The 57,671-nt window shown below is 67.7% G+C and carries 45 protein-coding genes (2 of these 45 running past the window's edge); 39 read left to right on the forward strand and 6 right to left on the reverse strand.

The annotated features are described in order from the left end of the window. From ACLJOO_RS38170 to ACLJOO_RS38230, 13 genes are all read left to right on the forward strand, one after another. On the forward strand, positions 1 to 520 hold the 3' portion of the coding sequence (locus ACLJOO_RS38170; RefSeq protein WP_410792661.1) for an L-threonylcarbamoyladenylate synthase. 317 nt of this gene lie to the left of the window's left edge; only the last 520 of its 837 coding nucleotides appear in the window; its start codon lies off the left edge, out of view; its stop codon occupies positions 518 to 520. Continuing rightward, a complete protein-coding gene (locus tag ACLJOO_RS38175; RefSeq protein ID WP_130387316.1) occupies positions 520 to 1,638 on the forward strand; it encodes a glycosyltransferase family 4 protein in 1,119 nt (372 codons plus the stop codon). Before ACLJOO_RS38170 ends, ACLJOO_RS38175 begins: the two co-directional genes overlap by 1 nt. Before the next feature lie 204 nt (positions 1,639 to 1,842). Then, a complete protein-coding gene (locus ACLJOO_RS38180; RefSeq protein ID WP_131291239.1) occupies positions 1,843 to 2,307 on the forward strand; it encodes a hypothetical protein in 465 nt (154 codons plus the stop codon). A gap of 90 nt (positions 2,308 to 2,397) precedes the next feature. Further along, the gene (locus ACLJOO_RS38185; RefSeq protein ID WP_410792664.1) at positions 2,398 to 2,613 is read left to right on the forward strand and encodes a hypothetical protein; all 216 of its coding nucleotides are present in this window, start codon (positions 2,398 to 2,400) and stop codon (positions 2,611 to 2,613) included. A gap of 97 nt (positions 2,614 to 2,710) precedes the next feature. Beyond that, positions 2,711 to 3,493 (forward strand): F0F1 ATP synthase subunit A, encoded by a 783-nt coding sequence (gene atpB / locus ACLJOO_RS38190; protein ID WP_410792665.1) that lies wholly within the window; start codon positions 2,711 to 2,713, stop codon positions 3,491 to 3,493. 94 nt (positions 3,494 to 3,587) lie between these two features. Next, on the forward strand, positions 3,588 to 3,809 hold the full coding sequence (atpE, locus tag ACLJOO_RS38195) for an ATP synthase F0 subunit C (RefSeq protein WP_198682801.1): 222 nt from the start codon (positions 3,588 to 3,590) through the stop codon (positions 3,807 to 3,809). A 30-nt stretch (positions 3,810 to 3,839) separates the two neighbouring features. Then, positions 3,840 to 4,412 (forward strand): F0F1 ATP synthase subunit B, encoded by a 573-nt coding sequence (locus ACLJOO_RS38200; protein ID WP_410792667.1) that lies wholly within the window; start codon positions 3,840 to 3,842, stop codon positions 4,410 to 4,412. Continuing rightward, positions 4,412 to 5,209, forward strand: a complete 798-nt coding sequence (locus ACLJOO_RS38205) for a F0F1 ATP synthase subunit delta (protein WP_410792669.1) — start codon at positions 4,412 to 4,414, stop codon at positions 5,207 to 5,209. Before ACLJOO_RS38200 ends, ACLJOO_RS38205 begins: the two co-directional genes overlap by 1 nt. 91 nt (positions 5,210 to 5,300) lie before the next feature. Next, complete coding sequence (atpA, locus tag ACLJOO_RS38210) at positions 5,301 to 6,938, forward strand: F0F1 ATP synthase subunit alpha (protein WP_410792670.1); 1,638 nt, start codon at positions 5,301 to 5,303, stop codon at positions 6,936 to 6,938. Positions 6,939 to 6,941: 3 nt separating this feature from the next. Continuing rightward, positions 6,942 to 7,853 (forward strand): F0F1 ATP synthase subunit gamma, encoded by a 912-nt coding sequence (locus ACLJOO_RS38215; RefSeq protein ID WP_410792671.1) that lies wholly within the window; start codon positions 6,942 to 6,944, stop codon positions 7,851 to 7,853. 5 nt (positions 7,854 to 7,858) lie between these two features. Then, a complete protein-coding gene (atpD, locus tag ACLJOO_RS38220; protein WP_410792673.1) occupies positions 7,859 to 9,313 on the forward strand; it encodes a F0F1 ATP synthase subunit beta in 1,455 nt (484 codons plus the stop codon). Between the two features lies 1 nt (position 9,314). Beyond that, complete coding sequence (locus tag ACLJOO_RS38225) at positions 9,315 to 9,719, forward strand: F0F1 ATP synthase subunit epsilon (protein ID WP_410792675.1); 405 nt, start codon at positions 9,315 to 9,317, stop codon at positions 9,717 to 9,719. A gap of 99 nt (positions 9,720 to 9,818) precedes the next feature. Next, the gene (locus tag ACLJOO_RS38230; RefSeq protein ID WP_410792676.1) at positions 9,819 to 10,250 is read left to right on the forward strand and encodes a DUF2550 domain-containing protein; all 432 of its coding nucleotides are present in this window, start codon (positions 9,819 to 9,821) and stop codon (positions 10,248 to 10,250) included. Here ACLJOO_RS38230 and ACLJOO_RS38235 read toward each other — a convergent pair. Beyond that, positions 10,241 to 11,245, reverse strand: a complete 1,005-nt coding sequence (locus tag ACLJOO_RS38235) for an alpha/beta hydrolase (protein WP_410792677.1) — start codon at positions 11,243 to 11,245, stop codon at positions 10,241 to 10,243. The two genes, ACLJOO_RS38230 and ACLJOO_RS38235, sit on opposite strands and share 10 nt — an antisense overlap. Positions 11,246 to 11,451: 206 nt before the next feature. Between ACLJOO_RS38235 and ACLJOO_RS38240 the strand changes: the two genes are divergently transcribed. From ACLJOO_RS38240 to ACLJOO_RS38290, 11 genes are all read left to right on the forward strand, one after another. Continuing rightward, positions 11,452 to 12,471 carry a methyltransferase domain-containing protein gene (locus tag ACLJOO_RS38240; protein WP_410792678.1) on the forward strand — a complete coding sequence of 340 codons (1,020 nt, stop codon included), beginning with the start codon at positions 11,452 to 11,454 and terminating at the stop codon, positions 12,469 to 12,471. 240 nt (positions 12,472 to 12,711) lie between these two features. Next, positions 12,712 to 14,352 carry an ABC transporter substrate-binding protein gene (locus ACLJOO_RS38245; RefSeq protein WP_410792680.1) on the forward strand — a complete coding sequence of 547 codons (1,641 nt, stop codon included), beginning with the start codon at positions 12,712 to 12,714 and terminating at the stop codon, positions 14,350 to 14,352. Positions 14,353 to 14,354: 2 nt separating this feature from the next. Beyond that, positions 14,355 to 15,353, forward strand: coding sequence for an ABC transporter permease (locus ACLJOO_RS38250; protein WP_410792682.1), 999 nt, complete (start codon positions 14,355 to 14,357; stop codon positions 15,351 to 15,353). A 2-nt stretch (positions 15,354 to 15,355) separates the two neighbouring features. Next, positions 15,356 to 16,216: an ABC transporter permease gene (locus ACLJOO_RS38255; RefSeq protein WP_410792684.1), complete on the forward strand. Its 861-nt coding sequence runs from the start codon at positions 15,356 to 15,358 to the stop codon at positions 16,214 to 16,216. Further along, positions 16,213 to 17,226, forward strand: a complete 1,014-nt coding sequence (locus ACLJOO_RS38260) for an ABC transporter ATP-binding protein (protein WP_410792685.1) — start codon at positions 16,213 to 16,215, stop codon at positions 17,224 to 17,226. Before ACLJOO_RS38255 ends, ACLJOO_RS38260 begins: the two co-directional genes overlap by 4 nt. Beyond that, positions 17,223 to 18,179: an ABC transporter ATP-binding protein gene (locus tag ACLJOO_RS38265; protein WP_410792687.1), complete on the forward strand. Its 957-nt coding sequence runs from the start codon at positions 17,223 to 17,225 to the stop codon at positions 18,177 to 18,179. Before ACLJOO_RS38260 ends, ACLJOO_RS38265 begins: the two co-directional genes overlap by 4 nt. Then, positions 18,176 to 19,201 carry a LacI family DNA-binding transcriptional regulator gene (locus tag ACLJOO_RS38270; protein ID WP_410792689.1) on the forward strand — a complete coding sequence of 342 codons (1,026 nt, stop codon included), beginning with the start codon at positions 18,176 to 18,178 and terminating at the stop codon, positions 19,199 to 19,201. The genes ACLJOO_RS38265 and ACLJOO_RS38270 overlap by 4 nt, the downstream gene beginning before the upstream one ends. 4 nt (positions 19,202 to 19,205) lie before the next feature. Further along, positions 19,206 to 20,765, forward strand: a complete 1,560-nt coding sequence (locus ACLJOO_RS38275; RefSeq protein WP_410792691.1) for an FAD-dependent oxidoreductase — start codon at positions 19,206 to 19,208, stop codon at positions 20,763 to 20,765. Positions 20,766 to 20,777: 12 nt separating this feature from the next. Then, positions 20,778 to 22,205 carry a cellulase family glycosylhydrolase gene (locus ACLJOO_RS38280; protein WP_410792692.1) on the forward strand — a complete coding sequence of 476 codons (1,428 nt, stop codon included), beginning with the start codon at positions 20,778 to 20,780 and terminating at the stop codon, positions 22,203 to 22,205. A 13-nt stretch (positions 22,206 to 22,218) separates the two neighbouring features. Beyond that, positions 22,219 to 24,318 carry a DUF6351 family protein gene (locus tag ACLJOO_RS38285; RefSeq protein WP_410792694.1) on the forward strand — a complete coding sequence of 700 codons (2,100 nt, stop codon included), beginning with the start codon at positions 22,219 to 22,221 and terminating at the stop codon, positions 24,316 to 24,318. Between the two features lie 138 nt (positions 24,319 to 24,456). After that, the gene (locus ACLJOO_RS38290) at positions 24,457 to 25,086 is read left to right on the forward strand and encodes a VOC family protein (protein WP_410792695.1); all 630 of its coding nucleotides are present in this window, start codon (positions 24,457 to 24,459) and stop codon (positions 25,084 to 25,086) included. 2 nt (positions 25,087 to 25,088) lie between these two features. Here the strand turns inward: ACLJOO_RS38290 and ACLJOO_RS38295 are convergent, their stop codons facing one another. Beyond that, positions 25,089 to 27,881, reverse strand: a complete 2,793-nt coding sequence (locus ACLJOO_RS38295; protein ID WP_410792696.1) for a glycoside hydrolase family 2 TIM barrel-domain containing protein — start codon at positions 27,879 to 27,881, stop codon at positions 25,089 to 25,091. A gap of 74 nt (positions 27,882 to 27,955) precedes the next feature. Continuing rightward, entirely contained in the window at positions 27,956 to 29,728 is a 1,773-nt protein-coding gene (locus tag ACLJOO_RS38300; RefSeq protein ID WP_410792697.1) for a glycoside hydrolase family 127 protein, read from the reverse strand. A gap of 225 nt (positions 29,729 to 29,953) precedes the next feature. Between ACLJOO_RS38300 and ACLJOO_RS38305 the strand changes: the two genes are divergently transcribed. The 12 genes from ACLJOO_RS38305 (at position 29,954) to ACLJOO_RS38360 (ending at position 47,089) form a co-directional block, all read left to right on the forward strand. After that, the gene (locus tag ACLJOO_RS38305; RefSeq protein ID WP_410792698.1) at positions 29,954 to 32,332 is read left to right on the forward strand and encodes an Ig-like domain-containing protein; all 2,379 of its coding nucleotides are present in this window, start codon (positions 29,954 to 29,956) and stop codon (positions 32,330 to 32,332) included. Between the two features lie 9 nt (positions 32,333 to 32,341). Further along, entirely contained in the window at positions 32,342 to 34,324 is a 1,983-nt protein-coding gene (locus tag ACLJOO_RS38310) for an ABC transporter substrate-binding protein (RefSeq protein ID WP_410792699.1), read from the forward strand. Next, complete coding sequence (locus ACLJOO_RS38315; RefSeq protein WP_410792700.1) at positions 34,324 to 35,322, forward strand: ABC transporter permease; 999 nt, start codon at positions 34,324 to 34,326, stop codon at positions 35,320 to 35,322. Before ACLJOO_RS38310 ends, ACLJOO_RS38315 begins: the two co-directional genes overlap by 1 nt. 6 nt (positions 35,323 to 35,328) lie before the next feature. Then, positions 35,329 to 36,453 carry an ABC transporter permease gene (locus tag ACLJOO_RS38320; RefSeq protein WP_410792701.1) on the forward strand — a complete coding sequence of 375 codons (1,125 nt, stop codon included), beginning with the start codon at positions 35,329 to 35,331 and terminating at the stop codon, positions 36,451 to 36,453. Between the two features lie 10 nt (positions 36,454 to 36,463). Further along, positions 36,464 to 37,462 (forward strand): ABC transporter ATP-binding protein, encoded by a 999-nt coding sequence (locus ACLJOO_RS38325; RefSeq protein ID WP_410792702.1) that lies wholly within the window; start codon positions 36,464 to 36,466, stop codon positions 37,460 to 37,462. After that, a complete protein-coding gene (locus tag ACLJOO_RS38330) occupies positions 37,459 to 38,466 on the forward strand; it encodes an ABC transporter ATP-binding protein (protein WP_410792704.1) in 1,008 nt (335 codons plus the stop codon). Before ACLJOO_RS38325 ends, ACLJOO_RS38330 begins: the two co-directional genes overlap by 4 nt. 169 nt (positions 38,467 to 38,635) lie before the next feature. Next, positions 38,636 to 39,982: an ABC transporter substrate-binding protein gene (locus tag ACLJOO_RS38335; RefSeq protein WP_410792705.1), complete on the forward strand. Its 1,347-nt coding sequence runs from the start codon at positions 38,636 to 38,638 to the stop codon at positions 39,980 to 39,982. Next, positions 39,976 to 41,043: a sialidase family protein gene (locus tag ACLJOO_RS38340; protein ID WP_410792706.1), complete on the forward strand. Its 1,068-nt coding sequence runs from the start codon at positions 39,976 to 39,978 to the stop codon at positions 41,041 to 41,043. Before ACLJOO_RS38335 ends, ACLJOO_RS38340 begins: the two co-directional genes overlap by 7 nt. Continuing rightward, positions 41,040 to 42,470 (forward strand): DUF5060 domain-containing protein, encoded by a 1,431-nt coding sequence (locus ACLJOO_RS38345; protein WP_410792707.1) that lies wholly within the window; start codon positions 41,040 to 41,042, stop codon positions 42,468 to 42,470. The genes ACLJOO_RS38340 and ACLJOO_RS38345 overlap by 4 nt, the downstream gene beginning before the upstream one ends. After that, a complete protein-coding gene (locus ACLJOO_RS38350) occupies positions 42,467 to 43,750 on the forward strand; it encodes a DUF5605 domain-containing protein (RefSeq protein ID WP_410792709.1) in 1,284 nt (427 codons plus the stop codon). The genes ACLJOO_RS38345 and ACLJOO_RS38350 overlap by 4 nt, the downstream gene beginning before the upstream one ends. Then, positions 43,750 to 45,921 (forward strand): hypothetical protein, encoded by a 2,172-nt coding sequence (locus ACLJOO_RS38355; protein ID WP_410792711.1) that lies wholly within the window; start codon positions 43,750 to 43,752, stop codon positions 45,919 to 45,921. Before ACLJOO_RS38350 ends, ACLJOO_RS38355 begins: the two co-directional genes overlap by 1 nt. Beyond that, positions 45,914 to 47,089 carry a glycoside hydrolase family 28 protein gene (locus ACLJOO_RS38360; RefSeq protein WP_410792713.1) on the forward strand — a complete coding sequence of 392 codons (1,176 nt, stop codon included), beginning with the start codon at positions 45,914 to 45,916 and terminating at the stop codon, positions 47,087 to 47,089. The genes ACLJOO_RS38355 and ACLJOO_RS38360 overlap by 8 nt, the downstream gene beginning before the upstream one ends. Here ACLJOO_RS38360 and ACLJOO_RS38365 read toward each other — a convergent pair. After that, positions 47,061 to 48,320 (reverse strand): four-carbon acid sugar kinase family protein, encoded by a 1,260-nt coding sequence (locus ACLJOO_RS38365; protein ID WP_410792714.1) that lies wholly within the window; start codon positions 48,318 to 48,320, stop codon positions 47,061 to 47,063. The genes ACLJOO_RS38360 and ACLJOO_RS38365 overlap by 29 nt on opposite strands. Further along, positions 48,304 to 49,581, reverse strand: a complete 1,278-nt coding sequence (locus tag ACLJOO_RS38370) for a RuBisCO large subunit C-terminal-like domain-containing protein (RefSeq protein ID WP_410792716.1) — start codon at positions 49,579 to 49,581, stop codon at positions 48,304 to 48,306. Before ACLJOO_RS38370 ends, ACLJOO_RS38365 begins: the two co-directional genes overlap by 17 nt. Before the next feature lie 124 nt (positions 49,582 to 49,705). Here ACLJOO_RS38370 and ACLJOO_RS38375 point away from each other — a divergent pair, with 124 nt between their 5' ends. Both ACLJOO_RS38375 and ACLJOO_RS38380 read left to right on the forward strand, forming a co-directional pair. Then, entirely contained in the window at positions 49,706 to 51,418 is a 1,713-nt protein-coding gene (locus ACLJOO_RS38375) for a hypothetical protein (RefSeq protein ID WP_410792717.1), read from the forward strand. Next, positions 51,415 to 54,129, forward strand: a complete 2,715-nt coding sequence (locus ACLJOO_RS38380; protein WP_410792719.1) for a family 78 glycoside hydrolase catalytic domain — start codon at positions 51,415 to 51,417, stop codon at positions 54,127 to 54,129. The genes ACLJOO_RS38375 and ACLJOO_RS38380 overlap by 4 nt, the downstream gene beginning before the upstream one ends. Before the next feature lie 136 nt (positions 54,130 to 54,265). Here the strand turns inward: ACLJOO_RS38380 and ACLJOO_RS38385 are convergent, their stop codons facing one another. Next, complete coding sequence (locus ACLJOO_RS38385; protein ID WP_410792721.1) at positions 54,266 to 55,288, reverse strand: LacI family DNA-binding transcriptional regulator; 1,023 nt, start codon at positions 55,286 to 55,288, stop codon at positions 54,266 to 54,268. Positions 55,289 to 55,468: 180 nt separating this feature from the next. On the opposite strand from ACLJOO_RS38385, the gene ACLJOO_RS38390 reads away from it, so the two are divergent. Further along, on the forward strand, positions 55,469 to 57,671 hold the 5' portion of the coding sequence (locus ACLJOO_RS38390; RefSeq protein WP_410792723.1) for a pectinesterase family protein. 230 nt of this gene lie beyond the right edge of the window; 2,203 of the gene's 2,433 nt are visible here — the first part of the coding sequence; its start codon is at positions 55,469 to 55,471; its stop codon lies beyond the right edge, outside the window.

The raw sequence follows: 57,671 nt of genomic DNA on the forward strand, positions 1-57,671 counted from the left end.
GCTGATGTGGGACCTGGGGGAGACCCAGGGCACGGTCGCGCTCCGCGTGCCGGACCACGAGAACACCCGCGAGCTGCTGTCCCGGACCGGACCGCTCGCGGTCAGCTCCGCGAACAAGTCCGGTCAGCCGGCGGCGCTGGACGTGTACGACGCCGAGGAACAACTGGGTGAGTCGGTCGCCGTGTACCTCGACGGCGGCGAGGCGACCGGAGGACAGCCGTCCACCATCGTCGACCTCACCGGCGACACCCCCCGCGTCGTCCGCGTCGGAGCCCTCACCGTCGAACAACTCCGCGCAGTAGTCCCCGAAGTCGCCGCAGAAGCCGACGAAAAGCCAGCCGACGAAAAGCCAGCCGACGAAAAGCCAGCCGACGAAAAGCCAGCCGACGAAAAGCTAGCCGACGAAAAGCCTCAGGATGAAGAGCCGGCTGAAGAAAAAGACGAGCCAACTGAGGAGGCGGTTGTCGCGTCCAAGGAGGACGAGGCAAAGACCGATCCTGATGTGAGGCCTGCGGACTAGTGCGTGAGTACCTGCTGGTCCTGTTCGTGGCGATGGCCACGACCTTTCTGCTGACCGGCGTCGCCCGGCAGATCGCGTTGCGGTACGGCGCGGTCGCGAAGGTCCGGGCCCGGGACGTGCACAAGGTCCCGATCCCGTACTTCGGCGGCCTGTCCATCCTCGGCGGCCTGATCGCCGGCTTCGCGGTCGCGTCGAGCCTGCCGTTCCTCGGCAACAGCCTGCAGGTCGCGCACGACGCCCGGGCGATCCTGGTCGGCGGCGTGGTGATCTGCGCGGTCGGCGTGGTCGACGACCTGTACGAGCTGGACGCGATCACCAAGCTGGCCGGCGAGGTGCTCGCGGTCGGCGTACTCGTTGTCCAAGGCATCCAGTTGTACTGGCTCCCGCTGCCCGGCGGCGTGATCTCGCCGTCGCCCGCGCAGCTCGCCGTCCTGACCGCGGGCATCCTGCTGGTGTCCTGCAACGCGGTGAACTTCGTCGACGGCCTGGACGGTCTCGCGGCCGGCGTCACCGCGATCGGCGCGACCGCGTTCTTCGTGTATTCGTACCTGCTGAATGTCCACGAGAACCTCGACCGCGCCACCACCTCGACCCTGATCACGGTCGCGCTGGCCGGCGCCTGCCTCGGCTTCCTGCCGCACAACTTCTTCCCCGCAAGGGTCTTCATGGGCGACTCCGGCGCCCTGCTGATCGGCCTGATGCTGGCCGCGTCGACGATCAGCCTGACAGGCCAGATGGACCCGAACGCCGTCCCGTACGAGGTCGGCGGCTCCAGTCTGCTGCCCGCGCTGCTTCCGCTCGTGTTGCCGATCGCCATCCTCGCGATCCCCGCGCTGGACCTGACGATGGCCTACGTACGCCGTACCAAGGCCGGCCGCTCGCCGTTCGCCGCGGACAAGCAGCACCTGCACCACCGCCTGATGCAACGCGGCCACTCGCACCGCCGGGCCGTCCTGCTGATGTACCTGTGGACCGCCTTGATCGCGTACGGCGTGGTGGTCCTCGGCCTCGTCCTCACCTGGTGGACCGCCCTCGTCGTCCTGGCCGTCGCGGTCACCGCGGTCCTGCTCACGACCGGTCTCCCGAGACGATCCGGGAAACCGCTCGCCAAAGTCTGAGTCCCCGCTGAGAGGGACCAGACCACTCGGCAGTGTGGCCTACCGATAAGGTGTGCCTGTACAGCGGCAGGGACCTCGTTTTGCTGACCGTGCAGACTTTGTGCTAGTTTTCACAAGCACCAGCAAAGAACAGCGACACCCCTGACCCCGCCCACCCGACGAGCTGGCCGCGAGACCAGCACGCCAGCAGGACGGAACCACCAGATGGCTCCTACGGCCCACAGCCCGAAAATCGCCGGACAAGCGACCAAGCACCCGGCGTTGGCGATGTTGCGTGGCGCTCTGGTCGCCGCGTTGGTCGTCGGCGTGAACGCCGCCGCCGTGTCCACCGTCGCCGCCGGAGTTCCCGGCCTCCTGGGTGCGCTGCTGGGACTGCTGACCGTTGTCGTGTTCTCCGGCGCCGGTCTGCTCGCGCTGCACCTTTCCCGCAAGACTTCCCCGACCATGCAGCTCGCCGTCGCGATGGCGTCGTACACCGGCCGGATCGCGATCTTCGGCGGTCTGCTCGCGCTCGCGCTGAACTCGGACGGCCTGGCCAGGCACGTGAATCTGACCGTGCTCGGCCTGGTCGCCATGGTCGTCGTGATGGGCTGGATGGCCGGCGAGATCTGGGCCTGGTCCCGGCTCCGGGTGCCGATCTACGACCTCGACAAGGAGGTGACGGCGTGAGCACCGTGGGTAACGTTTCGCCTGCTGTGGTGGAGATTACGGGGCCCGATGTGACCGTCGATGTCACCAACTGGTACGTTTCGGGTGCCAATGAGCGAGCATCAGGATCCGAAGCCATCACCCCCGAATTCGGGCGACGGCTGGCGGGTCCTGTCCTACTTGATCGGCGGTGTCCTGGTCTACGGGGGCATCGGCTTCGGGCTGGATCGCCTCTTCGGCACCGAATTCTTGCTTCCGGTGGGCATCGTCCTCGGTGCCGGGCTCACCATCTTGATGTTGCACTTCCGGTACGGGCAGAGGTCCTAGCTCGCACCGGGTCTGACGTTGTTGACCGCCATGCCCTGAGCCGCCCTGCCCCTGACTTCCAGGCGTCCGACTTGAGCACGACGCGAGAGGAGACCCGGTGACCGCCGGCGTTCCGACCGAGTTCCTTCCACCCGGTCCACAGAACTTCGAGACCCCCCCGATCATCCACGGTGTCGACTGGTTCACCAAGCCCGTGCTGGTGGCCGCGCTGTCCGTCGTGGTGATCCTCTGGTTCTTCTGGGGTGCGTCCCGCAAGGCTGCGATCGTGCCGAGCAAGCTGCAGTTCGCCGGCGAGCTCGGCTACAACTTCGTCCGGAACTCGATCGCCCGGGACGCGATCGGCAGCGCGGACTACATGAAGTTCGTGCCGTACCTGACCGGCCTGTTCTTCTTCATCCTGCTGAACAACGTCGCCGCGACGATCCCGCTGATCCAGTTCCCGACGTTCAGCCACATCGGCTGGGCGTACGTGGCCGCGATCATGAGCTGGGTCATCTACAACGCGGTCGGGATCAAGAAGAAGGGCCTGTGGGGCTACTTCAAGCACCAGACCATGCCGGCCGGTGTGCCGATCTGGCTGATGCCGCTGATGATCCCGATCGAGTTCATCTCGAACATCCTGGTCCGGCCGATCTCGCTGAGCCTGCGGCTGTTCGCGAACATGTTCGCCGGCCACATCCTGCTGCTGGTGTTCGTGCTCGGCGGCGAGTACATGGTCTTCGAGTCCGGCAGCATCGCGATCGGCGGTGTCGGCATCATCACCTTCCTGATGGCGCTCGCGATCGCCGGGCTGGAGCTGTTCGTCCAGGCCATCCAGGCCTACATCTTCGTCGTCCTCACCGCGCAGTACATCGGCAGCGCGATCGCCGACGAGCACTGATCCGCACCACCCCGCAGTACCCACAGACCCGTAGTAACGGAATCCCGGATAACCGCTATCCGTACTGAAAGGAAACACCGCAATGGTGAGCAACATGGCTCTCGCAATCACCGGTGACATCGCCGTTCTGGGCTACGGCCTCGCCGCCATCGGCCCGGGTGTTGGCGTCGGCCTGATCTTCGCCGCCGTGATCAACGGCACGGCGCGTCAGCCCGAGGCTCAGAGCAAGCTGCAGTCGATCGCGTGGATCGGCTTCGGCGTCACCGAGGTGCTCGCGATCATCGGTATCGCCCTCGCCTTCGTGTTCAAGGGCTGACCCCTTCCCCCTGACTGACAGGACCCAGACATGCTGACGTTACTTCTGCCGCTGACAGAGTCCGCGGACGAGGCACCGAGCCCGCTGCTGCCGCACACGGCTGAGATCATCTTCGGTTTCGTCTTCCTGGTCCTCTTGGCCATCGCCTTCGCCAAGGTCGTCGTACCCAAGTTCGAGAAGGCGTACGCCGATCGGACCGCGGCGATCGAAGGCGGGATGAACGAGGCCAAGGCGGCCCAGGCCGAGGCGAAGGCGGCTTTGGACAAGTACAACGCGCAGCTGGCCGAGGCCCGGCAGGAAGCTGCGAAGATCCGCGAGGACGCCCGGGAGCAGGGCGCCCAGATCATCGCGGAGATGCGCGAGCAGGCGAACGCCGAGGCCGAGCGGATCGTCACCCACGCCCGCGCGCAGATCGACGCCGAGCGGACGCAGGCGGTCGCCTCGCTGCGCGGCGAGGTCGGCACGATGGCGACCACGCTGGCCGGCCGGATCGTCGGCGAGTCGCTCGAGGACGAGGCCCGGCAGCGCCGGACCGTGGAGCGGTTCCTGGCCGAGCTGGAAGAGTCGGAGTCCGCCCGTCAGGCTGTCGGAACGGACGGCTGATGCGCGGCGCGTCGAACGAGTCACTCGCCCGGGCCGAGCAGGCCCTGGCGGGTGCGACCCCGGCCGAGGGCCTGGGTGGCGAGCTGTTCTCGATCGCCAAGCTGCTGGACGGCAGCGGCGCGCTCCGGCGCGCCCTGACCGACCCGGCGCGGCCGGCCGCGACCAAGACCGCGCTGGCCGAGCAGCTGTTCGGCGGCAAGATCTCCCCCCAGGCGTTGGAGATCCTGTCCGCCGCGGTGTCCGGTCGCTGGGTCAGCGGCCGGGACCTGGGCAACGCCCTGGACCAGCTGAGTGTCGAGGCCGAGGTGGCCTACGCCGACACCCGGCGGAAGCTGGACGAGGTCGAGGACGAGCTGTTCCGGCTGGACCGGGTGGTCTCCGCCGAGCGCGCCCTGGCCGAGAAGCTGGGCGACCGGGGCATCCCGGCCGAGCACCGGCAGGAGCTGATCCGCGGACTGCTGCAGGGCAAGGCCGACGCCACCACGGTGCGGCTCGCCGAGCGGGCCGTGGACGGCCGCGGCCGCTCCTTCGCGGCGTCGATGCGGTCCTACCAGGTCGCCGCGGCGGCCCGGCGGAACGCCAGCATCGCGACCGTGCGGGTGGCCACCGACCTGACCGAGATGGAGCGCACCAGGCTCGCGGCGGCGCTCGGACGGCAGTACGGCCGGGACATCCAGCTGAACGTGATCGTCGACCCGAACGTGGTCGGCGGCGTCCGGGTGGACATCGGCGACGAAGTGATCGACGGAACCATCGCGGCCAGGCTCGACGACGCGCAACGGCGCATCGCGGGCTGAACCCCCTTAACGACATACAGCGGCGCTAAGGGTCGGGAAAGCCTCTTAGAGCCACAACAGGCCAGCAAGGGTCAAGGAAGCAGGAAACACAATGGCTGAGCTCACGATCAGGCCGGAGGAGATCCGGGACGCCCTGGATCGGTTCGTCACCGAGTACCAACCGGCCGACACCGCCGCCGAAGAGGTCGGCCACGTGGTCGACGCGGGTGACGGCATCGCGCACGTCGAGGGTCTGCCCTCGGTGATGACCAACGAGCTGCTCGAGTTCGAGGACGGCACCCGGGGTATCGCGCTGAACCTCGACGTCCGCGACATCGGTGTCGTCGTCCTCGGTGAGTTCGACGGGATCGAGGAGGGCCAGCAGGTCCGCCGTACCGGTCAGGTGCTGTCGGTGCCGGTCGGCGAGGGCTACCTCGGCCGGGTCGTCGACCCGCTGGGCAAGCCGATCGACGGCCTCGGCGAGATCCAGGGCCTCGAGGGCGACCGCGCGCTCGAGCTCCAGGCCGCCGGCGTGATGCAGCGCCAGGAGGTCCGCGAGCCGCTGCAGACCGGTATCAAGGCGATCGACGGCATGATCCCGATCGGCCGTGGCCAGCGCGAGCTGATCATCGGCGACCGCAAGACCGGTAAGACGGCGATCGCGGTCGACACGATCATCAACCAGAAGGCGAACTGGGAGTCCGGCGACCCGAAGAAGCAGGTCCGCTGCATCTACGTCGCCATCGGCCAGAAGGGCTCGACGATCGCGTCGGTCCGCGGTGCGCTCGAAGAGGCCGGCGCGATGGAGTACACCACCATCGTCGCCTCCCCGGCGTCCGACCCGGCCGGCTTCAAGTACGTCGCGCCGTACACCGGCTCGGCGATCGGCCAGCACTGGATGTACCAGGGCAAGCACGTGCTGATCGTCTTCGACGACCTGACCAAGCAGGCCGAGGCCTACCGCTCGATGTCGCTGCTGCTGCGCCGCCCGCCGGGCCGCGAGGCGTACCCGGGTGACGTCTTCTACCTGCACAGCCGGCTGCTCGAGCGCTGCGCGAAGCTGTCCAACGAGCTCGGCGCCGGCTCGATGACCGGTCTGCCGATCATCGAGACCAAGGCCAACGACGTGTCGGCGTTCATCCCGACCAACGTCATCTCGATCACCGACGGCCAGATCTTCCTGCAGTCCGACCTGTTCAACGCCAACATCCGGCCGGCCATCGACGTCGGTATCTCGGTGTCCCGGGTCGGCGGCGCCGCGCAGGTCAAGGGCATGAAGAACGTGTCCGGCTCGCTGAAGATCGACCTGGCGCAGTTCCGCGCGATGGAGGCCTTCGCGATGTTCGCGTCCGACCTGGACGCCACCTCGCGGCGCCAGCTGGACCGCGGTCAGCGCCTGGTGCAGCTGCTCCGTCAGCCGCAGTACTCGCCGTACCCGGTCGAGGACCAGATCGTCTCCATCTGGGCCGGTACCAAGGGCCACTTCGACGACGTACCGGTGAACGACGTGCTCCGCTTCGAGCGGGACTTCCTGGACTACCTGCGCCGGGAGGGCAAGGTGCTCGACGCGATCCGTGAGTCCGGGCTGTTCGGCGACGACGAGGCACAGGCCGTCACGGACGCGCTGAAGGCGTTCAAGCCGACGTTCCAGACCTCCGAGGGCACGCTGCTCGGCACCGAGGCGGAAGCCGAGGCGATGGACGAGGGTGACGTGGAGCAGGAGCAGATCGTCCGGCAGAAGCGGGGCTGACCGATGCCAGCCAATCTGCGAGAGCTTCGCGATCGGAAGGCCTCGGTCTCGACGATCAAGAAGCTCACCCGGGCGATGGAGCTCATCGCGGCGTCCCGGATCGTCAAGGCGCAGCAGCGCGCCCAGGCGGCCGGTCCGTACGCGCGTGAGCTCACCCGCGCCGTGTCGGCGGTGGCGACGTTCTCGAACGTCGACCACCCGCTGACCACCGAGAAGGAGAACCCGCGCCGCGCCGCGGTATTGCTGATCACCTCCGACCGCGGTCAGGCCGGCGCCTACTCGGCCAACGTGATCCGCGAAGGGGAGCGGCTGAACCAGCTGCTCCGCGAGGACGAGAAGCAGATCGTTCCGTTCATCAGCGGCCGCAAGGGCATCGCGTACTACACGTTCCGGCAGCGCGAGGTCGCGCAGTCGTGGGCCGGTGACTCCGACAACCCGAGCTTCGCCCGGGCGCGGGAGATCGCCGACGCGCTGATCGAGGCCTTCCTGACCCCGACCGAGGAGGGCGGCGTGGACGAGATCCACATCGTCTTCACCCGGTTCGTGTCGATGCTCACCCAGCGCGCGGACGTGATCCGTCTGCTGCCGCTGGAGGTCGTCGAGGGCGAGGAAGCGCCGGCCGCCGACGACGTACTGCCGCTGTACGAGTTCGAGCCGTCGGCCGAAGAGGTGCTCGACGGACTGCTGCCGAAGTACGTCGCCAGCCGGATCCACTTCTGCATGCTGCAGGCGGCGGCGTCGGAGCTGGCCAACCGCCAGCGGGCGATGAAGTCGGCGACGGACAACGCGCAGGACCTGATCGAGAAGCTCACGCGGGACCTGAACCAGGCCCGCCAGGCCCAAATTACCCAGGAAATCAGCGAGATCGTCGGTGGCGCCAGCGCGCTGGCCGACGCGAACGCCGGGAGCGAGTGAGAGAGATGACTGCCACGGTTACCGAGAAGAACAACGAGGCGGGTGCCACCGGCATCGGTCGCGTCGCCCGGGTGATCGGCCCGGTCGTCGACGTCGAGTTCCCAGCGGACGCGATGCCGGACATGTACAACGCGCTCGAGGTGGACATCACCCTGGGCGACCTCACCCAGACGATCACCCTCGAGGTTGCGCTGCACGTCGGCGACAACATCGTCCGGGCGATCTCGATGAAGCCGACCGACGGCCTGGTCCGCGGCGCCGAGGTGCGCGACACCGGCGCGGCGATCTCCGTGCCGGTCGGCGACGTCACCAAGGGCCGGGTCTGGTCCGTGACCGGCAAGTGCCTGAACCAGGACGAGTCCGAGTTCCAGATCGCCGAGCGCTGGCCGATCCACCGCAAGGCGCCGGCCTTCGACCAGCTCGAGTCCAAGACCGAGATGCTCGAGACCGGTATCAAGGTGCTCGACCTGCTCACGCCGTACGTGCAGGGCGGCAAGATCGGCCTGTTCGGCGGTGCGGGTGTCGGCAAGACCGTTCTGATCCAGGAGATGATCTACCGGATCGCCCACAACTTCGGTGGTACGTCGGTGTTCGCCGGCGTCGGGGAGCGGACCCGTGAGGGCAACGACCTGATCACCGAGATGGAAGAGGCCGGCGTCTTCAAGGACACCGCGCTGGTGTTCGGCCAGATGGACGAGCCGCCGGGCACGCGTCTTCGCGTCGCGCTGTCGGCCCTCACGATGGCGGAGTACTTCCGCGACGTGAAGGAGCAGGACGTACTCCTCTTCATCGACAACATCTTCCGGTTCACCCAGGCCGGTTCCGAGGTCTCCACGCTGCTCGGCCGGATGCCGTCGGCCGTTGGTTACCAGCCGAACCTGGCCGACGAGATGGGCGTGCTGCAGGAGCGGATCACGTCGACCCGGGGTCACTCGATCACCTCGATGCAGGCGATCTACGTGCCCGCGGACGACTACACCGACCCGGCGCCGGCGACCACGTTCGCCCACCTCGACGCGACCACCGAGCTCTCCCGTGACATCGCGTCGCGTGGTCTGTACCCGGCCGTCGACCCGCTGACCTCGACGTCGCGGATCCTCGACCCGCAGTACATCGGCCAGGAGCACTACGACGTGGCCGTCCGGGTGAAGCAGATCCTGCAGAAGAACAAGGAACTGCAGGACATCATCGCCATCCTGGGTGTCGACGAGCTCTCCGAAGAGGACAAGATCACCGTCGCCCGCGCGCGCCGGATCGAGCAGTTCCTCTCCCAGAACACCTACATGGCGGAGAAGTTCACCAACATCAAGGGCTCCACCGTGCCGCTGAAGGACACCGTCGAGTCCTTCAAGAAGATCGCCGACGGCGAGTGCGACCACATCGCCGAGCAGGCGTTCTTCAACGTCGGTTCGCTCGACGACGTCGAGCGCAAGTGGGCCGAGCTGCAGAAGGAAAACTGACATGGCCGATGATTCCGCGAAGCACCTCGAGGTAGCCCTCGTCGCGGCGGAGCGGACGGTCTGGCAGGGGCAGGCGAAGATCGTCATCGCCCGCACCACCGACGGTGACGTCGGTATCCTGCCCGGCCACGCGCCGTTGCTGGGCCTGCTGCAGGGCGGCACCGTCCAGGTGCGGACCGTCGACGACGAGTACTTCGTCGCGGCCGCGCCGGACGGGTTCATCTCGGTGGCCAACGACCGGGTCTCGATCCTGGCCGAGAACGCCGAGATGGGTCACGACATCGACCTCGAGGAAGCCCGGCGCGAACTCGAGGAGGCCCTGGCCACCGGCACCGACACCGATGCCGACCCCGACGAGGTCCGACTCGCCGAGGCCAGGGTCCGGGCCGCCGAGCAGACGTCGTAACCCGACCTGCCATAATCAAATATCGTCAGTAGCAGTACGGTTCTCCGGGGTGCCCGGGGCAGTACCGAACACGGGCACCGGAAATGGGGTCGGCAAGGTATGAGGGTAGTCCTCGATGTCGTCGGGGTCTGTCTGCTTGCCGCCGTACTGTTCATCGTTCTTGTCGCGTTCCGCCGTCGCTGGTTGTCCAGGGACGGCGGAACTTTTGATTGCAGCCTGCAGCTCGCGCAGAAGGAGCACGGCCGCGGCTGGGCCCTCGGCCTGGCCCGGTACGTCGGCGACGAGCTGCAGTGGTTCCGCGTCTTCAGCCTCGCCTGGTGGCCGAAACTCGTCGTCAACCGCCGTCAGCTCGAAGGCGTGACCACCCGCCGCCCGATGGGCAACGAGCCCCTGGTCACGTACGCCGGCCACGTCATCGTCGACGCCGACCTCCGCGACCGCACCGTCCACTTCGCCATGACCGAAGAAGCCCTCACCGGCGTCCTGGCCTGGATGGAATCCGCACCACCCAGCACGCAGACCTACCTCTGAAGGGCCTGCAGCAGCATCGGCAGGGAGGCGTGTAGTTCGCGCTGCCAGTAGGCCCACGCGTGCGTGCCCGGTCCGTAGAAGTTGGTCGTCAGGTGTTTGGCGCCGACCTGCTCCAGTTGGGCAGCGAGTGCGTGGTTCTGGCGGTTGAAGTCGGCCTCGAGCGCGTCCGTCTTCCCTGGCGGGTCGAACGGTCCGGCGGTGCCGTCGCCGCAGGAGAGGTAGATCGGCAGCGACTTGAGCCGATGCGCCAGGTAGTACGGGTCGTGCGCTTCCCAGATCCGGCGCTGCGCGACCGGGTCTCCCCAGACGCGGAGCGGGTCGTTGCCCTGCCCGGCGAAGAAGCCCTTGATCCGGTTGATCGACTCGTCGTTCAGCAGCGGATGCGCCGAGCCTGAGTACGCGGCGGCCGCGCGGAACATGCCGGGATGGCGAGCGGCGTACAGCAGGGCTCCCTGGCCGCCCATCGAGAGGCCGGCTACGACGCGGTTCGAGCTTGCGCCCCAGCCGTGTTCCAGCAGGTGCGCCAGTTCGACGGTGTGGAACGTCTCCCACGCCGGGTCTCCGCCGGCGCCGTAGTTCCACCAGTCGCTGTACCAGCCGTTCCAGCCGGCTTCGGGCATCACGACGAGAACCTTGCGCAGGCTCGGGATCTGCGCGATGTCCGTGCCGGACCAGGACGTGTAGTCCCCACAGCAGCCGTGCAGCAGCCAGAACGTCGGCCAGTGCTGGCGGCGGTCGGCCGGATTCCAGCCGTCCGGCGTCAGCAGCCGGACGTTGACGGTGCGGCCGCCGAGAGCTTGAGACCGCACAGTCAGGTCGGTCAGCCGGTCGGCGACCTGCCGGACCGCGACGACCTCGGCGCCGCGTGGCGCACTTTGGACAGCCGCTGTGGTCTGTGCGGGTGCCGCCTGCGCGGGTGCGAGGGGAGAGACTCCGAGGAACACGGCGGCGACGAGGAGCGCTCGCCGGCCGATCCAGGACAACTTTGCGTGCACGAGAAACCTCCGGGGCGGGGACAGATTCCGGCGAACGGTCGGGTAATTCGGTAGGCCCGGCGTCCGCTGCATGCCATCATCTCCGTCCATGGAGACATACTTCTTCCGCGTGGGCTAGCTTCCGCTGGCCTGTTCGAGGTTTCCCGCGGTCAGCGATGCGGGAGTGACCGGTTGGTTGTTCCCGGGTGCTATCCGGGAGATTCTCCATGCAGTTGGTGCTGGTGCGTACCGTCACGGGGTTGGAGTGGTTGGCGGCCGAGGAGCTGGCCGCCGCCGGGCATCGCGTGGTCGAGGTCGGCAAGCGACAGGTCGTCGTCGAGCCTGCGTCCGAATCGTTCCTCGGGTCGCCGCCGCGGGTGGCGGATGACTTGTTTGTTGTGTACGCCGCGATTGCGGATCCGGGGCGCGCGAAGTCCGGGATGGCCGCCGCGGTGCGAGCCGCCGTACAGACGGCGCCGGTCGACCGTGCGTCGTTCGCGGTGTCGGCATCATTCCAGGGCGTGCGGAACTTCAACCGCTACGACGTCGAGGACCTGGTAGGCGAGCGGCTGGCTCGGCTGACCGGCGGGCGGTACTACTCGCGACGGTACGGCGTCGCGCCACCAGACGAACGCTCCGAATGGCGCGTCGTGCTGGACGGCAAGACGTTGTGGATCGGGTTGCGGCCGTACGCCGTACCGCTGCATCGCCGGGAGTGGCGTCGACAGACGGTGCGGGGGAGTCTGCATCCACCGGTAGCCGCCGCAATGGCCCTCCTCGCAGATCTCGCCCCCGCCCACCACGTAGTAGACCCCTTCTGTGGCGCTGGCACCCTACTCCTCGAAGCGCACCTACTCGAACCAGCTGCGACGTACCTCGGCCTCGACCGAGACCCCACCGCGATCGAGGCCGCTCGTCGCAACGGGTCCCAAACTCCAATCACCTGGCGCGCCGGCGATGCACGACACCTGAACGCTCCTGCAGACCGCATCATCACCAACCCACCCTGGGACGTCCGGCTCCCGATCGGCGACCTCACGCCGTACACCCGCCGATGGCGCCAAGCCCTCCACCCCGACGGCCTCCTCATCACCATCCTCAACCAGCACCAAACCGCACACCTGACCACCGACTGGACGATCCACGCCCAGCACGACATCACCGTCGCCGGCCGCCACCCCCGAATCGTCGTCGCCGAGCCCCGCTCGGCCGGGCACACTCCGCCGGCTCCACCGACCTACGGGTGAGCCGCGTGCGGTTGTCCCCTCGTCTTGGGGGTTCTCTGCTGGTGTGCGAGGGGAGAACCCCCAACACGATGGGATATCCAGCCGACCGGGCCCAAAACCCTCCTGGGTTCGTCTCGGTATTGACATGCGTGCGTAACGTTCGTAGGTTCCTGCGCATACGTAAGAGCAGAGCCGAAGCAGCTCATATATGAGTGCTCATACGTATGAACGTGCAGCCGCTCTAGTTCTGGGGTGAGGGATATGCGCAGTCGGTGGTGGTCAGCGATGGTGGTCGGTGTGGTGCTGGTGGTGGGGTGCTCAGGTCCCGCGGCCAAGCCGGCCGGTGGTGCGGCGGATACGGCGGTGGTGTACGGGAAGACCGACGGCGGTACGACGTTCGTCCGCAACTACAACGTGATGGGTCCGGCGACGGACAAGGCGCCGAACATGGAGCTTGTCTACGAGCCGTTGATGCGGGTCGACTACGGCGACGGCGGTGTGGTGAAGCCGTGGCTCGCAGAGAGTTGGGCGTTCGCGGATCAGGGCAAGTCGCTGACCATCAAGCTCCGCGACGATGTCACCTGGTCGGACGGGCAGAAGTTCACCGCGGACGATGTCGTCTACTCGCTCGGTCTGCCGATCGAGAAGCCGGACTTCAGTATCGCGGGTGTCACCTACAAGTCGGTCGCGAAGGTCGACGCCGGCACCGTGAAGGTCGTCTTCGCCGAGCCGTCGTACGCGACCCTGAACCAGTTCGCGAACATCCTGCTCCCGATGGTCCCGAAGCACATCTGGTCGAGCCAGAACCTGAACACGTGGACGAACCCGGATCCGATCGGCACCGGTCCGTTCACGGTGAAGGAGTTCAAGCCGCAGCAGATCACCCTGCGGGCGCGGACCGACTACTGGGGCGGCAAGCTCCCGATGACGACGTACAAGATCATCCCGACCAGCGCCGACGCGCTGAAAGCCCAACTTCTGAAGGGCGATATCGACTGGGCGTCCGCGAGCTGGCCGAACGGCGAGAAGGAGTACGTCGCCAAGGACCCGGACAAGCACCTGTACCAGCTCTACTCCAACGGCGGCGCGATGTCCGTGCTGTTCAACACCGCGAAGGCCCCCTTCGACGACGTCCACGTACGGCGTGCGCTCGCCCTCACCATCGACCGGACGGCGGTCGTCACCACGCTGCAGCGCCCCGGAACCGAGGCGGGACCGACCGGTCTGTCCGAGCAGTTGTTCGCCGACTGGCTCGACCCGGCGTACAAGGGCAAGGTTCAGAAGGTCGACGCGACCGCGGCCAAGGCTGAACTCGCCAAGGGCGGCTGGACGGTCGAGAACGGCGCGCTGGTCAAGGACGGCAAGCGGTACCAGCCGAGCATCCTGTTCAACTCCGACTGGGGCTGGGGCAACTACGCCGACATCCTGATCAACACCTGGAAGCAGACCCTCGGCCTGCAGGTGAAGGGCGCCGGCCAACCGAGCGCCGGGTACTACGACAAGCAGAACCTGGGCCAGTTCGACCTGGCCGCCGCGTCCACCGGCGGCTCCGGGGTGTACGGCGTCTACCGCTTCCTCAGCAGCCAGTACCTGACCCCCGTCGGTAAGTCGGCCACCCTGAACCAAGGCCGCTGGAACGACCCGCAGACCGACGCGATCATCGCCGCGATGCAGCGCACCGACAACGTCGACCAGCTGAAGACGCTCGGCCGTCAGCTGCAGAAGATCGTCGTCGACAAGACCCCGTTCAGCCCGATCTACAACAACTTCTACTTCGTCGACATCAACGCGACCCGCTGGACCGGCTGGCCGACGCCGGACAACTTCGACCACATCCCGTTCGTCGGGATGGGTCCGGACACCATCCTGACCATGCTGAAGCTTCAGCGCCGGGGGAGCTGACGATGCGATGGGCGTTCCTGGCCCGGCGGCTGGGTTTCTACCTGGCCGCCGCGGCCGCCGCGATCGGCCTGAACTTCCTGCTGCCCCGGCTGATGCCCGGTGACCCGTCGTCCGCGATCGTCGAGGAACTGGAGCGCGTCAGCGGGCAGCAGGTGCCGGCCGAGACCCTGATGTCGATCCGCGCGATCTTCGGCAACCCGCACGCCAACCTGGCCCAGCAGTTCGCCGACTACCTCGGACAGTTGTCGCACGGCGATCTCGGCGTCTCTGTGGTCAACTTCCCGGTCCCGGTCGCCGACTTGGTCTGGCAGGCCCTGCCATGGACCCTGTTGCTCGTCGGTACGACGACTGTCACCGCTTTCGCGATCGGGACCCTTCTCGGCGTCGTCGCGGGCTGGAAGGCGGGCAGCCGCCTCGACGCGATCCTCACGCCGTTCACGACCTTCCTGAGCAGTGTTCCGTACTTCTGGGTCGCGCTCCTCGCTCTCTGGGTGTTCGGCTTCGTCCTCGGCTGGACGCCGTTGTCCGGCGGGTACGACGCCGACCTGCCGCAGGGATTCACCCTCGCGTACGTCGGCAGCGTGCTCCACCACGGTGTGTTGCCCGCAGCAACCATCGTGTTCTCGGCCTTCGGCGGCTGGCTGCTCGGGATGCGGAACATGACCGTCACCACGGTCCGCGAGGACTACGTGCTGCTCGCCCAGGCGAAGGGTCTGTCGCCGCAGCGGGTGATGTTCAGGTACGCCGCCCGGAACGCGATGCTGCCGAGCTTCACCGGGTTCGCGATGGCGCTCGGCGGTGTCGTCGGCGGCGCGCTGCTCACGGAGATCGTGTTCAGCTACCCCGGCATCGGCTACCTGCTCTACGAGGCTCTCCAGAAACGGGACTACCCGATGATGCAAGGCGTCTTCCTGCTGATCACGCTGGCGGTCCTGCTGGCCAACCTGGTCGCCGATCTCGCCTACGTCCTGCTCGATCCGCGGATCCGGGCGAGGGGATGACCATGCTCAAGAGCTGGAAGGTCCGCATCGGACTGGGCATCCTGATCTTCTTCGTACTGCTTGCTGTTTTCGGTCCGTTGATCGGCGGCGACCCGCGGGCGAACGACATCGGCGCGATCTCGCAGCCACCGAGCGCCCATCATCTCTTCGGCACCACGCAGTTCGGTCAGGACGTCCTCGCGCAGACCATCGCCGGCGCGCGCGGTTCGATGCTGGTCGGGATCCTGGCCGCCGCGATCGGCACGCTGATCGCGATCCTGGTCGGCGTACCGGCCGGGTACTTCGGCGGCGCGGTCGACAACGGCCTGAACTTCCTGACGAACCTGTTCCTGGTGATGCCGGTCCTTCCGCTGATCCTGATCGTCGCGGGCTATGTGCAAGGCACCGGCCCGTTCGTGATCGCGCTGATCATCGGCCTGTTCGGCTGGTCCGGCGGCGCGCGGACACTGCGAGCGCAGTCGCTCAGCCTGAGCAGTCGTGACTTCGTACTGGCGATGCGGATGGTCGGTGAACCGCACCGCCGGCTGATCTTCTTCGAGGTCCTGCCGCATCTGACCGGATGGATCTCGGCGATGTTCCTGCACGGCATGATCGGCGGCGTGATGGCGGAGGCCGGCCTCGCGTTCCTCGGCATCACCGACTCCGGGTCGATCAGCTGGGGCACGATGATCCAGGCCGCGCAGCAGCAGAGCGCCGTGCTGCGGGGATTCTGGTGGTGGTTCGTACCGCCCGGGCTCTGTATCGCGCTGATCGGTACGGCGGCGACGCTGGTGAACTTCGGCGTCGACGAGGTGTCGAACCCCAAACTCCGGCAGGCCCGCCGATCGGTCCTGGTCCGCACGCGGAAGGCGGTGGAAGCATGACGACGACCGAGCTTTCCACCCGTACCACCGTTCTCTCGGTGCGGGGGCTGACGGTCGACTACGTGACGGGCGACCGGCCGGTGCGGGCGTGTGACGACGTGTCGTTCGAGCTGCGGCGCGGTGAGATCCTCGGGGTGGCAGGTGAGTCGGGGTCGGGCAAGTCCACGCTGATCACCGCACTGACCCGGCTCCAGCGTCCGCCGGCCGTCACCACCGCCGGCCGGATCGCCTTCCATCCGCGCGACGGCGAGCCCACGGACCTCGTCGACCTGGCGCCGGCCGAGCTGCGGGCGCTCCGGTGGACCTCCTTGGCGATCGTCCTGCAGAGCGCGATGGACGCTCTCAACCCGGTGATGCGGGTCGGCGCACAGTTCGTCGACGTCCTGCGGGAACACGACCAGAAGCTCGGCAAGCGCGACGCTTGGACACGGGCGTCCGAGCTCCTCGGTATGGTCGGTATCTCGGCCGATCGCGTCCGCGCGTACCCGCACGAACTGTCCGGTGGCATGCGCCAACGCGCCAGCATCGCTCTCGCACTGGCGTGCGGTCCCGAGCTCGTGGTGATGGACGAGCCGACGACGGCCGTCGACGTCGTGATGCAACGCCAGATCCTCGCGCAGGTACTACGGCTCAGAAGAGAGCTCGGGTTCGCGGTCGTCTTCGTCACGCACGACCTGTCGCTGCTGCTGGAGCTCGCCGACCGGATCGCGATCATGTACGGCGGCCGCATCGTCGAGATCGGTACCGCCGAGTCCCTGTACACGAAGCCCCGGCACCCGTACACGCGCGGCCTCCGCGACTCGTTCCCGCCGCTCCGCTCAGAACTGCGCAAGTTGACCGGCATCCCCGGCAGCCCGCCGGACCTCCGCAACCCGCCGCCGGGCTGCCCGTTCCACCCCCGCTGCGCCGACCGCTTCGACGGTTGCGACGAGCAACGACCCGAACTGCTGACGATCGAGGATCATGCCGTGGCCTGCCGCCTGTACCCGTCAGGAGATGATCAACCATGAGCCAACCTGTTCTCGAGGCCCGTGGTGTCTCGAAGCACTTCGCCGCCGGACGGTCGACGGTGCGCGCGGTCGAGGATGCGACGCTGGCGTTGCTCCCGGGCCGGATCGTGGCGCTGGTCGGGGAGAGCGGTAGTGGGAAGACCACGCTGGCCCGATTGCTCGCGCGGTTCTACGCGCCGACGTCCGGTGAGATCCGGCTGCACGGCGAGGCGGTGAAGGGCAAGCCGCGCGAGTACTACCGCGACGTACAGCTGATCTTCCAGGACCCGTTCGGGTCGCTGAACCCGCTGCATCGAGTGCGGTACAACCTGGAGCGGGCGGTCAAGCTGCATCACGCCGTACGTTCGCGCGCCGAGCTGGACCAAAAAGTGACAGAGCTGCTGGAGCGGGTCAGTCTGACGCCGGCGCAGCAGTACCTCGACAAGTTCCCGCACGAGTTGTCCGGTGGGCAGCGTCAGCGAGTGGTGATCGCGCGGGCGCTGGCGGTCGAGCCGAAGGTGCTGCTCGGTGACGAGCCGATCTCGATGCTGGACGTGTCGATCCGGCTCGAGATGCTCAACCTGCTCGAGCGGCTGCGGGCCGAGGACGGACTCGCCCTGCTCTACATCACGCACGACATCGCGAGCGCGCGCTACCTGTGCGACGACATCGTCGTGATGTACGCCGGTCAGATGATCGAAGGCGGCCCGAAGGAGGACGTGATCGCGAACCCGCTGCACCCGTACACGCAGCTGCTGATCGACTCGTCCCCGGATCCCGAGCGCCGCGACCGGAGCAACCTCTTCGACGCCGAGGATCTCGGTGAACCGCCGAGCCTGATCGACCCGCCGGCCGGCTGCCGGTTCCACCCGCGCTGCCCGGTCGCGATGGACGTCTGTCGCACCGAGGCGCCGCCCCGCACCGAACTCCCGAACGGTCGCTGGACCCACTGCTGGTTGCAGGAGAACAAATGAAAGCGCCACGACAGTCCGATGTAGCCCGGCTGGCCGGGGTCTCGCAGTCTGCGGTGTCGCGGGTGGTGAGCGGGGAGGTCGACCGGATCCCGGTGGAGACCCGGGACCGGATCCTGGCCGCGGTCAAGCAGCTCGGGTACGTACCGAACGCGGCCGCGCGGAACCTGCGCAACAAGCGCAACCGGCTGCTCGGCGTCCACACCTTCGAGGCTGTGTTCCCGCACGCCCGCGAGGACTTCTACTTCGAGTTCCTGCTCGGGATCGAGGAGCGGGCCGAGGAGATCGGGTACGACCTCGTCCTGTTCACCTCGACCGGGACGAGTGACGGCCGGCGCCGGATCTACCGGGACGGCACCAACCGGCTCAACCTCGCCGACGGGACCGTCCTGCTCGGTGCCGCGACCGATCGCGAGGAACTCGCCCGGCTCTGGCACGACGGGTACCTGTTCGTCCACATCGGTCGCCGCGAGGTGCCCGGCGCGGAGATCCCCTGCATCATCCCGGACTACGTGTCGGCCGCCGACCGGATCGTCACGTCACTGGCCGAGCGCGGCCACCGGCACCTGGCGTATCTGCACTCGGGAATCGATCAGGAGGCGTACGCCGATCGCCGGACGGGCTACCGCGCCGCGGTCGAACGACTCGGTCTGCACGATCGCTCGCCGGGTCTGCGCGGCGAGCCGGGCCTGACCGAGGAGTGGCTGGACGAACTCGCGTCCGGACCGGAGACCGCGGTTGTCGCCGAGAACATCGGGCTGGCCGAGGGACTGAGGACCGGGCTGGCGGCCCGCGGGCTGAGCATTCCGCAGGACGTGTCGGTGGCGGTGCTGGAGGGCTCGGGTGACGAGCCCGGCCACCGCTGGGACTGCCTGGTGATTCCGCGCAAGGAGATCGGCCGGATCGCGATCGACGCCCTGGTGGCGCGGGTCGAGAACCCGGACGAGGAGCCCGTCAGCCAGTTGGTGGCTTGCGACCTGGTGGCCGGCGAAACCGTCGCCGCGCCCCGTACGAAGGGGGAATGAACCGGTGGAACTCGATACCGATGTGCTGGTGGTCGGCGGCGGACTTGGTGGCGTCGCCGCGGCGCTCACCGCGGTCCGGCTCGGCCGCCGCGTCGTACTGACCGAGTCGAGCGACTGGCTGGGCGGTCAGCTGACCAGCCAGCTCGTGCCGCCGGACGAGCACCCGTGGATCGAGCAGTACGCCGCCAGCGGGTACGCCGAACTCCGCCGACGCATCCGCGACTACTACCGCCGTAACTACCCGCTGACACCGTCGGTCGCATCAGATCCGCTCCTCGACCCGGGGCTCGGTGTCGTCAGCCGCTTCTGCCACGAACCACGAGTCGCCGCGGCCGTACTGGAGGAGATGCTCGCACCGTGGGAGGCCTCCGGCCGACTGATCGTGTACGTCGAGCACGAGCCGATCGCGGCAGCCACGACCGGCGACGAGATCGAGGCCGTGACGCTGCGGGACCTCAGGTCCGGCGACGAGCGGATCGTGTCGGCGACGTACGTCGTGGACGCGACCGAGCTCGGCGATCTGCTCGAGTTGGCGAACGTCGAGCACGTGATCGGCGCGGAAGGCCGTGATCAGACCGGCGAGCTGCATGCGCCGGACGTCGCGAATCCCCTTGATCAGCAGGCGTTCTCATGGTGTTTCGCGCTGGAGCACCGGCCGGGGGAGGACCACACCATCGATCGACCTGCGTCCTACGAGCACTGGCGGGACACGGTCGCGCCGTTCTGGCCAGGTTCGCAGTTGTCCTGGACGGACGTCGTACCGGTGACGCTGGAGCAGCGGGAGTGGAAGCTGTTCGAGGCGAACCCTTCGAAGCGAGCACCCTTCTCGCTCTGGCGCTACCGGCAGATCCTTGCCAGTAGCAACTTTGTCGACAAGGCGATCCCGGACGTCACGGTGGTGAACTGGCCGCAGCTCGACTACTGGGAGCAGCCGCTCCTCGGCGGGTCCGATGCCTCGAAAGCTTTAGCCGCCAGCCGAGACCTTTCGTTGTCGTTCCTCCATTGGATGCAGACCGAGGGCGGGTATCCCGGCCTGCGCCTCAGGCCGGACGCCACCGGTACGGCGGACGGTCTAGCGAAAACGCCGTACATCCGGGAAGCGCGCCGGATCCAGGCCGAGTTCACCGTGCTGGAGCAGCACGTCGGCGTGGAGGCGCGACCGGACGGTGCGGGTAGCGAGGTCTTCGGGGACACCGTCGGGCTCGGGCGGTACCGGATCGATCTGCATCCGAGTACGGCGGGGCGCAGCTACGTCGACATCGAGGCGTACCCGTTCCAGATCCCGCTCGGCGCGTTGATCCCGGTCCGCGTCGACAACCTGCTCCCGGCGAACAAGAACATCGGGACCACGCACATCACCAACGGTTGTTACCGCCTCCACCCGGTCGAGTGGAGTATCGGCGAGGCGGTCGGCGCACTGGTCAGCTTCTGCCTGACCGAAGGCCTGTCACCACGCAAGGTCCGTAACGATCCCGCCCACCTGGCCGACTACCAACGCCTGCTGGCCGACGGTCTGAAGATCCCGCTGACCTGGCCGGAGGAGATCCGCACCCATCGCGACTGAAGGGACCCTGTTGTGCTCCGAAAGTCTTTGGCCGCCCTGTGTACCGCCCTCCTGCTCTCCGCCGCGTCCTTGGTGAACGCCGCGGCGAGCACGACCGCCCTCCCCGCCCTGCACACCGAAGGCAATCGCATCAAGAACAGTGCCGGCACCAACGTCACCCTCAAGGGTGTCTCCGTCATCGCACCCGAGCAGAACGACGTCTGCACCGACTGCAACAACAAACCGATCAACGACCTCATCGACATGACGGTCTCGAACGGCTGGAACTCCAAGGTCCTCCGCCTGCTCGTCACCGAGGCGATCGGCAAGGACCTGAACGCGTACGACGCGACGTACATCAAGCCGTACGTCGATCACGCGGTGGCCAAGGGTCTTTACGTGATCATCGACCTGCACCTGGTCCGCAACTACGGTGACGCTGCAGGCGCCGTACCGCAGGCGGATGTGAAGGGTTTCTGGGACTTCATCGCGCCGCGGTACGCGAACAACCCGAACGTGCTGTTCGAGGTGTTCAACGAGCCGATCGCGCCGGACAACTGGGCCACCTGGAAGTCGTACATCCAGCCGGTCGTGAACTCGATCCGCTCGGTCGCGTCGAACGTGATCCTGATGGGCAGCCCGTCCTGGAGCACCCGGCTGAACGGCGCGCTGACCGACCCGATCACCGGCGGCAACATCGCGTACGTCTACCACCTCTACCCGAACCAGGGTCCCGCGACGGCCGCGAACCTCGACCCGAAGTTCGGTACGGCGGCCGCGACGCTGCCCGTCGTACTCACGGAATTCGGCTGGGACCCGTCACCGTCGGCGAACCAGGTCACGGCCGGTACGACGTCCGGCTGGGGACTGCCGTTGCGCCAGTATCTGGACGCGCGTCCGCAGATCGGATGGATGGGGTGGATCTTCGACAACTTCTGGGCTCCGGTGTGGTTCGACAAGAACTGGAACCTGCTGAGCGGTGAGTATCAGGGCGGCTTCATGCGCGACTGGCTGGCCGGTGCTCCGGCGACGTCACCGTGCTCGAGTCACCTGGCCCGCGGCGCGACGGTGACCGCGTCCTCGACGTACGACGCGAACTCGGGCGCGCCGAAAGCGGTTGACGGGTCGTGTGCGGACAGCGGACGCTGGATGTCGGCCGTCGGCGACACGGCGCCGGTACTCACAGTGGATCTGGGGACCTACAAGGATGTGAGTCAGGTGGACGTCTACAGCGGGTACGGGTACCCGAACGTTGCCACCGGCACCGTCCTGACCGCGTTCAAGGTCGAGGGCCACACGTCCGCCGGCTGGGTCCAGCTGGGCAGCTACAGCGCCAACACCCGCGCCCTGGTCTCGACCGTGGTGACCTCCGTGGCCATCAACCAGATCCGGCTGACGATCACCGACCCGTCCAGCACCACACCCGACATCGCCCGCGTCTACGAGGTGGCCGCCCACTAGGAGGAGGACTCGCGTGATTCGTTCCCGACCAGTTCGCCTTGTTGTCGCTCTGCTTGCCAGCGCTCTCGTACTCCCCGCGGTTCCGGCCGTGGCGACCCGGGAGGTGAAGCTGGAGATCCTGTCCGGGCGCCCGGACAAGGTGACCGGTGGCGATGCGCTCGTGCATGTCGTTGCACCGGATGACGGCGTTCGAGTGACTCTGAACGGCAACGACGTGTCATCGGCGTTCACCGCTGACGGCGACGGTCTGACCGGGCTGGTCGGGAACCTGCGGCTCGGCTCCAACCTGCTGCGAGCCGAGTCAGAAGGACGGCGTACGACGCTGGAGGTGCAGAACTATCCGCGGCAGGGGCCGGTGTTCTCGGGGCCGCACGAGCAACCGTTCCTGTGTGAGACGGCCAACTTCACGATCCCGGTGATCGGCGGCACGCTCGGCGCTCCGCTGGACGCGGACTGCACGGTCGCGCCACGGGTCGACTACTTCTACCGGACCACCGCGGGCCAATTCGTGAAGTGGCCGGCCGGCGCCACGTCGTACCCGGCGGATCTCGCGAAGACGGACTCTGGTGATCCGTTCATCGTGCGGATGGAGACCGGCAGCGCGAACCGGGCCGTCGTCCAGACCAGCATGCTGCACGACCCGTTGCGTTCGGCCGCGCCGACCCCGACGCGGCGTTCGCACAGCTGGAACGGCCGGGCGATCTTCACGCTCGGCGGCGGATGCGCCGGCGGCTGGTACCGGTCGGGTACGACGACCGGCGGGGTGACGGACGCGTTCCTGCTCGGTCGCGGGTACGCGCTGATGTCGTCGTCGCTGAACGTGTTCGGCCAGAACTGCAACGACCTGACCGCGGCCGAGTCCGCGATGATGACGAAGGAACTGTTCGTCGAGCACTACGGCCGCCCGGACTTCACAGTCGGTTTCGGGTGCTCCGGCGGCTCGTACCAGGCGCATCAGATCACCGACAACTACCCGGGCATCTTCGACGGCATCATCGTCGGCTGCTCGTTCCCGGAGGTCGGGTTCGGCACGGTCTCGTTCATCAGCGACTCGTGGCTGCTCGACTCGTACTTCACCAAGTCGACGGTGCCGTGGACGCAGGAGCAGAAGCGTCAGGTGGCCGGCTTCCAGACGTACGCGACGCTGCCGAGTATGGCGGTGAGCGCCGGCCGGATCGACCCGCGGCTCAACTGCTCGCACCTACCTGTGGAGCAGCGCTACGACCCCGCGACGAACCCACGGGGCGCCCGCTGCGACGTCTTCGATCACACGATCAACGCCTACGGCACGGACCCGTCGACCGGGTTCTCGCGCCGGCCGCTCGACAACGTCGGCGTCCAGTACGGGCTGAAGGTGCTGAAGTCCGGGGTGATCACGCCGGCCCAGTTCCTCGACCTGAACGAGCGGGTCGGCGGGTTCGACGCGGACGCCAACCTGGTGCCGTCCCGGACCGTGGCGGATCCGCAGGCCACGCGGACGGCGTACCGGACCGGGCGGCTGACGAACGGCGGGGGCGGGCTGAAGGACGTGCCGATCATCGACTACCGGGCGTACTACGACACCCAGTCATACGGCGACATCCACGTCCGGTACCACACGTTCTCGATGCGCGCCCGGCTGCAGAAGGCGAACGGCACGGCGGCCAACCAGGTGAGCCTGCTCGAGGACGCGACGTACGGACTGTTCAGCACCGCGAGCCCGCTGCTGCAGCACGCGGTCGACGAGATGGATCGTTGGTTGACTGTGTTGACCGCGGACAGCACGTCGCGGCCGCGGATCGACAAGATCGTGGCGGCGCGGCCGTCCGGGCTGGTCGAGGGGTGTCGTGCTCCTTCAGGCTTCGTCGCGCAGCCGCTGAACCGCGATCCCGCGTCGCGCTGCGAGAAGCTGTTCCCGTCCGCGTCGTTCCCGCGCGAGGTGGCTGGGGCCGGTGTGGCGGCGGACGTGATCAAGTGCAAGCTGCGGGAGCCGGTGCGGTCGGAGTACCCGGGGTTCACCGACGCGCAGTGGAGCAAGCTGCTGACGACCTTCCCTGGCGGGGTCTGCGACTGGTCGAAGCCAGGGATCGGCCAGCAGCCGTTGGCCGGGACGTGGATCAGCTTCCCAAGCTGAGAATGCGAGTCCGGCCGGGGCCAATTCGCTGTGGTAATCTCAACGTCGCAGGCGCGGGTTCTAACCCGGTCGTAGGGCGCAGCGGCAACAAGCCGAAAGGGCAAGGCCCACCTACTTCAAGACCGAAGAGGGAGCGCCATGCCCAAGCTCGAAACCTACAAGAAGCAGGCGAAACTGCTCGTTCGCTGGCACCGCGACGGGAATTTCTCGATTGGCGGTCGCATCCGACAGCTCGCGCGCTATCGCACGTTGTCCGACCGCGAAGCACTCGCGCTGAAGTTTCCCCTCACCGAAGCCCAAGAGATCATCGCCCTCGAAGCGGGCTTCGCCAGCTGGGCCGAACTCAAGGCGAGCACGGACGCGGCCGCGCCCACCAGCGAGCAGCCGGAGACTCAGGACACGGCAGTCGCGAGCGCCAAACCGGTGCTGTACGTCGCCGACGTCGATGCCTCGGCCACGTTCTACCGGGACCAGCTCGGCTTCCGGATCGATTTCTTGCACGGCAACCCGCCGTTCTACGGATCGGTGTCGCGCGACGGCGCGATCTTGCACCTGAAGTTGGTAGACGAGCCGGTGTTCGCGGCCGGTGCCGCCGAACGAGAGGGGCTCATCATGGCGTTCGTCGAGACGCCGAACGTCCGCGAACTTTACACGGAGTATCTGGCGGCTGACGCCGAGATCGTGCAGAAACTGACCAAACAAGCGTGGGGCGGCACCGACTTCATCGTGCGCGACCCGGACGGCAACGCGATCGCGTTCGTCGGCTAGGGCTAGGTGGGGATTCCCAAGCTGAACCTGAAGGTGTGTTTCTGCGGTTGCAGGTCGTGCGGCGGCAGGATCGGCGCGCCGCTCGTCGGACTCCCGAGGCCGTGCTGCAGGGCATCCAGCGTGATCCAGACCCGGTCACTCGGGTGCAGGTCCGCTGGGTGCTCGGCGGCGGCCAGGTCGGCTGTCGTCCAACGACGTACCATCAGCGCGAAGTGGGGATCGCCGGTCAGCCTGAGCTTGCCCGCCGACCCGGAGAGTTCGGCCCAGCGGACGTCACCGCGGGCGCCGTTCTCCTGCGGATACAGGTACGGCACCTGGAAGTCGTCGATCGTGCTCGTGTAGCGCCCGATCCGCGCCGCCGAGCGAGAGTCCGGATAGGCCTGCCCCGGACCCAACCCGAACCAGGTCAGGCCGTGAAAGCCCGCCGGCACTCCGAACGTCACCCCGAGCCGAGCCCACGGCACCATCCACTCACCCAACGGCTCGACCTCGACCTCTGCCGTCAGCCGCCCGCCGTCGGTCCTCCAGGTGTACGTCGTCAGCACCCGCGCGTCCGTCGCCGCGGCGCCCACCATCGTCGCCACAACCAGCTCATCACCTGAGGTCTCGACGGACACGGTCCGGTACCGCAACCGATCCAGCCCCGCATTCGCCCACCGGGTCTTCCGATCCAGCGTGGTGGCATCCCACGTCCGCGCATCGTGCTGTGTAGGCGCCCGCCACAACTCCAGCGGACGATGCTCAATCGCCCACCCGCCAAGCCCCACCAACCGCCCGGTCCGCCCATCAAACCGCCCCGGTCCCACGACGACCTCCCCACCCGGGGGACGGGACGTGGAGGCATCGGCTGGCGTGCTGGGGTGCCGCGCGGGGGCGGTGGTTGGCGTGGTGTGGTGCGTCGGTGCGAGTTGGGTTTGGGTGAAGGTGATCTCGTGGCCGGCTGGGGCCCAGGGGGTGTCGTTGGTGAGTACGGCGCGGATTGTCAGCCAGCGTTCGCGGTTCTGGAGTGCCGGGAGTTCGGGAAGTTGGACGGTCGCGGACCGGCCGGCCGGGATCACCGGGAGCGCGAGGGGGCCGCGGGCAACCACTTCGCCTTCGTCGGCGATCTCCCAGTGGAGGGACAGGTGGGATGTGTCGAGTACGTCGTACCGGTTGGTGATCGTGAGAACATCGCCGGCGACGGACAGGCGCACCGGCTCGTAGACCTTGTGGACCTCCGCGAGCACCGGCTGCGGGGTCAGATCGGGGAACACCAGGCCGTCGAGGACGTACGTACCGTCGTGCAGTTCCTCGCCGAAGTCACCGCCGTACCCGTAGGAACCGTCCGCTCGCAGGATGCCGTGTTCCATCCACTCCCAGAGGAACCCGCCCTGACAGCGTTCGTAGGTGTCGAACAGCGCCTCGTACTCCGGCAACCCACCAGGACCGTTGCCTCCGGCATGCGAATACTCACACAGCACGAAGGGCATCGAACGCCGCCGCGCATCCAGGACCGGGTCCTCCAACGGCTTCTCCGCGCGCTTCCCGATCGCCTCGACCTCGGCGTGCGACGCGTACATCCGGCTGTACACATCAACATCCGCACACGACAGATCGCCCTCGTAGTGCAACGGCCGCGACGGATCCCGGTCCCGCGTCCACGCCGCCATCGCGGTCAGGTTCGACCCGACGCCGGCCTCATTCCCGAGCGACCACATGACGACCGACGGATGGTTCTTGTCCCGCTCGACGGTCCGCCGCATCCGGTCCAGCGACGCGTCCAGGAACCGCGGGTCGTCGGCCGGGTTCCCCTGCCAGTCGATCAGCATGAACCCGTGCGACTCGTAGTCGCACTCGTCCATCACCCAGAACCCGAGCTCGTCGCACAACTCCAGCAAACGAGTGTCCGGCGGGTAATGACTGGTCCGGATCGCGTTGATGTTGTGCCGCTTCATCACCAGTAGCTCTTCGCGCAGCCGCTGATGAGGTACGGCGCGACCGAACACCGGATCGTGTTCGTGCCGGTTCACCCCGTGGAACAGGATCCGCCGCCCGTTGACCCGCAGTACGCCGTCGACGATCTCCACCGTCCGGAACCCGATCCGCAGCGCGACCCGCTCACCGGGCAGCTCCACGACCGCGTCGTACAACCGTGGCACCTCGGCCGACCACGGCTCGACGACCGGAATCGTCACGGTCTCCCCGCACGGCACCACCACATCCAGCTCCCGGATCCGCACCACCGCACCCGGTGCCGACTCGACGCGGAGCACGCCGGAGCCGTCCCTGAAGTCGGCGTGCACGAACACGTCGGCGTCCACCGGACGGGCGATCAGCGTGACGTCCCGGAAGATCCCCGGCAGCCACCACATGTCCTGGTCCTCGAGGTACGAACCGGACGACCACTGGTGCACGCGCACCGCGAGCACGTTCCGGCCCGGCCGCAGTACGCCGCCGACCGCGAACTCGGCCGGCAGGCGCGAACCGCGCGTCACCCCGAGCTCGACCCCGTTCAGCCAGACCCGCGCGCACGAGTCCACCCCGTCGAACCGCAGCACCGTCGAACCACTCCACGACTCCGGCAGCTCGAAGGCCAACCGATGATCGCCGGTCGGGTTCTCGTCCGGCACGTACGGCGGATCGACCGGGAACGGATACTTCTGATTCGTGTACGCCGGACTCCCATACCCGTGCATCGGCCACGACGATGGCACCGGCAACCAGTCCCAGTCCGAGTCGTCGAAGTCCATGTCCTCGAACCCGGCCTCACCCACTGAAGGCGACAGCCGGAACCGCCACTGCCCGTTCAAACTCATCCGAGGGGCATCTGACCGCACCGCGGCCCGCGGCGGCAGCACGCCATACCCCGGACCTGGATCCTCCCAGTAGTTCACGCGTCCTCCCGGATCCACACGGTCATCGGTCCGACTTCCCGGTTGGCCCAGGCGTAGTAGGGGATCGCGGTCAACGTGCCATCGCGCGTCGGTACGTCGACTGTCGTCACACCGCCGAGCAGGTCCGGTCGCTCGCGCTCGATCAGCTCGCCCGCGACCACAGCCGCCGAGTCGAGTACGACGTCCGCGTCCTGCTGCTCGAAGCAGTACACCAACGGGCCGCGCTCGATCGCGATGCAGCCACGCACGGCGTCGATCCGCTCGTCAGGCGTCGTACGGCGCGCCGCGACCGGCAACTCCAGCACGACCTCGTCACCCACCGCCCACACCCGCCGCAGCGGTCCCTCGAACCCGTTGACCGTCAGCCGATGAGTCTCGGCCCACGCCGGGATCCGCAGACCGAGAGTCCACGGCGTGTCCGGCGTCGAGGTGATCCGCACCCGGACAGTCCCGTGCCACGGATACTCGGTCTCAACATCGAAACCGATCGGACCGACGTTCACCGAAGCCGGCGCATACAGCTGTACCTGCACCCCGTCGTCGTCCGAGGTCGCGATCAGCTGGTCCAGCGACGAGAGCGTGCGCATCACGTTCGGAGGACAGCACGCCGTACCGAACCACGGCTGCCGCCCACCCACCGCGGACCGCTGATCGTCGGCGAACGCGTTGCTCCGCACCTTCAACGTGTTCACGTAGAAGAACCGGTCACCGTCGAGCGAGACCCCGGAGATCACGGCGTTGTAGAGCGTCCGCTCGATCAGGTCGGCGTACTTGCTCTCACCCGTCGCGAGCAGCAGTCGCCAGCACCACTGCACACTCGCGATCGCGGCACAGGTCTCGCAGTACGCCGCATCCGGTGGCAGCTCGAACGGGTCGCCGAACGCCTCGCCGTACCACCTCGCCCCGACGCCACCGGTCAGGTACGTCTGGCTCTCGACCATGGTCGACCACGTCGCCCGCAACGCGTCGAGCAGCTCCTCGTCTCCTGTCTCCACCGCGACGTCGGTCGCACCGGACGCGAGATAGAGCGCCCGGACCGCGTGCCCGGCGATCGTGCGGACCTCACGCACCGGCAGGTGATCCTGGAAGTACGCCGGACCGTGGTGACCCGGGGGAGTGAGCAGCCCGTGCCCGCGCGCCTCGACGAAGTACGACGCCAGCTCGAGGTACGCCGCCGTACCGGTCTCGCGGTAGAGCTCGACGAGCGCCATCTCGATCAGCGGATGCCCGTCGACGCCTTGCAGTCGTCCTGGGCCGAACGTCTTGCACAGGTGATCGGCGAACCGGCACGCCACGTCGAGCAAGGTGCGATCCCCGGTCGCCCGCACCTGCGCCACGGCTGCCTGCAGGAGGTGTCCCGCGCAGTACAGCTCGTGCCCCTTCTCCAGGTCGCCGTACCGCTGCCCGTCGAGTGCCAGCCGCGTGTGCGTGTTGAGATAGCCGTCGGGTTCCTGCGCGGCGGCGACCAGCGCGCTCGCCCTGAACTGCCAGTCCGCGAGCTCCGTCGACGGCTCGCGGGCCTGCTCCCAGGCGACCGCCTCAAGCCACTTGTAGACGTCGGTGTCGGCGAACAGCTTGCCCGCGAAGTGTTGTCCGGTGGTGGCGCCTGTCTCGTGGTCGGCGGCCTGGCGGAAGTTGCGCAGCGTCCCGACCTCCTCGAGCCGCTGCGCGGCGGCCGGGATGGTTGCGTCGCGGTTGGTCCGTTGCCGCTCCAGCCAGAACCCGCCGCTGATCTTGGTGCTGCCGAGGGGGAGTGGGCGCAATGGCATGGAGGCAAGGTAACCACCGCCGCGGACGTCGAGGCAAGAGTTCGTGCAAACGATTGCGGGAACGAGAATCTCTGCCTGCAAACGATTGCGGTTTTTCGGCGTCACGCTCTTGACATGGCTTCGTAACCTCCGTGACCATGAGGGCCGTCGTTCCATTCGGACTTGACTAGATATTCAGACTGCGCAACTCAGCAGCCGCCCCCTGCCGAAAGCGAGGCATGGACGATGACTGAAACTCCCCCTCCCAGTCCACCGGGCTGGTCCCGGCGCGGATTCGTCGGGACGACCGCGGCCGCGATCGGAGTCGCGTCGCTCGGCATCACGCCGACGGCGACCGCCAGGACCGCGACGACCGCTGGCTCGAACGACGACCGGTTGCCTGCCTTCCCCGGTGCCGAGGGCGCCGGGAAGTGGGCCAAGGGCGGCCGCGGCGGCTCGGTGTACGAGGTGACCACGCTGGCCGATTCCGGACCCGGTTCGCTCCGTGAAGGCGTCTCCGGCTCCGACCAGACCATCGTGTTCCGGGTCTCCGGCACCATCAAGCTGGAGACCCAGCTGCTGATCTCCGGCAACAACCTGACCATCGCCGGACAGACCGCGCCGGGTGGCGGCATCTGCCTGTCGGGTCACAGCACCGGGATCAAGGGCAGCGCCCACGACATCGTGATCCGCTACCTGCGGTTCCGGCTCGGCGACCTGTACGAGATCGCGGACGACTCGTTCAACACCAACGTGCCCGGTTCGGTCAGCCCGGAGATCCGCAACCTGATCATCGACCACTGCTCGTTCAGCTGGGCGGTCGACGAGTGCCTGTCGCCGTACGGGAACTACGACGTCACCGTGCAGTGGTGCATCGTCTCCGAGGGGCTGGCGCTGTCCGCGCACCCGAAGAACCGGCACGGGTACGGCGGGATCTGGGGCGGCGAGCGGAACACGTACCACCACAACCTGGTCGCCCACCAGGGCGGACGGCAGCCGCGCTTCGGCTACACCGAGGGCATCAACCTCGAGGTCGACCATTACAACAACGTGATCTACGACCACGGCTACACCTCGGTGTACGGCGGTGAGTGGGCCAACGGCATCAACATCATGAACAACTTCTACAAGCCGGGCCCGACCACGCTCGACGAGGTCGCACCGGTTGTGGTGAGCGCGAACCGCGGCGGCCAGTGGTACGTCGCCGGCAACCACGTCGACGGCCACCCGGATGTCACCGCACACAACCGCCGCGGTATCCGGTACCCGATCGGCGGCATCGTCGAGCTGGCCGAGCCGCAGCCGATCCCGGGCCGCGGCGACCTGCAGGCGGCGAGCAAGGCGTACGAGGCGGTGCTGGACGGCGCCGGCGCGATCCTGCCGAAGCGCGACGCCGCCGACGCCCGCGTCGTCGAGGAGGTCCGCAACGGCACCGGCCGGCTGATCAACTCGCAGAAGCAGGTCGGCGGCTACCCGGAGCTCGTCCAGACCGAGGCGCCGGTGGACTCCGACCACGACGGCATCCCGGACTGGTGGGAGAAGGCCAACGGCCTCGACCCGAACGACCCGTCGGATGCGCAGAAGATCGCGCCGAACGGCTACACCTACCTGGAGAACTACCTCAACTCGCTGGTCCCGGACCCGGTCGGCAACCCGGCCGTGCGGATCACCAGCCCGGAGCAGAACACGACCGTCGCCGGTCGCACCGCGCCGACCGTGACGATCACGGCCGACGCGTCCGCCGCGAAGGGCGGGCAACTCGCCAGGGTGGAGTTCTTCAACGGCGACCAGGTGATCGGTGCTGCAACGCAGGCGCCGTACCAGGTCCAATGGAAGTACGTTGCCGACGGCTCCTACTGGATCACTGCGCGGGCCACCGACAAGAACGGTACGGCGACCCAGTCGACCGCTGTCCAGGTGCACGTCAACCGGCAGACCGGCACGACGGGCTGGACGTCGGCGTCGATCGGGAAGCCGCCGGTGCCGGGCTCCGGCAGCCTGGACGGCGGCGTGCTGACCATCAAGGGTTCCGGCCGGATCTACGGGCGGACGAGCAACTTCCACTACGTGTACCGCAAGCTCCAGGTCGGCGGCGCGGGTGCGGTCTCGCAGATCACCGCGCGGCTGGACCAGCTCAGCAAGATCGCCAACGGACTCACCGCGGGTCTGATGATCCGCGACTCGCTGGACCCGGCCGCGCCGTACATGTACGGCGGTATCGGCTTCGGCGTCGCGGGCGGGTACGGCACGGTCAACGACAACGCCAGCGCCGCGCCGACCGCCACCGACGACGGCGGTATGAAGGCGCAGGCGATCCGGATCCAGACCGACGGGTCGGTGCCGAGTGTCGGCCCGTGGCCGTGGGACGACAGCTACCTGGACCCCACGAAGGTGTACTGGCTGCGGCTGCTCCGGCGCGAGCGCCCGCAGGCCCGGGAGGTCGAGTTCGAGGCCTTCATCTCCACTGATCAGGTCAAGTGGGACCGCTTCGGCTACGAAAAGATCATGATGCCGAGCCGGACCTTCTATATCGGTTTCGCCATCGACGGCGGCCGCCTGGACGACAACGGCCTCGTCGACTACGGGACCGCGCAGTTCAGCAACATCACGCTCGAGCAGCAGTGAGGTAGAGACATGTCCCAACGCATGATTGACCGGCGCCGGCTGCTGCAGGGCGGTCTCGGCCTCCTGGCCGTGGCGACCATCCCTGGGTGCGGCTTCTTCGACACCAAGCCGGCCGGCTCCGGCGCGCAGGTCGCCGCGGCCGGCGAGAAGGAGTCGCCGATGCTGAAAGCCCTGGTGGACAAGGGCTCCCTGCCCCCGCTGGCGGACCGGTTGCCGAAGAACCCGCCGGTGATCAAGCCCCTCGAGGGCAAGGCGCAGTACGGCGGAACCTGGCGGTCGGCGATGCTGACCCAGGAGGACACCCAGTGGCTGTGGTACGCGATGCGCTACGAGCCGCTGCTGCGCTGGAAGCCCGACAAGGTCGGCAAGCCCGGGTACGACGAGATCGAGGCGAACGTCGCCGAGTACACGGTCGATGCCGAGAGCAAGGTGTACACGTTCACGCTGCGCGAGGGCCTGAAGTGGTCCGACGGCAAGCCGTGTACGGCGGACGACCTGATGTTCACGATCCTCGAGGTGCAGTGCGACACGGGACTGCACCCGGACGGCCTGTACGACGCGTTCACGTCGCCGGACACCGGCAAGATCGCGAAGGTCGAGAAGGTCGACGAGCGCACGATCAAGCTGACCTACAGCTCGCCGCAGCCGTCGCTGCTCGTGCAGATCGCCGACGCGATCTTCGAGCGTGAAGGCGCCTACGGGATGCTGCTGCCGAAGCACTACTTCCAGCAGTTCCACCTGAAGTACAACAAGAACGCGAACGCACTGGCGAAGAAGGCCGGCGTCGGCAGCTGGACCGACCTGTTCGCGCAGAAGCAGAACCCGTGGACCAACCCCGAGCAGCCGACACTGGCACCGTGGAAGGTGACAACCGCGCTCGGTAAGGGCTCCGCGGTCACCCTGACCCGGAACCCGTACTACTGGAAGGTCGACGACCAGGGCCGCCAGTTGCCGTATATCGACAACTGCCGCGTCGAGGTCGTCCAGGACGCCCAGGTCGAGCTGCTCAAGGTGATGAACGGCGAGTTCGGTATGCAGTACCGGAACTTCGGGACGCCGCAGAACAAGCCGGTCGTCGCGCAGAACCGGGAGAAGGGCGGCTACAAGATCTTCGAGGTGCCGACCCAGCTGACCAACACGATGGTCCTCGGCCTCAACATGACGCACAAGGACCCGGCCAAGCGGGCGCTGTTCTCGAACAAGGAGTTCCGGGCCGGCCTCTCGCACGCGATCAACCGCAAGGAGGTCATCGACGCGGTCTACGCCGGTCAGGGTGAGCCCTGGCAGGGCGCGCCGCCGAAGGACTCGCCGTACTACAACGAGCAGCTGGCCACGCAGTTCCTGGAGTTCGACGCCGCGAAGGCGAACCAGCACCTGGACGCGGCCGGGCTGACGAAGAAGTCGCCGGACGGCAAACGGCTCGGCGCGGACGGGAAGCCGGTGTCGGTCGCCGTACTGGTGAGTGAGTCGTTCCCGGACCACGTCGAGGCGATCGAGTTCGTCAAGAAGCGCTGGGCCGCGGTCGGGATCGAGCTGCGCACCCAGGCGGTCAGCGAGGACCTCTACAAGGAACGGGTCAAGGGCAACGACCACGACGCCGGGACCTGGACCTGCGGCACGTTCGTGCTGCCGACCGGCACCGGTGGCGACCACTACTGGGTGCCGACCAACGACGGCAGCGCGCGCTACGGGATCGGTTGGGCGCAGTGGTACCAGTCGGACGGCGAGAAGGGCATCAAGCCGCCGGCCGAGGTGCAGAAGCAGATGGAGCTGTTCACCCAGGCGCGGCAGGAGCCGGACCCGGCGAAGACGCTCGAGCTCGGCAAGCAGATCCTGCAGATCGCGGCCGACCAGTTCTACTACATCGGCGTCAGCTCGGTGCCGAACACGTACGGCGTGGTGAAGAACGACTTCCACAACGTGCCGGAGAAGATGAGCGAGTCGGTTGCCCCGGGCATCGTCCACCCCGAGCAGTTCGCGATCGGCCAGTAATGCTGCGGTTCGTGGCCCGGCGGCTGGTGTGGATGGTCATCACGCTGGCGGCTATCTCGTTCGTCACCTTCGTGGTCATCAAGCTGCCGCCGGGCGACTACACCACCACGGTGATCGCGAACGCGGAGGCCCGCGGCCAGGACATCCCGGACTCGCAGATCGCCGAGCTGAAGCGGCACTACGGGCTCGACAAGCCGTTCATGGTGCAGTACTTCACCTGGATCAAGGGCGTCGTACTGCACGGCGACCTCGGGCAGTCGTTCGCCTGGAACCAGTCGGTCGCCAGCCTGATCGGCAACCGGGTGCTGCTCTCGATGGTGTTGTCGATCGCCAGTCTGCTGTTCGTCTGGGCGATCGCGTTCCCGATCGGCATCTACAGCGCGCTGCGGCAGTACTCGGCCGGTGACTACTTCGCGTCGTTCCTCGGCTTCATCGGGATGGCCGTCCCGGAGTTCATGCTCGCGCTGGTGATGATGTACATCGGGTTCCGGTACTTCGGTCAGAGCGTCGGCGGACTGTTCTCACCGGAGTACGCCGACGCGGCCTGGAACCTGGGCAAACTGCTCGACCTGATCTCCCATCTGTGGGTCCCGATCGTGGTGGTCGGGGTCGCCGGTACGGCGGGATTGATCAGGATCACCCGGGCGAACCTGCTCGACGAGCTGCACAAGCCGTACGTCGCGACCGCCCGCGCGAAGGGCCTGCCGGAGTGGAAGCTGCTGCTCAAGTACCCGGTCCGGATGTCGCTCAGCCCGTTCTTCAGCACGGTCGGCTGGCTGCTGCCCGGCCTGATCAGCGGCGAGACGATCGTGTCGGTCGTGATGAGCCTGCCGACCAGCGGCCCGCTGCTGCTCGGGGCGGTGAAGAGCCAGGACATGTACCTGGTCGGCAGCTTCGTGCTGATCCTCAGCACGCTGACGGTGATCGGCACGATGCTCAGCGACCTCGCACTGGCCTGGTGGGATCCGCGGATCCGCACCCGGTTCCAGAAGGGATAGATCCGCATGGTCCAGCAGACCGAGGCTCTCGCCGCGCCACAAGAAGTCGTCAAGAGCCTTCGCGACCACGGCGCGCTGCCGCAGTGGCGGCTGATGTGGCGGCAGTTCCGCCGGCACCGGCTGGCGCTGATCGGGTTGATCGTGCTGATCCCGATCTACTTCATCGCGATCTTCGCCGGCTTCTTCGCGCCGTCGAGCGCCGACACCGCGCACACCGCGCTGCCGTACGCCCCGCCGCAGCGGGTGCACATCTCGGCCGAGCACGGGATGTTCGTGTACGGGTACTCGTCGACGCGGAACCAGGAGACGTTCGAGCAGACCTTCACCGTCGACACGTCGAAGATCGTCGACGTCGGGTGGTTCGTGCGCGGCGACCAGTACTCGATCCTGGGTCCGATCAAGTCGAACATCCACCTGATCGGCCCGACGAAGGCCGGCGAGGCGTTCTTCCTGGTCGGCGCCGACCAGTCCGGCCGGGACCTGCTGTCCCGGCTGATCCACGGCGCCCGGGTGTCGCTGTCGATCGGACTCGTCGGCGTGTTCGCGAGCTTCCTGCTCGGCATGCTGATCGGCGGCATCTCCGGCTACATGGGCGGCACGGTCGACAACATCATCCAGCGGATCATCGAGTTCATCATGTCGGTCCCGACGCTGCCGCTGTGGATGGCGCTGTCGGCGGCGCTGCCCGGCAGTTGGGGTCCGTTGACGAGGTACTTCGCGATCACGGTGATCCTGTCGCTGATCGGCTGGACCGGACTGGCACGGGACGTCCGCGGCCGGTTCCTCAGCCTCCGCGAGGAGGATTTCGTGATGGCGGCCCGGCTTGATGGAGTGAGTCGGACCGGAATCATCTTCGGCCACATGGTGCCGTCGTTCGCCAGCCACATCATCGCGTCGATCTCGATGGCGGTACCGCGGATGATCCTGGCCGAGACGAGCCTGTCGTTCCTCGGCCTCGGTCTGCAGCCGCCCGCGGTCAGTTGGGGTGTGCTGCTCGAGGGCGCGCAGAACATCCGCGCGGTCGCCACCGCCCCGTGGCTGCTGACCCCGGGCCTCGCGGTCGTGGTCGTCGTACTCGCCATGAACTTCGTCGGCGACGGCTTGCGCGATGCCGCCGATCCCTACAAGTAGGAGGCCCCTCGTGCAGCCCTTGTTGGAAGTCCGGGACCTTCGGACGCACTTCGAGCTCGGTGACGGCGTGGTCAAGGCGGTCGACGGCGTCAGCCTGTCCGTACCGCGTGGCCACACGCTGGCCGTGGTCGGTGAGTCCGGCTGCGGCAAGAGCGTCACCGCGCGATCGATCCTGCGGCTGGTCGAGCGGCCGGCCCGGATCGTCGGCGGCCAGGTGCTGCTGTACGACGACGCGCCGGGCATGGAACCGCTCGACCTGCTGGCCGCGAAGGACAAGCGGCTGCGGCAGGTCCGGTGGGCCGATATCGCGATGGTGTTCCAGGAGCCGATGGCGTCGCTGAGCCTGGTGCACACGATCGGCGACCAGATCGTCGAGGCGGTCCGCCTGCACGAGAACGTCGGCAAGCAGGCGGCTCGCGAACGCGCGATCGAGATGCTCGGCCGGGTCGGCATCCCGGACCCGAAGCGCCGCGTCGACTCGTACCCGTTCCAGCTCAGCGGCGGCATGCGGCAACGCGCCATGATCGCGATGGCGCTGTCCTGCCGCCCGCGGCTGTTGATCGCGGACGAGCCGACGACCGCGCTCGACGTCACCACGCAGGCGCAGATCCTCGACCTGCTGCAGGATCTCCAGCAGGAGTTCGGGATGGCGATCATGCTGATCACGCACGACCTCGGGGTCGCGGCGCAGGTCGCCGACGAGGTCGCGGTGATGTACCTCGGCGAAGTGGTCGAGCAGGGGCCCGCGTCCGCTGTACTGAGTCATCCCAAGCATCCGTACACGCGGGCGTTGGTGCGCTCGGTGCCCCGGCTGGGTCAGCGCGGTCAGGACCGGCTGGTCGCCGTACGGGGAACGGTGCCGCCGCCGTACGAGCGTCCGACCGGATGCCGCTTTCATCCGCGGTGCGACGCGTTCATGGCCGGGAAGTGCGACGTGACTGTGCCTGTCCGCGTGCGCAGCGACGAGATCGACGTCGCCTGCCTGCTGTACGGCGAGGAGGAACGATGAACCTGCTGGAAACCAAGCGCCTGACCATGCACTTTCCGTTGCATGGCGGGTTCCTCGGGCGGAACCGCGGCTTCGTGAAGGCGGTCGACGGTGTCGACCTGTCGATCAAGGCCGGCCGGACACTCGGACTGGTGGGGGAGTCGGGCTGCGGCAAGACGACGCTCGGCCGGTGCATCGTCCGAGCGTATGAGCCGACGTCGGGCAGCATCATGTTCGACGGCGTCGACCTGGCGACGTTGAGCGAGAAGCAGTTGAAGCCGTACCGCGCGCAGGTCCGGCTGATCTTCCAGGATCCGCACTCGTCGCTCGACCCGCGCAAGACGCTGCGCGACATCATCGCCGAGCCGCTGCGCGTCCAGGAGTCGGGTTCGCGCGACGAGATCGACGACAAGGTCGCCGCGCTACTGCGTCGCGTCGGACTGCGAGCGGAGTACGCGCGCCGCTACCCGCACGCGTTCAGCGGCGGCGAGCGGCAGCGCGTGGTGATCGCACGAGCGCTCGCCACCGAGCCGCGGCTGGTGGTCGCGGACGAGGCGGTCAGCGCGCTCGACGTCTCAGTCCGGGCCCAGATCCTCAACCTGCTGCGCGATCTGCAGGAGGAGTCCGGTCTCACGTACCTGTTCGTGTCCCACGACCTCGGCATCGTCGAGCACGTCGCCGACGACGTCGCGGTCATGTACGTCGGCAAGCTCGTCGAGAGTGCGTTGACCGAAGAGCTCTACTCCAAGCCCCTGCACCCGTACACCGAGGCGCTGCTCAGCGCCGTACCGGATCCCGACCCCGCCTCCCGCGGGCAACGCGAGCGGATCAAGCTGCTCGGCGAGATCGCGGACCCGTCCAAGGTGCCGGCCGGCTGCCCGTTCCATCCCCGGTGCGGATACGCCGAAGCCCGGTGTGCGACCGAAGTCCCGCAGCTGCGCGAGATCGGTGGCCGCAAGGTCGCGTGCCACCTCGCCGAGCAGCTGGATCTGAAGGGTGTCCTCACGGCCACCACCGCCCCGTAAGAGAGGTCTTCTCATGTCCGAAGGAAACATGTCCCGTCGTGGACTGTTACGCAATGGCGCTCTGATCGGTGGACTCGCCGCATTCGGCGGTGCTCTGCAAACGTCCCCCGCGGCCGCCAGTTCGACCAGTGCGATCCCTCGCGCAGCTGCACAGTCCACGGCCGGTGTCGTGGACATTCCGAACAAGTACAACGTGCCGTTCTCGGTCGCCGACGACGAGTTGTTCGTGTTCGCCGCCAACTTCAAGCCGTTCGAGCTCGGCGGCAACGACGACGGGCGGGAGGCGCACCGGTACTTCGACGCCGTGTTCGGTGACGCCATCCGGGCCAAGTTCCCGAACATCAAGCTGAAGTACGCGACCTGGGACTACCCGATCCGCTACGAGGACATCGCCAAGGCCGGCCGGGTACCGGACCTGATCCTGGAGGACCCGCGGCTGCGGATCGACCGGGACCTCGAGCCGCTCGGCTGGACCCAGGACATCACGTCGCTGGTGCAGGGCGCCGGCATCGACCTGACCACGCTGAACGTCGGCTCGGTCGAGCAGGTCAAGTCCCGCTCCGACGGCGGCCTGTACGGCGTCCCGCTGTGGATCGACGAAAGCCTGCTGTTCTACAACAAGCTCGTCTTCGACAAGTTCGGCGTGCGGTACCCGACCGCCGGCTCGACGTACGACGACGTCTACAAGCTGGCCCAGAAGCTCACGCGGCAGGTCGGGATCGACCACTACAAGGGCTACATGCAGCACCCGGACAACTACCTCGCGATGAACCAGCTCGGGCTCTACCCGTTCGTGCCCGGTTCGAGCGAGCAGCCGGCGCCCGAGGACGTCCAGGTCAACCTGACGACCTCCGAGTGGAAGTCGATCGCGAACAACCTCTACCGGTTCCTGATGATCCCGCGGAACAACTTCACCACGGTGGACGACTTCTTCAAGGGCGACATGAGCTTCCCCGGCCACCTCGCGATGGCCGTGAACAACCTGTCGAAACTGAACGCGTACGCGCTCAGCTCCTACTACGTCGAGGAGGACGACGCCGAGCAGTTCGCCGAGTGGGCGAAGAGCGTGAAGATCGGCGTCACCTCGATGCCGGTGCTGTCCCGCGGCTCGAAGACGATCTACCAGCCGGACACCCGCGCGGCGTTCGTCCCGCCGCAGTCGCAGCACAAGGACCAGGCGCTCGACGTGATCAAGTACCTGGTATCGGAGGAGATGCAGACCCGCATCTCGTCGTACGGCATGAAGGCGGTGCTGAAGACCGACGCTGTCGTGAACGCGTTCGGTACGGCGATCCCGGAGCTCGCGGCCATCGACACATCGGCCGTGTACTGGGGCGAGAACGCGGTGATCAAGAACTACCAGAACACCGAGTACTGGGACATCCCGCTGTACAAGGTGTTCCGGCAGCACGTGCTCAAGGACGGCATGGACGTCGACTCGTCGCTGCTGGTCACCGAGACGCAGGACATCCCGGACTACATCAAGGCGCAGGTTGCGCGCGGACTCACATGGTGAACGACCCCAGGTTCGACGGCCGCATCCGCGAGGGTGCGGCCCTCCTGCCCACCATCCATCCGGGCGACAGCCACGCCGCAACGCTGGTCGAGACGGCGAACGGCGACCTGCTGTGCGCCTGGTTCAACGGCCCGGGCGAAGGCGAGCCGGACACCAACATCCTCCTGTCCCGCCTCCCCATCGGCACCGACAGTTGGCTTGAGCCGGTGCAGCTCTCCTCGGACCCACGTCGCTCCGAACAGAACCCTCTGTTGTTTGTCACTCCGGAGGACGATGTCTGGTTGCTGCATACGTCCAACGAGCCGCACGACCAGTCCACCTCGCGGGTGATCCGGCGGGTCTCGTCCGACGGCGGGCTCACCTGGGAGCGGAGCGAGGTGCTGTTCGACCACCTCGGTTCGTTCATCCGCAACCCGGTTGTGGTGTTGAGCAACGGTGACTGGTTGCTGCCGGCGTACGACTGCGACAAGACCGCCGAGCGCACCGTGATTCGGTTGAGCACCGACCGGGGCGAATCCTGGTCGGTGATCGAGCTGCCGGACGCGGTCGGGCAGGTGCAGATGAGCGTCGTCGAGTTGGCGCCCGGCGAGCTCGTCGGGTACTTCCGCAGCCGCGCCGCCGACCGCATCCACCGATCGGTCTCGAAGGACAACGGCCGCACCTGGACCTCCCCGGAGCGCACCGCGCTGCCGAACAACAACTCGGCAATCCAGGTGCTCCGACTGGCCGACGGCCGGCTCGTCATGGTGTTCAACGACTCGTCCGCGGAGCGCGACCAGTTCCGCTGGGTCGACGACGGCAAGGGCGGCGTACGCCGGAAGACCCTGCGGACCCCGCTCACGCTGGCGTTGTCCGAGGACGACGGCGCGACCTGGCCGTACTGGCGGAATCTGCAGGTGCAGGACGAGGAGTACCGCGAGAACGAGTTCGGCTACTCGTACCCGACGTTGCTGCAGACCCGCGACGGGCAGTTGCACGTCGCGTACTCGTACCTGCGCAAGACCATCAAGCACGTGATCCTGGCGCCCGAGTGGATCCAGGCAGGAGACCGATTGCCATGAGTATCGAGAAGTGGGGCCTGCACGAGCTCACGCTGTCCGGGCCTTCTGAGGGAAACCCGTTCGCCGTGGAGTTCCAGGTCACGTACCAGTTCCGCAACCGGATGGTGACCGTCGACGGCTTCTACGACGGCGACGGCACGTACCGGGCGCGGTTCTCGCCGGACCGGGAGGGGGAGTGGTCGTACATCACGTCGAGTTCCGCACCCGAGCTCGACGGGCACCGCGGGACCTTCGTGTGCACCCCGCCGGGACCGGGGAACCACGGGCCGGTCGACGTACTCGGCAGGCACCACTTCTCGTACGCCGACGGCACACGGTACGACTGCATCGGTACGACGTGTTACCACTGGACGTACGAGTCGAAAGAGCTCCAGGAATTGACGCTGGAGTCGTTGCGCTCGGCACCTTTCGACAAGGTGCGGATGTGCCTGCTCCCCACGGACGGGATGCGCCCCGAGCGCACGCCGTTTGCCGGCACGACACCTGGTTCGGTCGACGTGGATCGGTACGACCCCGTGTTCTTCCAGGAGTTCGAGGCTCGGGTGGCGGACCTGCTGGCCCTGGGCATCCAGGCGGACCTGATCCTGTTCCACCCGTACGACCGCGGCGTATGGGGTTTCGACCGGATGACCCCGGCGCAGGACGCGGCCTATCTGCGGTACGTCGTCGCGCGGCTGGCGGCGTACCGGAACGTCTGGTGGTCGCTGTCGAACGAGTACGACTTCAACCACGAGAAGACGATCGCGGACTGGGACCGGCTGCTGCAGCTCGTGCAGCGGTACGACCCGTACCAGCGGCTGCGGTCGATCCACAACGGCACCAAGATGTACGAGGTCTTCACGCCGTACGACTTCGGCAAGCCGTGGATCACCCACCAGAGCGTGCAGCACTGGGACGGCGCAGAGGTCGCCGCCTGGCGCGACGGTCCTATTCGCAAACCCGCCCCACCAGCCCAATATAGGCCGAAGCCGGTCGTGATCGACGAGATCGGCTACGAGGGCAACGCCGGCCGCCGCTGGGGGAACCTGACCGCTGACGAGATGGTGCACCGGTTCTGGCAGGGCATGGCGCTCGGCGGGTACGTCGGGCACGGCGAGTCGTTCGTCGACCGCGAGACCCGCGCGTGGATCTCGATCGGCGGCCGGCTGTACGGCGACAGTCCGGAGCGGATCGACTTCCTCCGGGCCGTGTTCGCCGGGCTGCCGCGGCAGTCGGACGGTGAGGTCGACGCGGACCGCTGCGTCCTGCACTACCTCGGCGACCGCCAGCCGTCCGCTGTCGAGCTGGACCTGCCGGACGGTTCGCCTTTCCACTTCGACCTGATCGACACGCGGGCGATGACCATCACCCCGCTGGCCGAGTACTCCGGCCCGAGCCACATCCCGCTGCCCGCCACCCCGTACCTCGCCCTGAGAGGGACCCGATGACGTCAGTAGCACGCTGGGACGTGCTCGAACTACCTGTGCCCGGCCCGGCCGGCGTGTTGTTCCGCCATACGTCCGGCGCGACGGCGTACGCCGAACCGTTCCGGTCGGGCGACGACTGGCTCGTCCGCTACAGCCCTTCTCTGGAAGGCACTTGGTCGTATGACGGTGGGACTCTGGAGTGCACACCCGCAACCTCACGCGGTCCTGTCCGCCGCTCCGGCACTACACTGCGCTGGGCAGACGGCACGCCGTACCACCCACTCACGACCACCTGGTTCGGCGACCCGCACCAGTGGGCCGCCGCCCGCCCGGCGCTCGCGGCATCACCCTTCAACCGGGTCCGCCTGCGGATGTCGGAGGCTGCCGAGCAACAGGTCCGCGACCTGCTGGCCGCCGACATCGTCGCCGACGTGCTCCTGCCGATGGACGAGGCCGTCGTCCGCGACGCGGTCAACCGCCTGGCCGCCTACCGCAACGTCAACTGGTGCTTGTCGCCGGCAAACACACCGCCAGACACGCCGCCCGGCGCGGCGGCGTCTGATGTGCGGCGGCTCGCCGAGCTGATCGCCGAGCTCGACCCCAGCCACCACCTGATCTCGATGCACGAGGCAACCGATCCCGGACCGCCCTGGCTCACCCATCTCAGCGTCCGCATCGAGAACCTCCGTGGCGTCTCGGCGTTGCGCCTGGCCCACGCCAAGCCCGTCTTCGTCGACGCGTGCGGCCACGAAGGCAACGGCACCACCCCCGACACCAGCCTCCGACCTGAAGAGATGCTGACCCGCATCTGGGAAGGGACGGTGCGCGGGGCGTACGTGACGCACGGCGAGTGGTACGTCGACCCGTCGTCCGCGAGCGCCGGCCCCGAAGCGGCGCACGTACGTCGGCGTACCGGCATGGTGCCGTGGTCAGACGGCGGCAGCCGCCCCACAGGTGTCGTCGCGCAACGCCTACGCCTGCTGCGAGAGGTGCTAGACGACCTACCCGACGGCGTCGAACCAATCGACGACTACCGCGACGCCCCGACGCTAGCGGTCCCCGGCTCCTACTACCTCCAGTACCTCGGCGAACACCAGTTCCCCGACCGCACCTTCTCCCTCCCCGAAGGCGGGTACGACGTCGACGTACTAGACGTCTGGAACCACTCCGTACGCCGAACCCACGAAACCGTCACGGCTACCTCTGGCTCTGGCGGTGCTGGTGGTGGTGGTGCTGGCACGTTGACGGTTCGGCTGCCCGGCACGCAGTACCAGGCCATTCAGATCCGCCGGACCTCCTGATGCCCGCCCTGACATCTGGCCCGCGCCAGGCCGAGCTGCGCCGCACACCAGACGGTGTGGTCCTGCAGTTCGGCCAGGCCGACGGCCCGGTCCACCTGGAACGCCCACTAGGCGACCTCCTCACCTGCTCAGCCGGCCGTCCCTGGCAACCCAGCCCGCTGGCCTCTCCCGACGGCTGGTGGATCTCGCGCCGACCAGGCGAACACCGAGCCGGCTGCCGAACCGGACCGCTCGCGGTAGAAGTGCGTTTGGCATTTAACGACACCAACCATCTGAACCTCGAGCTCCGCTGGCGCAACATCAGCAAACGCCGCGTCGCCGACCTAGCCGTCGGACTACTACTCGACCTCGGCCGGGTCATGGACAGCCAGCTCACCATCCCCGGCCTGATCTACAACGACAATCCATCCGCGGATCCCGCCCGCGCCGTACCGCGCATCGGCCCAACCCCCGGCGGAGGCTTCGTCACCGAGGAGGACCGTCTCCCGATCCCCGGCATGAACCTCGAATGGCGCGAGGGCCGCGAACGCCGCTGGCTGTCCGTCTTCTCCCGCCCACAAGCCCGCCGCTCGGGCGACGGCCAGGTCCGGTACGGCTCGCTAGGCGCGATCCGCCAAGAGGGCCCAGTGATCGCGGCCCTCAGCGGCGTACTGATGTTCGACGGCAAGCAAGACGTCCGCTACGTCAGCAAGGCAGAAACCGAAGCCACCGATGACGGCTACCTAACGCTGCGCCCCGGCGAGGTCTACACCCAGCGCCTGGTCCTCGACTGGGGACCGCAGAACATCCGCGGTCACGCCTTCCGGCACCTCGTCGAGAGTGCCCGCACGCTCTTCACTGCCGCTGGTGCGCGCGGTCTGCCTCTCGATGAGTTCATCAACCTGAAGGCGGTTGCCCTGGACAACCGGTGGTACCAGTCAGGGACGGTCGCCGGCTACACCAAGTTCAGCGACATCCCCGGTAACGGCCCACGCAAGTCCAGGCACTTCCTGTACGGCTGGACCGGCCAGGCACTGAAGCTCGCCTGGTGCGACGCCCAGATCGGCTTCAACACCCGAGACCGTCTACGCATCGACCGCTGCCGCGCCGCCGTCGAGTTCTACCTGTCCGGCAGCCCGACGCCAACTCCCGGCCTACGCCACAACGCATACCAGGTCAGCACCCGCCGCTGGACCAGCTTCCGCGCCGGCAACCGCCCAATGATCTCCAGCCGAGCATACGGCGAAACAATCAGCGACCTGACCGACATCATCACCCTCTTCCGCGCCCACAACGAACCCGTCCCACCCTCCTGGTTGGACGCACTCGCAGAGATCATGACCTTCCTCCGCACCCCAGCCCCCACCCCACCCGGCACCTCCTCCCGCACCCCAGCGCCCGCTTCGTCCGGCGCGTCCTCCCGCCCAGCGACGACCCCGGCCGCTCAGTTGGCTGATGGGACCTTTCCGGTGGGATGGCGACTCGACGGCACACCGGCCGCGACGACGGTCTCTGCGGCGGGCATCCCGTGCGTACTGGCTGCTCTCAAAGCCTCCTCGGTCCTCGACTCCGCCGAGCTGTTGTCGGAAGCAACCATCTGGCTGTCCCGGTACCACGACCAGCACGCCCGAACCTTCGACCGCCCCTTCTCCCGCTCCACCCTGGACGCAGCCTGCGAGGACAAAGAAGCCGGCATGTACTACTTCATGGCCGCCTACGAACTCTTCCGCCGCACCGGCGACCCGCTCTACGCCACCTGGTGCGAAGTCGCCGCCGACTGGCTCCTCACCTGGGTCTACGTCTGGTCCCCGGAACAAGACGACGACTCACCCCTCCACACCGCAGGTTTCAACGCAATCGGCTGGCCGACCGTCAGCGTCCAGAACCACCACCTGGACACCTTCTTCCCGACGTACGAACTCCTCTCCTTCGGCCTGACCACCAACAACCCTTCGTACGTCGCCGCCGCCCGAACCACCCTCCAAGCCCTCACCCAAACCGTCGCCACCGCCCCGAACGCCTGGAACTTCCCCCTCCCCGGCGAGCAAGGCGAAGCCGTCTTCCAAACCCACTGGCAACACCGAGGACACACCAACACCTGGAACCCCAGCTGGGTAATAGCCGTCCCCCTATCCAACGCCCTCCGCACCCAATCCCTCCAACCCCCAACGCCCGACAGCCCCCATGCCTGACCACCTGATCACCACCTACGGCGCCCGCCCCACCGCCGAGTGCACTATGGCGATTGCGGAGGCGGTTGATGCGTGTGCGCTCACCGGCGGGCGTGTCGTCGTACCCGACGGTGTGTTCGTCACCGGGCCGGTCCGGCTTCGCAGCAACGTCGAGCTGCATCTGTCCGCCGGTGCGACGCTCCGGTTCCGCACCGACCCGACGGCGTACCCGATCGTCCGTACCCGCTGGCAAGGAATCGAGTGCTTCAGCCACTCACCTCTCATCTACGCGTACGACGAAGCAGACATCGCGATCACCGGCACCGGCACCCTCGACGGCGGTGCGAGCACAGACAACTGGTGGAGCAACACCCGCCCGCGCACCGACTGGGAGCGCCTACTCCGCATGGTCGAAGCCGACGTACCCGTCGAGGACCGCATCTTCGACCCCGGTCACGGTTTCCGCCCGAGCTTCATCCAGCCGCACACCTCCCGTCGCGTGCGCATCGAAGACGTACGCATCGTGAACGCCCCGATGTGGGTAGTACACCCGGTCTTCTGCACCGACGTACTCATCCGCGGAATCACCGTCGACTCCCTCGGCCCGAACAACGACGGCTGCAACCCGGACTCCTGCGAGAACGTCGTCATCACCGGCTGCTCGTTCACCACCGGCGACGACTGCATCGCCATCAAGTCCGGCCGAGACGCCGACGGCCGCCGCGTAGGCCGCCCGTCCCGCAACATCCTGATCGAGTCCTGTCGCTTCACCACCGGCCACGGAGCCCTGACCATCGGCAGCGAAGCCTCCGCCGGAGCATCCAACATCCAAGCCCGAGACCTCCACATCACCACCCCCGCGACCTGCTCGGCGGGTGGGTCGGGTAGTAGTGGGGTTGTGGGTGCTGGGGTTGACCATGCGTTGCGGATCAAGACGAACTCTTTGCGTGGGGGCGTGATCGAGCACGTCACCGTCGAGAACGTCGTCGTCGACGCGGTCACCACCTCCGCGATCCTGATCACCACCCGGCACGCGGAACCGGAACAGTTCGGCGGCCACGCTCCCGTCGTACGCGACATCACCGTCACCAACCTCGCCGTACGCTCAGCGCCCCGAACCGTCGAGATCCACGACTCTCCCCAGGCACCGGTCGAATCCTTCACCCTGACCACCTCTGAAACTCCGTGAACAGGTCGACCTCGCCTAGCTGCCCCGGCTTCAACAACACCTCGAGACCATCAAGCGCCGGCACCGCAGAAGCCGCCCGACACAGATGCACCCCCGGCGAGATTGGCCGCGCAGACCCAGCGAGCTCGAGCGACGTGACCTCAAGCTGCCGCAACACCTGACCAGACGTGTCTCCACCAGCCACAACAACTCGCCGTACGCCGGCGGCCGCAGTCACCCTCCGAACGACGTCAGCCAGCGCACCCGGCACCCGCCCGAGTTCGTCGACTCCTAGCCCATTCGTGTGTACGACGACACCCTCAGCACCCGCCGAAAATGCAGCCATCGCCCGCGCCGAAGCCTCGTCGACGAGTGGCAGAACCGTCCAGCCGGCTGCCCGCACATTTGCGATCTGCTCGGCAGTACGCCGTGACTGACTACCCGACACCACCAACACCGGACCACCGACGGCAGACGTACCCGAGCCAGCAACCCCACCACCAGGCCGAAGCGCCAGTCCCAACGCCCGAGACATCCCACCCGAACCAATCACAAATCTGACCTCGTCCGCGGACCGATCCCGCAGAATCACAGGCCCAAGCATTCGCAGGTCCTCATCCGTCAACGCATCCAGCACCACCGCACCAACCCCACCGGACGTATCAGGAAGGTGGCTGGTGGGGAGGTTGGGGTAGGTGGTCAGGTGGAGGGCGGTTAGGGGGAGGGTGGTTTGGTGGGAGAGGTGGTGGCGGAGGTCGGATTCGTGCATGGGGGTGGAGGGGTGGGTGGACATGGTGGGCTGGCGGTCGAGGCGGTAGATGGTGCCGGCTTCGGCGGCGAAGTGGTGGCTGAAGATGGTGTAGCGGCCTAGTTCGGGTTGTGCGATGAGGATGGGGACGACAGCAGGACCGCAGACGTCGCGCCCGATTTCCAGTGCGCGTCCGATGCTGCCGCGGGTGGGGGAGGAGTCCGCGGTTGAGCAGACCTTGTACTGCAGTACGAGCGGCCCGAGATTCCGTAGCGCTTCCAGCACTGGACGGAGCTCGGCCTCCTGTTCGTCCGGTGGCAGTGATCGTGCGATCCCGGCGACGCCGATCACGTCGTACCGCGCGGCCAGCTCCCGCAACTCAGGTGCCGACGGCAACGTCACGAGCAGCACCGCCCGCAACCCGACCCGAGCGAACTGCACCATCGCATCCGTCGACCCGGTGAAGTCGTCCCCATAGAACGCCGCCTCAACCACGACTACCACCGGCGTACGGGGAGCCGAACTTGTTCAGGGCTTCTTGTAGTGCGGGGACTCGTGAGGCGGCTGCTTCCAGGGCGGTGCCTGAGGTTGCTGCGGACCAGGCGGCTCGCATGGCGGTGACGCCTGCGGTTGGGCCGCTTGGGTGGCCGTGGATGCCGCCGCCGGCGAGTACTAGGAGATCTGTTGTGTTGGTGCGGCGGTAGGTCTCCCCGGCCAGACCAGGTGTCTGGCCGGAGGAGAGGACGGGCAGGGTTTCGTAGCCTCCCAGCAGTGGCGTACGTACGGCGGTGATGGAGCAGAGGACCTCCTCGTCGGTTTCGTAGAACTTGTTGGACAGGCCGTTGGTGTGCAGGTGATCCGCCCCGGCCAGCCGGGCGAGTTTCGACCAGGCGACGTAGTCGATGCCGAGCTGCGGCGCTCGGGTGTAGACACCGGTCATCGCGCGATGGCCGTGGATGGGCAGGGCGCAGCGTTCCCGCAGCCAGGCAAGGGCGCTGAAGCCGACAAGGTTCACGCACACCATCACGCAGGTGCCGCCGGCCGCGTTGACCAGGTCGTGGTTGGCGGCCATGCGGTCGAGGTCGTCGGTGATGTTGAACGCGTACATGGGACGCCGGCCGGTGCGGGCCGCGGCCTTGTCGAGTTCCTCGGTGACGACCGCCACGCGGTCGGCGAGTGGTGAGTGCGGCGGGTTGCCCATCAGTTCGTCGTCCTTGATGAAGTCGATACCTGCCTCGGCGAGCTCGCGGACGACGAGCCGAAGTTCTTCGGGTGGCAGCCCGATGCTCGGTTTCACGATCGTGCCGAGCAGGACGCCGTCCGGCCGGTCGAGCAGTTCGCGAGTACCGCGGACGCCGTACTGCGGGCCGGGGTAGCGCTGGGCAAACGGCGCCGGGAGGTCGAGGTCGAGGAGCCGGATGCCGGCGAGTTGCCGGAGCTCGAACAGATTGCCGGCCACCGCCGCGAGCAGGTTGGGTAACGACGGCCCGAAGTTGCCCAGCCCGAACGCGATCCGCACCTGAGCGCTCCGTTTCATGGCATCCCGCGGGCGGGTTGTGCCAGGCAGGTCCGGGTTGCCGGTGGGCGGGAGTTCGTCGACGGAGAGGACGCGAGCGGCGAAACGTTCGCGGAGCTCGGGAGTTTCTCGAGCGACGGCCGTGAACGTGCCCGTCGACTGTTCGCCGGCGATCGCTTCGGCGGCCTGCTCGAGCGGGAGGTACGTCTCAACCAGGTACGTCGCGACGACCTCGGAGGCTGCTGGCATCGGACCTCTCCTTTGCTCGGGGTTCGACCAGTCTCCGCCAGTAAACCTCAAGAAAACAAGGCCGATCCGCCAGCCTGTGGATAGCCGGTTGACTTCGCGGGCGCAGGAGGCAAAGGTTTACCTCATGGCGACGATCCCTGCGACTCTGCTGCTCGAGGACCGGGCCGCGCTGGCGATGAACGCGGTGACCGGCCTGGCCGACGACGACCTGGACGGCATCCCGTTCTTCAGTGCGAACCTGCTGGCCCGTCCTGCCCGCATGGACCACGGCGACTGGGACTACGGCTCCAGTCACGGACGGCTCACCGACGCGATCCTGCTGGCCCGCCAGATGACCGGCGGCAAGGATTGGGACCCGCGCTGGGACACGATCGCCGACCGCTATCGGCAGCGGCTGTTCGCACTGCTCGCCGACGACGGTCTCACCTACCGTCAGGCGCACCCCAAGGGCCACTGGCTGCCGAACGCCAACCTGATCGACCAGCGCGCCACTCTGCTCGCCATGACGACCGCCGTGGTCGCCGCCGACGATCCACAGGCCCAGCAGGCCGCGGACCGCCAGGTGGCTGCGCTGAAACGGATTGCCGTCAAGGAGCGCGACGTCTGGTTCTACCCGGCGTCGGAGTACACGAAGGACGGCTGGCCGTCGTCGAACGCGATCGACCTGCATCTCGCACCCGACCCCGCCTCGTTCTCGGGCCGCCTGATCATGCCGCTACTGCGCTACCACCAGGCGACCGGCAACACCGACGCACTGGAGCTGTGCGAGTGGTTCGCCCGGCTGATCGTCGAGAAGAGCGGTGTCTTCAACGCCGATGGGAGCTTCAACCCGGCCCGTGCGTACCGCAGCGGCCACTTCCACACGCGGGTCGGCACGCTGGAAGGACTGGCCCGGCTGGCCAGGCACACCGGTGACCACGGGCTGACCGAGTTCGTGCGCCGCAGCTACGACTGGGTGCTCGGCGAAGCAACCCGGTTCGGCTGGACACCAGGTGACCTTGCCGACCAGCAGTACGAGCACGAGACCTGTTCACTCGTCGACCTCATCGGCCTGGGTACGACGCTGGCCGGCAGCGGGCTCACTGAGTACTGGGCGGTCGTGGAGCGCTTCGTCCGCAACCACTTGGCCGCGTCGCAACTGCAGGACGTCAGCTGGGTGGAGTCCGCGCCGGACCGCTCACAGGACGAGCCCGGTTGGCGGACGTACGTCGACGTGGGCGAGCGCGTCCTCGGTGCCTTCTGCGGGTACGGCGCTCCGAACGACTACGTGTCCGACGTACCATTGGGCCGCGGCCACACCAACGACGTACAGGCGTGCTGTGTCGGTTCTGGCGTCCGCGGACTGTTCTGGGCGTGGAACAGCATCGTCACCGGTGACCATCGGGTGACGCGAGTCAACCTGCTGCTCACGCGCGGTCATCACGCGGTCGACGTCATCAGCCACCTGCCGGTCGAGGGCAAGGTCGAGCTGCACGTCAACGAGCCGATGGACGAGCTCCGCGTGCGTATCCCCGACTGGGCCGGGTACGCGCGGCTGAGGCTGCAGCGCGGGGCCAACGAGTGGACCGGCGCCGAGCGGATCTGGGCGCCCGACGGTTACCTGTCGATTCCGAAGCCGCAGCCGGGGGAGCGCATCACGGTGACGTTCCCGATGGTCGAGCAGACCACCACGGAGCTTGCGGCCGGCAACGAGTTCCGGACCACTTGGCGCGGCGACGATGTGACCGCGATCGACCCGCCCGGCAGGTCCCGCCCGATGTACGGCGACCGCCCGGAACACGCCGGCGGCCTCCGCAAGTACGAGCTCCACCGACCCGAGACGGAGTGGTCCTGGTGACAAGTGACTGGGTGCTGTCCGAGCTGCCGAGTGCGACGGCGCTGACGGCGTACGACCTGCGCTGTGAGCACCGTGTCGATCCGCTCGGGATCGGTACGGTGCGACCGCGGCTGAGCTGGCGGTTGGCGTCGCCGACCCGTGGCGACCGGCAGGAGGCGTTCCGCGTGCAGGTGGTGCGCGACGGCGTACAGGTGTGGGACAGCGGGTGGCGGAGCGAGCGGGACACGTACGTCGACCACGGTGGTGCTCCGTTGACGTCGCAGACCGACTACATGTGGCAGCTCTCGGTGCGGGACGCGGCCGGCGAGGTCTCGTGTGCGGAGGCGACCTTCGCGACCGGTCTGTTCCACGAGGACGAGTGGGAGGCGCACTGGATCGAGCACGACTACGAGACCGATCCGTACTTCGAGCCGCCGGTGGACCGCGTCGAGCCGCGGACCGTGCGGCAGGCAACCATCGCGCCGCCGCGCTACTACCGGCGCTCGTTCGAGCTGACCCAACCGGTCACCAGGGCGCGGGTCTATGCGACCGCGCACGGGCTCTACCAGTTCAGCGCCAACGGTCAGCGGGTCGGTAACGACGAGCTGACGCCGGGCTGGACTGACTACCGCGAGCGCGTCGCCTACCAGACGTACGACGTGACCGCGCTGTTGCACGAGGGTGAGAACGTGATCGGCGCCGTCCTCGGTGAGGGCTGGTGGTCCGGGTACGTCGGCTGGGACACGCGCAGCCACGCGCACCACTACGGCAAGAAGCCGCAACTGCTCGCGCAACTCGTCGTCGATCATCCAGACGGTTCGCGGACCGTGGTCGCGACCGACGGCCGCTGGGGCGAACGCGTCGGGCCGATCAGGTTCGCCGACCTGCTGATGGGCGAGTCGTACGACGCCAGGCACGAGCTCGGCGCGTGGTCCAGCCCGGGGTACGACGCCGGCGACTGGGCGCCTGCCGGTGATCTCGGCGGTGACGTGTCGACGCTCATCGCCGCGACGACCGACCCGGTGCGGGTGACCGAGGACATCGCGGCGACTGCGGTGACCGCGCTCGAACCAGGACGTTTCATCGTCGACCTCGGGCAGAACGTCGCCGGTCGCGTGCGGTTGCGGGTCCGTGGCGCCCAAGCCGGTGACCGGATTCGGCTGCGGCACGGTGAGATGCTGCAGGCGGACGGCGAGTTGTACACGGCCAACCTCCGGACGGCTGATGCCACGGACTACTTCGTCAGCGCCGGCGCGGGCGAGGAGTTCTTCGAGCCGATCTTCACCGTGCACGGCTTCCGGTACGTCGAGGTCGACGGCTATCCGGGTGAGCTGACCGCGGAGGACGTGACCGGGCGGGTGTTGCACTCGGACACGCCGGTCGCCGGGCGGTTCGAGTGTTCGGACCCGGGCGTCAATCAACTGCTCAGCAACATCCGGTGGGGGCAGCGGGGCAACTTCGTGAGCGTTCCGACGGACTGTCCGCAGCGCGACGAACGGCTCGGGTGGACGGCGGACGCGCAGATCTTCCTGCCCACGGCGGCGTACCAGGCCGACGTACTGACGTTCTTCGAGAACTGGTTCGCGGATCTCGCGGTGGCGCAGACCGACGAGGGCGCGATCCCGGATGTGATTCCGCACGTCATCACCGGCCGGCACGGTACGCCGGCGTGGGCCGACGCGGCGGCGATCGTGCCGTGGACGCTGTACCGGATCTACGGCGACGAGCGCGTACTGCGGACCGCGTGGCCGGTGATGCGGCGCTGGGTGGATTACGTGCGCCGCGCCAACCCCGACCTGATCTGGCGGCACCGGACGAGCGGTCACTACGGCGACTGGCTGCAGGTCGGCGTACGGACCGATCGGGATGTGCTCGCGACCTCCTACTTCGCGCGGAGCGTGGAGTTCACGGCGGCGGCCGCTCGGGTGCTCGGGCTGGCAGACGAGGCAGCGGCGTACGGCGAATTGCGGGAGAAGATCGCGGCGGCGTTCGTGGCGGAGTTCGTCGATGCCGAGGGCAAGGTTCGCGGGGAGACTCAGACCGGGTACCTGTTGCCGTTGGCGTTCGGGTTGCTGCCGGAGCAGGCCGAGCAGACCGCCGTGAAGCATCTGGTTGCGGATCTCGAGCTGCGCGGGCGATCGCTGACGACCGGGTTCGCCGGGGTGGCGTTGCTGTGCCCGATCCTGACCAGGTACGGGTACGCCGAGTTGGCGTACGACCTGCTGCACGACGACCGGTACCCGTCCTGGGGGTACTCGATCAAGCACGGCGCGACGACCATCTGGGAGCGCTGGGACGGGTGGACGGAGGAGAACGGGTTCGGGCCGGTCGCCATGAACTCGTTCAACCACTACTCGCTCGGCTCGGTCGGCGAGTGGCTGTACGGCGACGTCGCCGGCATCAGCCAGTCGCCCGAGTCCATCGGCTTCCGCGACCTCGTCATCAAACCCCGCCCCGGCGGCCGCCTGAACTGGGCCGAAGCGTCGTACGACACCCCCACCGGCCGAGTCAGCACCCGCTGGCACCTGTCCGACGGCACCCTCACCCTCGACGTCACCATCCCACCCGGCGCCAACGCCACCATCCACATCCCCACCACAAACCCCAACGCCACCAAGGAATCCGGCCACCCCCTGACCCAGTCGAAGGACCTGACCCTCCTCGCCCCCCACCCCAACACCACGATCTGCCGCACCGGATCCGGCACCTACCACTTCAAAACCCCCGCCTAACCCGCACCCGCACCCCGCGTCCCGGCTGAGGTAGCAACTCCCGAGGGGATATCCCCTGGTGTTGTGGGTTCTCCCCTCGCACACCAACGGAGAAGGCACCACGCCGACGGATATCCCCTCGTATCCGGGGAGGAGGTCAGCGGCGGGGTTTGGGTGGGCGGGCGGTGGAGGCGCGGATGACCAGGTCGCCTTGGACGTGCGTGGTGGCGGTGGTTACTCGGGGGGTGAAGCGTTCCCAGGCTTGGCGGCCCAGTTCGACGGTGGAGACGGCGTACGTTGTGAGGCCGGGGTCGGTGTGGGCGCTCATGGGGGCGTTGTCGATGCCGGCGACGGAGATGGCGCCGGGGACGGAGAGGCCGAGTTCGCGCAGGCGGCTGAGGACGCCGACGGCGACGTGGTCGTTGAAGCAGATCATCGCGGTCGGCTTGTAGGTCAGCGCCTCGTCCACCGCGTCCCGTCCGTCGACGAGCGTCGAGCCGCACGGCACCCGGAAGATCGTGAGACCGGACGCCTCCGGGGAGCGGAAGCCGCGTTGGCGTTGCTGATCGGACCACGCGGCGGTCGGGCCCTGCAGGTAGGCGATCCGCTTGTGGCCGAGTGACGCGAGGTGTTCGCACAGCGCGCGGACGCCGAGGTGGTAGTCGACCACGACCGAGCCGACCGCGGAATGCCGCAGTACCCGGTTGATCAGGACGAGCCGGCGCGCGGCTTCGGCAACCTCGCGCAGGCGGGGCGTACTCATCCGTGGAGCGCACAGCAGCAGCCCGTCGACCCAGCGAGCGAGCTCGATCGCGGACCGGTACTCCTGCTCCGGGTCCTCGTCGGTGCCGGCCACCAGCGTGTGATGCTCGGTGGCGGCGGCTTCGGCGGCGACACCTTTGAGGATCTCTGCGAAGTACGGGTTTCCGAGGTCCGGTACGACGACGCCGACGGTCCGGCTGCTACCGCGCAGCAGTGTCTGGGCCGCTGGGTTCGGCCGGTAGCCGACGTCTTGGGCGGCGACGCGGACTCGGTCGGCGACCTCCGCCGACACCGGTTTGCCGCCGCTCAGCACCCGCGACACGGTCGCCGTCGACACCTCGGCCAGCCGCGCCACGTCATGGATCGTGGCACGGGCAGCCCGCTCACTCGTCGCCTCCGAAGATCGATACCGTCTCACCGGCCCATTGGACCATGATCCCAGCGCAGATCGCTGCCGGCAGACCGATGTAAACCTTTTCCCGATTTGCCCCACCGAACTCTTGACGCCGTCTCGCCGGGCTGCAACGGTAACCAGGAAAAGGATTACCCGCCCACCGCCCCGGGCTTCTGTTGCGGCGGTCCGCGCGAGGAGACCACCGTGCGAAATCGCCTGTTGAGTCTGTGCCTGGTCCTGCTCGCCGGAGCCGGCCTCTTAACGATGTCGGCAACCACAGCAACAGCGGCGAACCCGGCGACGTACGGACCGTTCGACCCGCGGATCGAGCTCGACGGCCACTGGGGCCGTGACGACGACGTCGCGATCACGGTGAACTCCGGCTCCTCGGTCCGGCTGAGGTTCACCGGCTCGCACCTCGGCGCGCTGCTCGACACCGCGTCGATCACGGTCCCGGGCCAGTTGTACGTCGCGATCGACGGCGAGGCGCCCGTACTGCACAAGGCCGACGCGGACCACAAGGTGTTCGCCGACGATCTCGACCCGACGGTCGCGCACACCGCGGAGATCGTGGTCAAGGACGTCGACGAGTACGAGAACCGCTGGAACGTCCCGCTGCAGACCGGTGTCGTCCTGGAGAAGATCGAACTCGCCCCGGACGCCAAGCTGATCCCGCTGCCGACGACCGCCGAACACCGCATCGAGTTCTACGGCGACTCGATCACGCAGGGCGTGATGGCGCTCTGCGCCGAGCTCGGGACCGACTGCGCGGACGGCACCAAGGCGTACCCGCACCTGGTCGGGGAGGCGTTCGGCGCGGACACCAACCAGGTCGGCTTCGGCAAGCAGGGCATCATCCAGCCAGGTCACGGCAACGTCGGTACGGCGTCCGAGTCGTTCGGCTGGAACCTCGCCGGCTTCCCGGCCGCACCCTTCGACCCCGGCGCGGTCGTCGTCAACTTCGGGACGAACGACGCGGCGTCGGCGAGCGCCGAGTTCACCCCGGCGTACCTGGCCTACCTGCGGCAGATCCGCGCGGCCGACCCGCGGGCGCTGATCGTTGCCCTGCGCCCCTTCAACGGCACGCACGCCGACGATATCAAGGCTGCGGTTGCGGCGACGAAGGACCGCCGCATCGTGTACGTCGACACGACGGGCTGGCTCGGGCCGGCCGATTTCAACGGCAGCACGCACCCGAACGTCCAAGGTCACCAGGTGGCAGCGACCAAACTCACCGCGGTGCTCAAACATCTGACCGGCTGGTCCACCGGCCCCAGCGGTACGCCGAAACTCGCCCCGAAGGAGGACGCGACCTGCTCGGACACTCCGCTCAGCCTCACCTACCAGGGACCGGTCCGCCTCGGTGTTACCGGCAAACTCACCATCCACGCGGCGAACGGTGACGTCGTCGACACGATCAGCCTGGCGGACCTCACGTCGTACCAGCGGACTGTCGGAGACGCCCGCACGGACTACGGCCAGCTGCACACGTGGACGTACCAGGCGATCGTGGTCGACAAAAAGACCGTGACGATCTACCCGCACCAGCGGCTGAAAGCTGGCCAGGTGTACTACGTGACTGTCGATCCCGGGTTCGTGCAAGGCGACCCGGGGATCACGAAGGCCGACGGCTGGCGGATCCGCACCCGACAGGATCCTCAGAACGATGGCCGTCTGACCGTAGGACGTGGCAAGGACTTCTGCACGGTGCAGGCAGCGATCGACTTCGTGGGCGAGGGCCATCAGGCGACGATCGACGTCGCGCCCGGTCTCTACCGTGAGCTCGTCTGGGTGCCGCCGACCAAGCCCGGTCTCACGATCCGCGGTGCGGGTGCCGGCAAGACCGTGATCGGGTACCCGAACAACAACCTGCTCAACGGCGACTCCGCGATGGGGAACGTCCCGGTCGAGCAGTCGTACTGTCAGCGCCGCGTCATCCCGCAGTCGGATCGCTTCAACTGCTGGCGGTCCGCGATGGGCGTCTTCGCCGACGACTTCACGATGACGGACGTGACCGTGCAGAACCTCACGCCGTACCGCGGGTCGCAGGCCGAGGCGTTCTTCGGGAACGGAAACCGGATCGTGCTGGCGCGGGTCCGCATCCTCGGGTACCAGGACAGCCTCCGCCTGCAAGGACAGGCCTTCGTGACGAACAGCTACGTCGAGGGCGACGTGGACTTCGTCTGGGGGACCGGCGGCGTGTTCATGCAGGACTCGGAGCTGAAGGCCCTGCATGAGGGTTACTACAACCAGGTCCGCAACATCGACAACGGGCCCGGCAACATCTTCGTGCGGGTGCGGCTGACCCGCGGGCCGGAGGTGGCCGACGACAGCGTGTTCCTGGCCCGGGCCGAGCTCAGCCGGTTCCCGACCAGCCAGGCCGTCTTCATCGACTCCGCGATGGGCA

Origin of the sequence: Kribbella sp. C-35, from assembly GCF_046549195.1 — a bacterium.
Lineage (GTDB): Bacteria > Actinomycetota > Actinomycetes > Propionibacteriales > Kribbellaceae > Kribbella.

What these genes read in the sequence shown, in the direction of transcription:
- ACLJOO_RS38180 (WP_131291239.1), top strand. Translation starts at nt 1,843, where the DNA reads ATGGCTCCTACGGCCCACAGCCCGAAAATCGCCGGACAAGCGACCAAG.
- ACLJOO_RS38185 (WP_410792664.1), top strand. Translation starts at nt 2,398, where the DNA reads ATGAGCGAGCATCAGGATCCGAAGCCATCACCCCCGAATTCGGGCGAC.
- atpE (WP_198682801.1), top strand. Translation starts at nt 3,588, where the DNA reads ATGGCTCTCGCAATCACCGGTGACATCGCCGTTCTGGGCTACGGCCTC.
- ACLJOO_RS38200 (WP_410792667.1), top strand. Translation starts at nt 3,840, where the DNA reads ATGCTGACGTTACTTCTGCCGCTGACAGAGTCCGCGGACGAGGCACCG.
- ACLJOO_RS38205 (WP_410792669.1), top strand. Translation starts at nt 4,412, where the DNA reads ATGCGCGGCGCGTCGAACGAGTCACTCGCCCGGGCCGAGCAGGCCCTG.
- atpA (WP_410792670.1), top strand. Translation starts at nt 5,301, where the DNA reads ATGGCTGAGCTCACGATCAGGCCGGAGGAGATCCGGGACGCCCTGGAT.
- ACLJOO_RS38215 (WP_410792671.1), top strand. Translation starts at nt 6,942, where the DNA reads ATGCCAGCCAATCTGCGAGAGCTTCGCGATCGGAAGGCCTCGGTCTCG.
- atpD (WP_410792673.1), top strand. Translation starts at nt 7,859, where the DNA reads ATGACTGCCACGGTTACCGAGAAGAACAACGAGGCGGGTGCCACCGGC.
- ACLJOO_RS38225 (WP_410792675.1), top strand. Translation starts at nt 9,315, where the DNA reads ATGGCCGATGATTCCGCGAAGCACCTCGAGGTAGCCCTCGTCGCGGCG.
- ACLJOO_RS38230 (WP_410792676.1), top strand. Translation starts at nt 9,819, where the DNA reads ATGAGGGTAGTCCTCGATGTCGTCGGGGTCTGTCTGCTTGCCGCCGTA.
- ACLJOO_RS38240 (WP_410792678.1), top strand. Translation starts at nt 11,452, where the DNA reads ATGCAGTTGGTGCTGGTGCGTACCGTCACGGGGTTGGAGTGGTTGGCG.
- ACLJOO_RS38245 (WP_410792680.1), top strand. Translation starts at nt 12,712, where the DNA reads ATGCGCAGTCGGTGGTGGTCAGCGATGGTGGTCGGTGTGGTGCTGGTG.
- ACLJOO_RS38250 (WP_410792682.1), top strand. Translation starts at nt 14,355, where the DNA reads ATGCGATGGGCGTTCCTGGCCCGGCGGCTGGGTTTCTACCTGGCCGCC.
- ACLJOO_RS38255 (WP_410792684.1), top strand. Translation starts at nt 15,356, where the DNA reads ATGCTCAAGAGCTGGAAGGTCCGCATCGGACTGGGCATCCTGATCTTC.
- ACLJOO_RS38260 (WP_410792685.1), top strand. Translation starts at nt 16,213, where the DNA reads ATGACGACGACCGAGCTTTCCACCCGTACCACCGTTCTCTCGGTGCGG.
- ACLJOO_RS38265 (WP_410792687.1), top strand. Translation starts at nt 17,223, where the DNA reads ATGAGCCAACCTGTTCTCGAGGCCCGTGGTGTCTCGAAGCACTTCGCC.
- ACLJOO_RS38270 (WP_410792689.1), top strand. Translation starts at nt 18,176, where the DNA reads ATGAAAGCGCCACGACAGTCCGATGTAGCCCGGCTGGCCGGGGTCTCG.
- ACLJOO_RS38290 (WP_410792695.1), top strand. Translation starts at nt 24,457, where the DNA reads ATGCCCAAGCTCGAAACCTACAAGAAGCAGGCGAAACTGCTCGTTCGC.
- ACLJOO_RS38295 (WP_410792696.1), bottom strand. Translation starts at nt 27,881, where the DNA reads ATGAGTTTGAACGGGCAGTGGCGGTTCCGGCTGTCGCCTTCAGTGGGT.
- ACLJOO_RS38300 (WP_410792697.1), bottom strand. Translation starts at nt 29,728, where the DNA reads ATGCCATTGCGCCCACTCCCCCTCGGCAGCACCAAGATCAGCGGCGGG.
- ACLJOO_RS38305 (WP_410792698.1), top strand. Translation starts at nt 29,954, where the DNA reads ATGACTGAAACTCCCCCTCCCAGTCCACCGGGCTGGTCCCGGCGCGGA.
- ACLJOO_RS38310 (WP_410792699.1), top strand. Translation starts at nt 32,342, where the DNA reads ATGTCCCAACGCATGATTGACCGGCGCCGGCTGCTGCAGGGCGGTCTC.
- ACLJOO_RS38315 (WP_410792700.1), top strand. Translation starts at nt 34,324, where the DNA reads ATGCTGCGGTTCGTGGCCCGGCGGCTGGTGTGGATGGTCATCACGCTG.
- ACLJOO_RS38320 (WP_410792701.1), top strand. Translation starts at nt 35,329, where the DNA reads ATGGTCCAGCAGACCGAGGCTCTCGCCGCGCCACAAGAAGTCGTCAAG.
- ACLJOO_RS38330 (WP_410792704.1), top strand. Translation starts at nt 37,459, where the DNA reads ATGAACCTGCTGGAAACCAAGCGCCTGACCATGCACTTTCCGTTGCAT.
- ACLJOO_RS38340 (WP_410792706.1), top strand. Translation starts at nt 39,976, where the DNA reads ATGGTGAACGACCCCAGGTTCGACGGCCGCATCCGCGAGGGTGCGGCC.
- ACLJOO_RS38345 (WP_410792707.1), top strand. Translation starts at nt 41,040, where the DNA reads ATGAGTATCGAGAAGTGGGGCCTGCACGAGCTCACGCTGTCCGGGCCT.
- ACLJOO_RS38350 (WP_410792709.1), top strand. Translation starts at nt 42,467, where the DNA reads ATGACGTCAGTAGCACGCTGGGACGTGCTCGAACTACCTGTGCCCGGC.
- ACLJOO_RS38355 (WP_410792711.1), top strand. Translation starts at nt 43,750, where the DNA reads ATGCCCGCCCTGACATCTGGCCCGCGCCAGGCCGAGCTGCGCCGCACA.
- ACLJOO_RS38360 (WP_410792713.1), top strand. Translation starts at nt 45,914, where the DNA reads ATGCCTGACCACCTGATCACCACCTACGGCGCCCGCCCCACCGCCGAG.
- ACLJOO_RS38370 (WP_410792716.1), bottom strand. Translation starts at nt 49,581, where the DNA reads ATGCCAGCAGCCTCCGAGGTCGTCGCGACGTACCTGGTTGAGACGTAC.
- ACLJOO_RS38375 (WP_410792717.1), top strand. Translation starts at nt 49,706, where the DNA reads ATGGCGACGATCCCTGCGACTCTGCTGCTCGAGGACCGGGCCGCGCTG.